At 62.4% G+C, this 56,472-nt stretch carries 51 protein-coding genes and 2 tRNA genes (1 of these 53 running past the window's edge); 14 read left to right on the top strand and 39 right to left on the bottom strand.

Features of this window, described 5'->3' with window-relative positions:
* From ACP7B7_RS12175 to ACP7B7_RS12135, 9 genes are all read right to left on the bottom strand, one after another.
* On the bottom strand, positions 1-57 hold the 5' end (the start) of the coding sequence (locus ACP7B7_RS12175; protein ID WP_010399205.1) for an integration host factor subunit alpha. The gene continues 291 nt to the left of window position 1, outside the view; the window shows 57 of its 348 coding nt (coding positions 1-57); the start codon lies at positions 55-57; the stop codon falls past the left edge of the window.
* Positions 58-245: 188 nt separating this feature from the next.
* Positions 246-2,672, bottom strand: a complete 2,427-nt coding sequence (gene pheT / locus ACP7B7_RS12170) for a phenylalanine--tRNA ligase subunit beta (RefSeq protein ID WP_426076834.1) — start codon at positions 2,670-2,672, stop codon at positions 246-248.
* Between the two features lie 193 nt (positions 2,673-2,865).
* Complete coding sequence (gene pheS, locus ACP7B7_RS12165; protein WP_308921799.1) at positions 2,866-3,882, bottom strand: phenylalanine--tRNA ligase subunit alpha; 1,017 nt, start codon at positions 3,880-3,882, stop codon at positions 2,866-2,868.
* A 148-nt stretch (positions 3,883-4,030) separates the two neighbouring features.
* Positions 4,031-4,390, bottom strand: a complete 360-nt coding sequence (rplT, locus tag ACP7B7_RS12160) for a 50S ribosomal protein L20 (RefSeq protein ID WP_010399214.1) — start codon at positions 4,388-4,390, stop codon at positions 4,031-4,033.
* A gap of 26 nt (positions 4,391-4,416) precedes the next feature.
* The gene (gene rpmI, locus ACP7B7_RS12155; RefSeq protein ID WP_038493025.1) at positions 4,417-4,614 is read right to left on the bottom strand and encodes a 50S ribosomal protein L35; all 198 of its coding nucleotides are present in this window, start codon (positions 4,612-4,614) and stop codon (positions 4,417-4,419) included.
* Between the two features lie 227 nt (positions 4,615-4,841).
* A complete protein-coding gene (infC, locus tag ACP7B7_RS12150; RefSeq protein ID WP_254926743.1) occupies positions 4,842-5,387 on the bottom strand; it encodes a translation initiation factor IF-3 in 546 nt (181 codons plus the stop codon).
* A gap of 27 nt (positions 5,388-5,414) precedes the next feature.
* Positions 5,415-7,322 carry a threonine--tRNA ligase gene (thrS, locus tag ACP7B7_RS12145; protein WP_308921800.1) on the bottom strand — a complete coding sequence of 636 codons (1,908 nt, stop codon included), beginning with the start codon at positions 7,320-7,322 and terminating at the stop codon, positions 5,415-5,417.
* A gap of 212 nt (positions 7,323-7,534) precedes the next feature.
* Positions 7,535-7,611, bottom strand: a tRNA-Val gene (locus ACP7B7_RS12140).
* 64 nt (positions 7,612-7,675) lie between these two features.
* A tRNA-Val gene (locus ACP7B7_RS12135) sits at positions 7,676-7,752 on the bottom strand.
* A 134-nt stretch (positions 7,753-7,886) separates the two neighbouring features.
* Between ACP7B7_RS12135 and ACP7B7_RS12130 the strand changes: the two genes are divergently transcribed.
* On the top strand, positions 7,887-8,369 hold the full coding sequence (locus tag ACP7B7_RS12130; protein WP_426076833.1) for a hypothetical protein: 483 nt from the start codon (positions 7,887-7,889) through the stop codon (positions 8,367-8,369).
* On the opposite strand, the gene ACP7B7_RS12125 is transcribed toward ACP7B7_RS12130, so the two are convergent.
* Entirely contained in the window at positions 8,366-9,475 is a 1,110-nt protein-coding gene (locus tag ACP7B7_RS12125; RefSeq protein WP_426076832.1) for an acyltransferase family protein, read from the bottom strand. The two genes, ACP7B7_RS12130 and ACP7B7_RS12125, sit on opposite strands and share 4 nt — an antisense overlap.
* Before the next feature lie 127 nt (positions 9,476-9,602).
* On the opposite strand from ACP7B7_RS12125, the gene ACP7B7_RS12120 reads away from it, so the two are divergent.
* Complete coding sequence (locus ACP7B7_RS12120; RefSeq protein WP_426076831.1) at positions 9,603-10,562, top strand: succinylglutamate desuccinylase; 960 nt, start codon at positions 9,603-9,605, stop codon at positions 10,560-10,562.
* A gap of 28 nt (positions 10,563-10,590) precedes the next feature.
* Here the strand turns inward: ACP7B7_RS12120 and hxsA are convergent, their stop codons facing one another.
* The 5 genes from hxsA to sugE form a co-directional block, all read right to left on the bottom strand.
* Positions 10,591-11,166 carry a His-Xaa-Ser repeat protein HxsA gene (gene hxsA, locus ACP7B7_RS12115; RefSeq protein WP_426076830.1) on the bottom strand — a complete coding sequence of 192 codons (576 nt, stop codon included), beginning with the start codon at positions 11,164-11,166 and terminating at the stop codon, positions 10,591-10,593.
* A complete protein-coding gene (gene hxsC / locus ACP7B7_RS12110) occupies positions 11,163-12,290 on the bottom strand; it encodes a His-Xaa-Ser system radical SAM maturase HxsC (RefSeq protein WP_426076829.1) in 1,128 nt (375 codons plus the stop codon). Before hxsC ends, hxsA begins: the two co-directional genes overlap by 4 nt.
* The gene (gene hxsB / locus ACP7B7_RS12105) at positions 12,287-13,828 is read right to left on the bottom strand and encodes a His-Xaa-Ser system radical SAM maturase HxsB (RefSeq protein WP_426076828.1); all 1,542 of its coding nucleotides are present in this window, start codon (positions 13,826-13,828) and stop codon (positions 12,287-12,289) included. Before hxsB ends, hxsC begins: the two co-directional genes overlap by 4 nt.
* Positions 13,829-14,016: 188 nt before the next feature.
* Positions 14,017-14,358 carry an SMR family transporter gene (locus tag ACP7B7_RS12100; protein ID WP_308921804.1) on the bottom strand — a complete coding sequence of 114 codons (342 nt, stop codon included), beginning with the start codon at positions 14,356-14,358 and terminating at the stop codon, positions 14,017-14,019.
* A 30-nt stretch (positions 14,359-14,388) separates the two neighbouring features.
* Positions 14,389-14,709: a quaternary ammonium compound efflux SMR transporter SugE gene (gene sugE, locus ACP7B7_RS12095; protein WP_308921805.1), complete on the bottom strand. Its 321-nt coding sequence runs from the start codon at positions 14,707-14,709 to the stop codon at positions 14,389-14,391.
* Between the two features lie 180 nt (positions 14,710-14,889).
* Here sugE and ACP7B7_RS12090 point away from each other — a divergent pair, with 180 nt between their 5' ends.
* The 3 genes from ACP7B7_RS12090 to ACP7B7_RS12080 all read left to right on the top strand — a co-directional run bounded on the left by ACP7B7_RS12090 (position 14,890) and on the right by ACP7B7_RS12080 (position 16,737).
* Positions 14,890-15,249, top strand: a complete 360-nt coding sequence (locus ACP7B7_RS12090; RefSeq protein WP_426076827.1) for a DUF1304 domain-containing protein — start codon at positions 14,890-14,892, stop codon at positions 15,247-15,249.
* A gap of 85 nt (positions 15,250-15,334) precedes the next feature.
* Entirely contained in the window at positions 15,335-15,631 is a 297-nt protein-coding gene (locus tag ACP7B7_RS12085; protein WP_308921807.1) for an ArsR/SmtB family transcription factor, read from the top strand.
* A gap of 50 nt (positions 15,632-15,681) precedes the next feature.
* Positions 15,682-16,737 carry an alkene reductase gene (locus ACP7B7_RS12080; RefSeq protein WP_426076826.1) on the top strand — a complete coding sequence of 352 codons (1,056 nt, stop codon included), beginning with the start codon at positions 15,682-15,684 and terminating at the stop codon, positions 16,735-16,737.
* 18 nt (positions 16,738-16,755) lie between these two features.
* Here ACP7B7_RS12080 and ACP7B7_RS12075 read toward each other — a convergent pair whose 3' ends face one another.
* The 7 genes from ACP7B7_RS12075 to ACP7B7_RS12045 all read right to left on the bottom strand — a co-directional run bounded on the left by ACP7B7_RS12075 (position 16,756) and on the right by ACP7B7_RS12045 (position 23,520).
* Entirely contained in the window at positions 16,756-16,989 is a 234-nt protein-coding gene (locus ACP7B7_RS12075) for a hypothetical protein (RefSeq protein ID WP_308921809.1), read from the bottom strand.
* Positions 16,990-17,000: 11 nt separating this feature from the next.
* Entirely contained in the window at positions 17,001-18,377 is a 1,377-nt protein-coding gene (locus tag ACP7B7_RS12070) for an acetate kinase (protein ID WP_426076825.1), read from the bottom strand.
* 58 nt (positions 18,378-18,435) lie between these two features.
* Entirely contained in the window at positions 18,436-18,939 is a 504-nt protein-coding gene (locus ACP7B7_RS12065) for a hypothetical protein (RefSeq protein WP_426076824.1), read from the bottom strand.
* Positions 18,940-18,978: 39 nt separating this feature from the next.
* Positions 18,979-19,716 carry a C39 family peptidase gene (locus ACP7B7_RS12060; RefSeq protein ID WP_426076823.1) on the bottom strand — a complete coding sequence of 246 codons (738 nt, stop codon included), beginning with the start codon at positions 19,714-19,716 and terminating at the stop codon, positions 18,979-18,981.
* Between the two features lie 2 nt (positions 19,717-19,718).
* Positions 19,719-20,147 (bottom strand): hypothetical protein, encoded by a 429-nt coding sequence (locus tag ACP7B7_RS12055; protein ID WP_426076822.1) that lies wholly within the window; start codon positions 20,145-20,147, stop codon positions 19,719-19,721.
* 69 nt (positions 20,148-20,216) lie between these two features.
* Positions 20,217-21,794, bottom strand: a complete 1,578-nt coding sequence (locus tag ACP7B7_RS12050; RefSeq protein WP_426076821.1) for a hypothetical protein — start codon at positions 21,792-21,794, stop codon at positions 20,217-20,219.
* A gap of 376 nt (positions 21,795-22,170) precedes the next feature.
* Positions 22,171-23,520, bottom strand: a complete 1,350-nt coding sequence (locus ACP7B7_RS12045) for a sigma 54-interacting transcriptional regulator (RefSeq protein WP_426076820.1) — start codon at positions 23,518-23,520, stop codon at positions 22,171-22,173.
* A gap of 262 nt (positions 23,521-23,782) precedes the next feature.
* Here ACP7B7_RS12045 and ACP7B7_RS12040 point away from each other — a divergent pair, with 262 nt between their 5' ends.
* Complete coding sequence (locus tag ACP7B7_RS12040; RefSeq protein WP_308921816.1) at positions 23,783-24,391, top strand: 1-acyl-sn-glycerol-3-phosphate acyltransferase; 609 nt, start codon at positions 23,783-23,785, stop codon at positions 24,389-24,391.
* A gap of 129 nt (positions 24,392-24,520) precedes the next feature.
* Here ACP7B7_RS12040 and ACP7B7_RS12035 read toward each other — a convergent pair whose 3' ends face one another.
* The 10 genes from ACP7B7_RS12035 to ACP7B7_RS11990 all read right to left on the bottom strand — a co-directional run bounded on the left by ACP7B7_RS12035 (position 24,521) and on the right by ACP7B7_RS11990 (position 34,138).
* Complete coding sequence (locus ACP7B7_RS12035) at positions 24,521-25,081, bottom strand: HupE/UreJ family protein (RefSeq protein ID WP_308921817.1); 561 nt, start codon at positions 25,079-25,081, stop codon at positions 24,521-24,523.
* A complete protein-coding gene (ureG, locus tag ACP7B7_RS12030) occupies positions 25,078-25,716 on the bottom strand; it encodes an urease accessory protein UreG (protein ID WP_308921818.1) in 639 nt (212 codons plus the stop codon). Before ureG ends, ACP7B7_RS12035 begins: the two co-directional genes overlap by 4 nt.
* A gap of 22 nt (positions 25,717-25,738) precedes the next feature.
* On the bottom strand, positions 25,739-26,419 hold the full coding sequence (locus ACP7B7_RS12025) for an urease accessory protein UreF (RefSeq protein WP_308921819.1): 681 nt from the start codon (positions 26,417-26,419) through the stop codon (positions 25,739-25,741).
* A complete protein-coding gene (gene ureE, locus ACP7B7_RS12020; RefSeq protein WP_426076819.1) occupies positions 26,419-26,931 on the bottom strand; it encodes an urease accessory protein UreE in 513 nt (170 codons plus the stop codon). The genes ACP7B7_RS12025 and ureE overlap by 1 nt, the downstream gene beginning before the upstream one ends.
* Positions 26,932-26,949: 18 nt before the next feature.
* Positions 26,950-28,650 (bottom strand): urease subunit alpha, encoded by a 1,701-nt coding sequence (ureC, locus tag ACP7B7_RS12015; RefSeq protein ID WP_426076818.1) that lies wholly within the window; start codon positions 28,648-28,650, stop codon positions 26,950-26,952.
* 1 nt (position 28,651) lies between these two features.
* A complete protein-coding gene (locus tag ACP7B7_RS12010; protein WP_308921822.1) occupies positions 28,652-28,981 on the bottom strand; it encodes an urease subunit beta in 330 nt (109 codons plus the stop codon).
* Positions 28,982-29,010: 29 nt separating this feature from the next.
* The gene (locus tag ACP7B7_RS12005) at positions 29,011-29,313 is read right to left on the bottom strand and encodes an urease subunit gamma (protein WP_308921823.1); all 303 of its coding nucleotides are present in this window, start codon (positions 29,311-29,313) and stop codon (positions 29,011-29,013) included.
* A 17-nt stretch (positions 29,314-29,330) separates the two neighbouring features.
* The gene (locus ACP7B7_RS12000; protein WP_426076817.1) at positions 29,331-30,200 is read right to left on the bottom strand and encodes an urease accessory protein UreD; all 870 of its coding nucleotides are present in this window, start codon (positions 30,198-30,200) and stop codon (positions 29,331-29,333) included.
* 138 nt (positions 30,201-30,338) lie between these two features.
* A complete protein-coding gene (locus ACP7B7_RS11995) occupies positions 30,339-31,703 on the bottom strand; it encodes an MFS transporter (RefSeq protein ID WP_426076816.1) in 1,365 nt (454 codons plus the stop codon).
* Between the two features lie 86 nt (positions 31,704-31,789).
* Positions 31,790-34,138, bottom strand: coding sequence for a cytochrome P450/oxidoreductase (locus ACP7B7_RS11990; RefSeq protein ID WP_426076815.1), 2,349 nt, complete (start codon positions 34,136-34,138; stop codon positions 31,790-31,792).
* A gap of 141 nt (positions 34,139-34,279) precedes the next feature.
* Here ACP7B7_RS11990 and ACP7B7_RS11985 point away from each other — a divergent pair, with 141 nt between their 5' ends.
* Complete coding sequence (locus ACP7B7_RS11985; protein ID WP_426076814.1) at positions 34,280-35,122, top strand: IclR family transcriptional regulator; 843 nt, start codon at positions 34,280-34,282, stop codon at positions 35,120-35,122.
* Positions 35,123-35,134: 12 nt separating this feature from the next.
* On the opposite strand, the gene ACP7B7_RS11980 is transcribed toward ACP7B7_RS11985, so the two are convergent.
* From ACP7B7_RS11980 to tssK, 4 genes are all read right to left on the bottom strand, one after another.
* Positions 35,135-37,339 (bottom strand): GGDEF/EAL domain-containing response regulator, encoded by a 2,205-nt coding sequence (locus ACP7B7_RS11980; protein ID WP_426076813.1) that lies wholly within the window; start codon positions 37,337-37,339, stop codon positions 35,135-35,137.
* Between the two features lie 171 nt (positions 37,340-37,510).
* Positions 37,511-39,694, bottom strand: a complete 2,184-nt coding sequence (locus ACP7B7_RS11975) for a sensor histidine kinase (RefSeq protein ID WP_426076812.1) — start codon at positions 39,692-39,694, stop codon at positions 37,511-37,513.
* The gene (locus ACP7B7_RS11970; RefSeq protein ID WP_426076811.1) at positions 39,691-42,801 is read right to left on the bottom strand and encodes an ATP-binding protein; all 3,111 of its coding nucleotides are present in this window, start codon (positions 42,799-42,801) and stop codon (positions 39,691-39,693) included. The genes ACP7B7_RS11975 and ACP7B7_RS11970 overlap by 4 nt, the downstream gene beginning before the upstream one ends.
* A gap of 120 nt (positions 42,802-42,921) precedes the next feature.
* Positions 42,922-44,268: a type VI secretion system baseplate subunit TssK gene (gene tssK / locus ACP7B7_RS11965; protein ID WP_426076810.1), complete on the bottom strand. Its 1,347-nt coding sequence runs from the start codon at positions 44,266-44,268 to the stop codon at positions 42,922-42,924.
* A 186-nt stretch (positions 44,269-44,454) separates the two neighbouring features.
* Between tssK and tssF the strand changes: the two genes are divergently transcribed.
* The 7 genes from tssF to ACP7B7_RS11930 all read left to right on the top strand — a co-directional run bounded on the left by tssF (position 44,455) and on the right by ACP7B7_RS11930 (position 53,721).
* Complete coding sequence (tssF, locus tag ACP7B7_RS11960) at positions 44,455-46,260, top strand: type VI secretion system baseplate subunit TssF (protein ID WP_426076809.1); 1,806 nt, start codon at positions 44,455-44,457, stop codon at positions 46,258-46,260.
* Positions 46,224-47,252: a type VI secretion system baseplate subunit TssG gene (gene tssG, locus ACP7B7_RS11955; RefSeq protein WP_426076808.1), complete on the top strand. Its 1,029-nt coding sequence runs from the start codon at positions 46,224-46,226 to the stop codon at positions 47,250-47,252. The genes tssF and tssG overlap by 37 nt, the downstream gene beginning before the upstream one ends.
* Positions 47,249-47,503, top strand: a complete 255-nt coding sequence (locus ACP7B7_RS11950; protein ID WP_426076807.1) for a PAAR domain-containing protein — start codon at positions 47,249-47,251, stop codon at positions 47,501-47,503. The genes tssG and ACP7B7_RS11950 overlap by 4 nt, the downstream gene beginning before the upstream one ends.
* Before the next feature lie 11 nt (positions 47,504-47,514).
* Positions 47,515-50,109, top strand: coding sequence for a type VI secretion system Vgr family protein (locus ACP7B7_RS11945; RefSeq protein ID WP_426076806.1), 2,595 nt, complete (start codon positions 47,515-47,517; stop codon positions 50,107-50,109).
* Positions 50,106-52,055: an esterase/lipase family protein gene (locus tag ACP7B7_RS11940; RefSeq protein WP_426076805.1), complete on the top strand. Its 1,950-nt coding sequence runs from the start codon at positions 50,106-50,108 to the stop codon at positions 52,053-52,055. Before ACP7B7_RS11945 ends, ACP7B7_RS11940 begins: the two co-directional genes overlap by 4 nt.
* Positions 52,056-52,057: 2 nt before the next feature.
* Positions 52,058-53,161: a T6SS immunity protein Tli4 family protein gene (locus ACP7B7_RS11935; protein ID WP_426076804.1), complete on the top strand. Its 1,104-nt coding sequence runs from the start codon at positions 52,058-52,060 to the stop codon at positions 53,159-53,161.
* Positions 53,162-53,244: 83 nt separating this feature from the next.
* Complete coding sequence (locus ACP7B7_RS11930; protein WP_426076803.1) at positions 53,245-53,721, top strand: GNAT family N-acetyltransferase; 477 nt, start codon at positions 53,245-53,247, stop codon at positions 53,719-53,721.
* Positions 53,722-53,727: 6 nt separating this feature from the next.
* Here the strand turns inward: ACP7B7_RS11930 and ACP7B7_RS11925 are convergent, their stop codons facing one another.
* From ACP7B7_RS11925 to ACP7B7_RS11915, 3 genes are all read right to left on the bottom strand, one after another.
* On the bottom strand, positions 53,728-54,117 hold the full coding sequence (locus tag ACP7B7_RS11925; RefSeq protein WP_426076802.1) for an Imm1 family immunity protein: 390 nt from the start codon (positions 54,115-54,117) through the stop codon (positions 53,728-53,730).
* Positions 54,114-55,754 carry a SulP family inorganic anion transporter gene (locus ACP7B7_RS11920; protein WP_426076801.1) on the bottom strand — a complete coding sequence of 547 codons (1,641 nt, stop codon included), beginning with the start codon at positions 55,752-55,754 and terminating at the stop codon, positions 54,114-54,116. The genes ACP7B7_RS11925 and ACP7B7_RS11920 overlap by 4 nt, the downstream gene beginning before the upstream one ends.
* Before the next feature lie 82 nt (positions 55,755-55,836).
* Positions 55,837-56,382: a TetR/AcrR family transcriptional regulator gene (locus tag ACP7B7_RS11915; RefSeq protein WP_308921840.1), complete on the bottom strand. Its 546-nt coding sequence runs from the start codon at positions 56,380-56,382 to the stop codon at positions 55,837-55,839.
* Positions 56,383-56,472: the final 90 nt, after the last annotated feature.

Here is a 56,472-nt window from a genome sequence, read left to right as displayed (position 1 = left end):
CTTGGTCAAGGTGGGTAGATCTTTTTCCGCTTCCTGGCGCACTTTGGCAACCAGCATGGCCCGGTGCAAATCGGCGGCCAATGCGGACTGCAGTACGGCGGAATCAACGTCGCTGTTATTAATTTTCCTGCCCTGCCTTTTCTGTGCGCCCGCGTGCCAGATGACACGCATGGGACAATCTCGTTGGACGACAAAGAGGCCAGCGCATGGCGCCGGCCCGAATTTGCCGCTATTTTTTACTGCTCTTACGAACGCAGTTTCGCGTCGTGGCCCTGCTTTGCCGCCTCGATCAGCACGGTCATCAGGCCGTCGACCACATCGTCTTGCAGGGTGTTTTGAGTATCTTGCAAGCTAATCCGGAAAGCAAGGCTTTTTTCATCCGCTTCCAACCCTTTTCCACGATATTCATCAAATAAAACAATGGCTTGCACGATACGCGCCGCCGGGCTGGCCTTCGCCGCCGCGTGGAAGGTGTCGAGCAGATCCTGCGCCGCCACCGTCTGCTTGACGAGTACCGCCAGGTCGCGGCTGGCGCCAGGAAACTTGGAAATTTCCGCGTACACGGGCACCACGCGCTGCGTCAGGGCCTCGGCATCGACTTCGAACAGCACCGGCGCTTGCGGCAGGTCATATTTCTGCATCCAGCGCGGGTGAATTTCGCCGATAAAGCCGATCACCTTGCCGTCGAGTTCCACGTTGGCCGAACGGCCCGGATGCAGCGCCGGATGTTCCGCCTTGGTGAAACGCAGCACCTGCGGCGCGAACAGCGCTTCCAGGTCGGCTTTCACGTCGAAGAAGTCGACCGTGCGCGCCGGCTGGCCCCATTGCTCGTCGGCCACCGGACCGTAGGCCATGGCGGCCACCCGTTTTGGCTGGGCGTAGCCGGCCACCGACAGGGCGCCGTTCTGCACCGCTTCATCGCGCTGGTAGATGGCGCCCACTTCGAAGATGCGCACGCGGCCCGTCTTGCGGTTCAGGTTGTAGCGCACATTGGCGATCAGGCTGCCGATCAGGGAGGAGCGCATCACGCTCATCTGGCTGGCGATCGGGTTCTGCAATGTGATCGGCTTGGTATTGCCCGAGAAATCGCGCTCCCATGCGCTGTCGACAAAGCTCATGTTGACCACTTCCTGGAAGCCCAGGTCGGCCAGTTCATGGCGTACGGCAAACAGCGAACGCGTGTTTTCCGGCGCAATCTGCATCACGTTAGCCGCCACCGGCGGCAGGGTCGGGATGTTTTCGAAGCCGTATACGCGCGCCACTTCCTCGATCAGGTCTTCCTCGATCTCGATGTCGAAACGGTAGCTGGGCGAGGTCACGGAAAATACGCCGTCCGCCAGCGTGAACGGCAGCGCCAGGCGGGTGAAGATATCGGCGACCAGCTCGTCGGTGAGCGGCACGCCGATCACTTTTTGCGCGCGCGCCGTACGCATCGATACCGGCGTGCGTTGCGGCAGGTTCACCACATGGTCATCGACCGGGCCGACGGTGGTGGCTGGCGTGCCGCAGATTTCCACGATCAGGGCCGTGATGCGTTCGATATGCTCGGCGGTGGTGGCGAAATCGACGCCGCGCTCGAAGCGGTGGGCCGCATCGGTCGAGAAATTCAAACGGCGCGCACGGCCCTGGATGGCGTTCGGCCACCAGAAGGCCGCTTCCAGATAGATGCTGTCGGTATCGTCCGAGACCGAGCTGGCGTCGCCGCCCATGATGCCGGCCAGCGATTCGATTTCCTGCTCGTCGGCAATGACGCCGATCCACTCGTCGACGGCCACCGTGTTGCCGTTCAACAGTTTCACCGATTCACCGGCCTTGCCCCAGCGAATATCCAGGCTGCCATGGATCTTGGCCAGGTCAAACACGTGGCTGGGACGGCCCAGTTCCAGCATGACATAGTTCGAGATATCGACCAGGGCCGACAGCGGACGCTGGCCGCTGCGCTCGAGGCGCTGCTTCATCCAGTCCGGCGTGGCGGCCCTGGCGTTCAGGCCGCGGATCACCCGGCCCGTGAAACGGCCGCACAAGTCCGGCGCGCTGACTTTGACAGGCAATACTTCGTCGCTCGACACGGGAACGGCGCTGAACTGGGGTACATTCAATGGCACGCCGGTCAGGGCCGACACTTCGCGCGCCACGCCCAGCACCGACAGGCAGTCGGCCTTGTTCGGCGTCAGCTTGATGGTGAATTTCAGGTCGTTGAGGGCGTAGTAATCGCGGAAGTTTTGGCCGATCGGCGCATCGTCCGGCAATTCCATCAGGCCGGCGTTTTCTTCCGACAATTTCAATTCGCGCGCCGAGCACAGCATGCCTTGCGACTCGACGCCGCGCAGCTGGCCGACCTTGATCTCGAACGGCTTGCCGTCGCTGCCGGGCGGCAGCACGGCGCCGGCCTGGGCACACACCACGCGCAGGCCCGGGCGCACATTCGGCGCGCCGCAGACGATGGTCAGCATGGTGCCGGTGCCGACATCGACCTTGCACACGTTCAGGCGGTCGGCGTTCGGATGTTTCTCCATCTCCAGGACCAGGCCCACCACCACGTTCGAGAACGGAGGCGCGACGGGATCGACGTCCTCGACTTCCAGACCGGACATGGTCAACAGATGGGCCAGTTCGTCCGAAGTCATCTTCGGATCGACCATGGTACGGAGCCAGTTTTCGGAAAATTGCATAATCAAGCCTTCAAAGGGTAATAGCGCGAGCACGACGCAGCATGCTCAAGCGCCGTTTGGTGGCGCAACCGGGTATTAAAATAACTCGTTTGCAGCGTCGAATAAAATGTTCAGGGCTAGGCGTCTTGCCGAAGACAGTACGAATGTACGGCGAGGCAAGGCAACAACGCCATGGACTTTTTATTCGATGCTGCTAGTTGAATTGCTTCAGGAAACGCAGGTCGCCTTCATAGAACAGGCGCAGGTCGTTGATGCCGTAACGCAGCATCGTCAAACGTTCCAGGCCGGAGCCGAAAGCAAAGCCGATGAATTTCTCAGGGTCCAGGCCGAAGTTCTTCACCACGGTCGGATGCACCTGGCCGGCGCCCGACACTTCCAGCCAGCGGCCTTTCAGCGGGCCCGAACCGAAGGCGATATCGATCTCGGCCGACGGTTCCGTAAACGGGAAGTACGAGGGACGGAAGCGCACTTGCAGGTCGTCGGTCTCGAAGAAGGCTTTCACGAAATTCAGGTACACGCCCTTCAGGTCGGCAAAGCTGATGTCTTCGGCGATCCACAGGCCTTCGACCTGGTGGAACATCGGCGAGTGGGTGGCGTCGCTGTCGACGCGATAGGTGCGGCCCGGCGCGATGACCTTGATCGGCGGCGTATGCGTGCGCGCATAGCGCACCTGCATCGGGCTGGTGTGCGTGCGCAGCAGCAGCGGCTTGCCGTCGGTGTCGTTGCCGTCGATATAGAACGTGTCTTGCATGGAACGGGCCGGGTGGTTTTCCGGGCTGTTGAGCGCCGTGAAATTGGTCCAGTCATTTTCGATTTCGGGGCCGTCGGCCACGTCGAAACCGATCGAGCGGAAGATTTCCTCGACCCGCTCCCAGCTGCGCATCACGGGATGGATGCCGCCCGGCATGCGGCCACGGCCTGGCATGGTGACGTCGATCGCTTCGGCGTTCAAGCGGCCTTGCATCTGTGCATCGGCCAGTGCATCACGGCGCGCCGTCAGCGCGTCTTCGATCTGCACCTTGACGGCGTTGATCAAGGCGCCTTGCGCCTTGCGCGCGTCCGGGTCGAGCTTGCCCAGGCCCTTCATCATTTCGGTAATCTGGCCGGTCTTGCCCAAATAGCGGGCCTTGGCGTTTTCAAGTGCGGCAGCGTCTGCGGCGGCGATAAAGTCAGCCTGGGCCGAGACGACGAGTTCTTCTAGGGAGTTCATGCGGCTTTTCCTGTTTTGGAAATCAATCCTGGATTGGTAGTTCAGAACCCAACAATCAAAAACGGAAACGGGGCACAAGGTGGTTGTACACCCCTGCCCCGCTCTTTATGACGTCACCCTACGGATGACGCTTTGCAATCGTCGATGCTTACGCAGCGATTTTTGCTTTGACCGCGTTGACAATCGCAGCGAATGCTGGCTTGTCCATCACAGCCATATCGGCCAGGACTTTACGGTCCAGTTCGATATTTGCTTTTTTCAGACCGTTCATGAATACGCTGTACGTCACGCCATGCTCACGGGAAGCGGCGTTGATACGGGCGATCCACAGGCGGCGGAAAACGCGTTTCTTGTTGCGGCGATCGCGGTAAGCGTATTGGCCAGCGCGCATGACTGCTTGCTTGGCAACACGGTATACACGGCTGCGGCGACCACGGTAGCCTTTAGCTTGAACAAGAATCTTCTTATGACGGGCACGAGCTGTAACCCCACGTTTTACTCTAGGCATAGTAACTCCTTAAATTGAGTGTGAGATTAAGCAGTCGGCATCATGCGCATGACGGACGTGACATCCGATGCGTTGATGTTACGGGTACCGCGCAACTGACGTTTGTTTTTGGTGGTTTTCTTGGTCAGGATGTGGCGTTTGAACGCGTGACCCGACTTGACTGTTCCACCTGGACGCACGCGAAAACGTTTTTTCGCGGAGCTTTTGGTCTTCATTTTAGGCATAGCAATCTGTCCTCTTACGGACAGCTCCATTTATAACAGGATTGCAGGTGGCAACACGACGCTGCGCTTAGATGCCTGCTTTCACATGTTGTGCAGCGGATGCGAGTCCACTACAGTTTGAGCGGCCCGGACATCGCTGGCCGGGCCGCTCAAAATTCTGCCTGGAACCGAATTTTGCACCAAGCCTGGCGCATTGACATCGATCCACAGTAAAGCGCTATTGTAACTTACTTTTTCTTCTTCGGCGAAAGGACCATGATCATCTGGCGCCCTTCCATCTTCGGAAACTGCTCGACCTGGCCAAACGGCTCCAGATCGGCCTTCAGACGCTCCAGCATGCGGAAGCCAATATCCTGGTGCGCCATCTCGCGACCGCGGAAACGCAAGGTGATCTTGGTCTTGTCGCCGTCTTCGAGGAACTTGATGAGATTACGCAACTTGATATTGTAGTCACCATCATCAGTCCCCGGACGGAATTTGACTTCCTTCACGAGGATGATCTTTTGCTTCAATTTCGCTTCGTGAGCCTTCTTCTGCTCCGAATACTTAAATTTGCCGTAGTCCATCAAACGGCACACCGGTGGCTGCGCGGTAGGCGCAATTTCCACCAGGTCGACGTTTGCCTCTTCCGCCAGGCGGAAGGCTTCAGCCAAACTTACGATACCGAGTGGCTCGTTATCGACCCCGCTTAAACGCATTTCAGGGGCAGTGATTTCGCCATTGATGCGATGTGACTTGTCAGTAGCTATTGTAATTTCCTTTAAAAATCTGATAAGACGGTCGTGCAGCGAGTTTCCTCGTCAGGCCTTGGTGTCGACTTCATGTTTGAGTCGCTCTATCAGGGCATCGACGGACATGACGCCCAGATCGACATTACCCCGCGCCCGCACGGCCACTGTATTGGCATCCCGCTCTTTGTCGCCAATTACTAAGATGTAAGGCAATTTTTGTACGGAATGTTCACGTATTTTATAGGTAATCTTCTCGTTACGCAAATCAGCCTGTACGCGGATGCCCGCTTTGCGTAGTTTTGTGGCCACTTCCTGCACATAATCGGCTTGCGCATCGGAAATATTCAACACCGACACCTGCATCGGCGCCAGCCACAATGGCATCGCGCCCGCATAGTGTTCGATCAGGATGCCGATGAAACGTTCCAGCGAACCGACGATCGCGCGGTGCAGCATGATGGGAACCTGGCGCGTGTTGTCGATCGCCACATATTCGGCACCCAGGCGGCCCGGCATCGACGGATCGATCTGCACCGTGCCGACCTGCCATGCGCGACCCAGGCTATCCTTCAGATGATATTCGATCTTCGGACCGTAAAACGCGCCCTCGCCCGGCAATTCCGTCCATTCCACGCCACAGGCGCGCAGGGCCGAACGCAGCGACTCTTCCGCCTTGTCCCACGATTCTTCGGTGCCAATGCGGCTGTCCGGACGCAAGGCCAGCTTGACGTCGATATTGGTAAAGCCGAAGGCCGTGTAGACATCCATCGCCTGCTGGTGGAAGGCCGTCACTTCGCCGGCGATCTGCTCTTCGGTACAGAAAATATGGCCGTCGTCCTGCGTAAAGCCGCGCACGCGCATCATGCCGTGCAAGGCGCCCGAGGGCTCGTTGCGGTGGCACTGGCCGAACTCGCCGTAGCGCAGCGGCAGGTCGCGGTAGCTGCGCATGCTGTTGTTGTAGATCTGCACGTGACCGGGGCAGTTCATCGGTTTCAGCGCATACGAGCGATTCTCCGACTCGGTAATGAACATGTTTTCGCGGTAGTTGTCCCAGTGGCCGGTTTTTTCCCACAGGCCACGGTCGAGAATCTGCGGCGCTTTCACTTCCTGGTAGCCGTTCACCTGGTAGACATTGCGCATGTATTGCTCGACCTGCTGCCAGATCGACCAGCCTTTCGGGTGCCAGAAGATCAGGCCCGGCGCTTCTTCCTGGAAATGGAAGAAATCGAGCTGCTTGCCCAGTTTGCGGTGATCGCGTTTTTCCGCCTCTTCCAGGTTATGCAGGTACAGCTCCTGGTCTTCCTTCTTGGCCCAGGCGGTGCCGTACACGCGCTGCAGCATTTCGTTTTTCGAGTCGCCGCGCCAGTAGGCGCCAGCCAGCTTCATCAGCTTGAAGACTTTCAGCTTGCCCGTTGACGGCACGTGCGGGCCGCGGCACAGATCGGTGAACGCGCCTTCCGAATACAGCGACACTTCCTGGTCGGCCGGAATCGCGGCGATCAGTTCGGCTTTATAGGCTTCGCCGATGCTGGCGAAATACTCGATGGCCTCGTCGCGCGCGACGACCTTGCGCGTGACGCGCTCATCCTTCTTGGCCAGCTCCGTCATTTTCTTTTCGATCGCCACCAGGTCTTCCGGCGTGAACGGACGCTTGTAGGCGAAGTCATAGTAAAAGCCGTTGTCGATCACCGGGCCGATGGTGACCTGTGCATCAGGGAACAATTCCTTGACGGCATGCGCCAGCAGGTGGGCCGTCGAATGGCGGATCACGTCCAGGCCATCGGCGTCCTTGTCGGTGATGATGGCCAGTTCGGCGTCCTGCTCGATCAGGTACGACGTATCGACCAGCTTGCCGTCGACCTTGCCGGCCAGCGCGGCCTTGGCCAGACCCGTACCAATATTGGCCGCAACCTGGGCCACGGTGACCGGGCCGTCAAATTGACGGGCGGAACCATCGGGAAGTCGGATTGTAAGCATATTGATCTCCATGTCGGCGCTGGCGCCAGGTAAAACTGCAATGTGTGTGTGAATGAAATACTGAAAGGAAAACGCAGACGCAAAAAAACGCGGACTAGCCGCGTTTTTCACTTTTTCAGGACAAAGGAAACCCGTTCGACTAGCGTCACTCCCAAAGCTTGGTAGTAGTTCGCGGTGTCATAACCGGTGACCCTTTCTTGATTACTGCATTCTGGTGGGCGGTGAGGAATTCGAATCCCCGACCCCTTGGATGTCGACCAAGTATTCTAACCAGCTGAACTAACCGCCCGTAAAACTTTTTTATCGATCACCTACTGCGTGATCACCTGCTAAAACCATCTACTGCAAAATTCTGGTGGGCGGTGAGGAATTCGAATCCCCGACCCCTTGGATGTCGACCAAGTATTCTAACCAGCTGAACTAACCGCCCCGAAGACCAGCATTATAGAGAGGCTTTCCCGGAATGACAAGGGCTGTTTTACAGGAAACTTTAACATTTCCCGGGCGTCAGCGATTTTGGCCGGCGGCGTCACGATCAGCAGGCAATGCCGTTAAAATCGCCCCATGAACTCTTCCTTGTCATCGACCTTGTTAACCTGGCTCAAAACCCTGAGCCGCATCTGCGGTTTTGAAACCGCCGACTCGTTTCCACCCGGCCACCCCTATGCGCGCACGCATTGGGATGCGGCGTATTTCGATATCGCCTCCGACGTCAAGCCGGACGAGATCGAACGGCGCCTGTGTGCGGCGATCAGCAATACGCCCAGCGTGTTTGCGTATATCACCAATCCCACGCCGCGCATGCAGCGCGCCCTGCTGAACATGATCCATGACCGCCTGCGCCGCCAACCCGGCGCGGGCGCCACCGACCTGGTGCTGCTGCTGATCCACGCCTACGACAGCCCGCATATCATGGAAGCCGTGCCGGGCCTGCGCGCGCTGATCCGCGACACCGAGCATGAAGCGACCAATCCGCGGGTGCACGCGATACTGGAACTGCTGATCGGCACGCCGCGCGGCATCGATGTGATCGATATGCCGACTTAACGGTGGTTGCTGGGAAAGTAGCGTGTACGCAAGCGCATGAACGGCGTTTCCACCAGTTGATACAACAGCCAGCCGGTGACGATGCTGACGGCAATCATGATCAGCACCGCCGGCAAGCCGTCCGGCGCATGGCCGTAGTCCTGCAAGACAGGGCTGAGCAAGATGCACAGCTGCTTGTGCAGCAAATAAATCGCATACGACCACAGGGCGAGGCTGGCCGCGCCCGGCACACGCCATTGATACAGCGCACTGCCCGGACTCATGGCCGCGATCAGCAGCAAGCTGAAGCTGATGGCTAACGCCGGATAGCCCAGCACCGTGACCCAGTAATCGAAGTGATGGTGAAAGAACAGCGTCAGCATTAACGCCGCGCCCGCCAGGCCGGCCAGCAGGGTGCGGTTGCCATGCGAGGTTATGCGCGACCAGGCGGCCGGATGATGATTCTTCAATAGCGCCAGCGCCACGCCGGCCACCAGTTCGTCGAAGCGGCACCATGACGCATAATAGATATATTTGTAGTAGCCCATGCCGCCGCGCGGCACTTGCACATATTCATCCCACAAATAGGCGCGCACCAGCATGCCGGCCGCGAAGCTGGCGGCGACCGCGATCCAGGCCCACAGCAGGGACTTGCGGCAGGCGGCGATCGCCAGCGCCACGGCCGGCAGCAGCACATAGAACTGCTCTTCCACGCATAGCGACCAGGCATGCGAAAAGGCCGTGCCCGGCGTCAGGTTGATATTCTGCGTAAAAGTCAAAAACTTCCAGAGCGGCAGCAGCGCGTAGTCGCCGCGAAACGCGGGCCACAGATAATACAGTGCCAGCACAAAGTAAAAATTGGGCAAGGTACGCAGGAAGCGGCGCGCATAGAAATGCGGCAGCGAAAAGCCCTGCTTGCTCCGCAGCGCCGCAAAGATCTGGTTGCCGATCAGATAGCCGCTGAGGGCAAAAAACAGGTCGACGCCGGTCCAGCCTATCTGACCCCAGAAACCGAACACCCCAGGTGCAACAAACAATTCGTAATGATTGGTAAACACCAGCACGATGGCCAGCGCGCGCAGGGTGTCGAGGCCGTACAGGCGGGGCGTCAGAGAGGAACTGGTCATGGGCAACGGCGGTGAAAGCAGGCAATGGCGCCGATCATGCCACGTGGAAGCGCCGCCTGCCCACATTTTTCAACGGCGACTGCCGCGATTGCCGCTAAAATATGGCGACCCGTTTTTTCACCACAGGATGATCATGAGCAGCGCACTTCACTTCAAATCCATCAACTATACGGGCCAGGGCAGCGGCCCGCGCCTGATCGTCACCGGCGCCGTGCACGGCAATGAAACCTGCGGCACCAAAGGCATACAGCGCGTGATGGCGGAAATCGACAGCGGAGCGCTGGCCATCCTGGCCGGCAGCGTGACCTTCGTGCCGATCACCAACCCCCTGGCCTACGCCAAGGGCGTGCGCAGCGGCGACCGCAATCTGAACCGCAACCTGTTCCCCAACGACCATCCCCAGGATTTCGAAGACCGCATCGCCAACTGGCTATGCCCGCTGCTGGGCCAGCACGACGTGCTGCTGGACTTGCACTCGTTCAACGCCGACAGCCAGCCCTTCGTGATGGTGGGCCCGCGCAACAACGATGGTCCGCTGCAACCGTTCCAGCATGAAGACAAGGAACGGGCGCTGGCGCGCCGCTTGGGCGTGCGCCGCTTTGTCGACGGCTGGCTGCAAACCTATGGCGCCGGCGTGCAGCGCCGCCTGGCCGGCAGCGACCAGGTCGGCCTGGTCTTGCGCTACGGCGTGGGCACCACCGAATACATGCGCTCGACGGGCGGCTATGCGCTGACCCTGGAATGCGGCCAGCATGCCGATCCGGCCGCGCCCGATGTGGCTTACCGCGCCATCATGAATACGCTGGCATTCCTGGGTTTTATCGATGCGCCACAGCCGGCACCGATAGCCGACGCGGACATGGAAGCGCTGAACATGGTGGTGGTGCACGACAAGCTGGACGCCGGTGACCGCTTCATCAAGACCTGGTCCAGCTTTGACACCGTCAAGCAAGGTGAACAGATCGGCATGCGCGTGGACGGCACGCCGGTGACGGCCGAATTCGACGCCTATATCCTGTTCCCGGACGTCAATGCGGCGGCCAATGCCGAGTGGTATTACCTGGCGCGTGTCAGCCCTTCGTTTTAAGGTTTTGCCAATTCCCATGACCTCAGGGTCAGGGGACCACTGGCACGCCCAAGGCATTCAAAGTTGGAGTCGTCATCATGCCGCTCTCCGGAATGCCTTTTAGCTGTTGAAACAGTTTCAAGGCCGCTTGGGTCGGCACAGTTAAAACACCATCGATCTTGTCGCTGTACAGCCCCAACGTATGCAGCCTAATCTGCACGCGCATGATTTGTAATCGCAGTTTCTCATGCCGGCTCAATGCGGGAGCAGCCTCTCTCACCGTGGTAACAGGATCTACTACAGAGGAGTTACCATAGGTAGCAGTGGGACTGGGAACCGCTTGTGCAGCATAAGTAGTAGCAGGGCTTGGATCCACATACCTTGCAGCAGACCCGCCCGAACCAGAATAATGGGACGAGTGACTCGAGTGAGAGCGATGGCTGGAGTGTGAGCGATGGCCAGCAAATAAATTATCGAAATCCCTGTTTAGCGGGCGCAGTGGAACTGCCTTCAAATCACTAGGGGAAAATGTATCGTGCTGCGTAGCAGGTAAGGCCATAGCTTTGCTGCTAAAAAGCGGCAAGCCGGCAACAAATAATGCGACGTTTTTCACGAATTTACTCATGCAACAACTCCTTCTATTGCGCGGATTTTGGTCGGCTTCCAACCACTCTCATGCCAAGAAAATAGCCCAGCGCATTGGGACTTGACATTGCATCGATCACACTCCGCAACATAGACATTTTTCCAGTCAGATATACTCTTGTGGGCAAGTCCCCACAGTGCCGGGGACAATGCGCACAACGGTGCATTCATGAACATATGTGGAACGGCATGATGCGTCAGCAATGCCGACGCGCGCGCCAATGTCAAAGCCCAGTCAATCAGATCCAACTCACACTGCTCACGATTAGCCAAGGCATAGCCTGTGGGCTCACATCCCATCAACGCAACAGCATTTACAAATGGCAAATTTCTGCCGATAAATCCAGATAATTCCTCTAATATTTCCAGCACTGTTTTGATCAGAACGATGCGTAACTGAATGGCTTGCCCATACTGCTGCAATACAAGTAGCCCCTCCAGTGTTTGCTCAAACGCCCCCATAGATTGAACTACAAAATCGTGATAGAAATCAGCATGGCCGTACAATGGCACCAGCCATTGAACCTTGGCCTCAAGCCCCTCCAGTATCGTGCGCGCGATCTCGCCATCACTGAACAGCCGTCCATTTGTCAGTACCTCGATTCGTGTGACGGGATGACGCAAAGTCAACTCATCGAGAATACGACGCAAGCTACTACCCAGCAATAATGGCTCACCACCCGACAAGCCGATGACGTCAGGGGAAACACGCAAATGTCGAATAATATCCAACGCTTCCTCAACTAGCCAACTGTCGTCATGCGGGGTTGGCGGTTGAGAGCACATCAGGCACATGCTATTGCACCGATTCGTCAACAAAAGGGAGTGATGCATATCGTGCTCGCGAAAAAGCACCAGCACACGCTGTTTTTTCCAATCTGGGATAACAATATCGCCAGGCTCCAAAGCCGCGTCCGCTACCCAATGTACATTGCAGACTCCAGCCGTTTGCAATGCAATCACCTGTAATTGCTCCACCTGCGTAGGGGCGAAAACCAAGTAGCGCAATTCCGGTTGCCATGCACTACCGACCTCATCCAGTGCAATGACACGGTGCACCAAGGCTGGCGCGGCGACATCAACTGCGGCAGAAATGCGCCTCATTGCGGTCCATTCCCACTGGACGGCTGGGCCCAGCGATAAAACAGTGCTTGCCTTTCCGCGTCAGCCTCTTTCAATTTCAAGAACATAGTGTCGAATAACCACATATGCCTCTGGCAATGCTCCGTGCTGAACACTGGTGCAGAAATGGAGCCATGCTGTGCAAATGCGTCGACGGGGTTCGGCGAGCAAAACTGGTTGTAGGCACATTGTTTACAGCCTGCGGTGTCATGCACCAGACTAGCTTGCGTCAATGCATTCTGCAGCGGTGACTGTGAAAGCGCCAGCAAGCTCGTACCAATGACTCCCAAACGCAACGCATGCTCACCGGTTTCCGTGAGCATGCGTGCTTCATCACTTGGGTACACATACCCATCATAGTTATAAACCAGCACACTTGACCCCGCCCCTGTCGGGCTTTGCAAGTCAACATAGCCACCATCAAAGGTAGATAACATCTTATTCAATATAATAGAGGCATACACTTCGCGTATGGCGATACCTTGCCGGTTCCAGTAAAAGATCCGGTCCAACGCACGCAGATAGAAATCTGAAAATTCGCTCAGGGAGTACTGCATGCGAGCCTGGTTCCGTTTGGCGAATCCATAGCTACTGAGAGGGCGAAGGAATATATCCTGCAAACCAAGCTTGACATATTCATCGACTATCTCCTCAGGATAAGCCAGCGAGGCGCGCGTGGTCGTCATCAGAGCCGACACATGCTCACTACCCAAGACCGACCGGGCCAGTTCAATCCCCGCAAGCGTCCGTTCATAAGAATCCCGTCCCGGAACAGGACGATTCTTATTATGCAGAAATGCTGGCCCATCAATACTCGTGGATAAATAGACATCATGCAGCCTAAAGAAAGCGCACATTTCCGGATTTAGCTGATGCAAGGTCGATGCGATAACAAAGCGGATTGATCGCGCTTCGCGCACATTGCGTGTCGCGATACGTTTGATGGCGTGTTTCAGCAGATCGAAACGCAACAAGGGATCTCCGCCTTGAAATTCCACCGTCAAGGCCTTCGACGGACTGTCAAAAATACTGTCGCAGGCTTGGTCCAGATGCACCATGCTGATGACATGCCCTTGATCGGACAAGGACCGACTTACTTGGCAATACTGACAGGAGTGGCCACACTGCAAGGTAGGAACGATAATATGCAGGGTGGGGCCATTGCTCACTGTGCTACGTTTTGCTTCTTGTCGCGACTTGAGCAAATGCGCACTACCTCGGCCATGTGTGGCAGGAATAAAAAAGCGAGCCTGTAATGCAGCGCGCCGCGCCAAAGGCAACGAATCTGGCGCAATCTTTAGCTGCTGCGCTTCCAATTCAGTAAGAAATGCATAGTCACCAGATGACGATATTGCGAGCAATGCATCATCGGCCAATCGGCGGGTTAAAAATGGGGCTGGCACATCGCCGACTTCAGCTTGCGTTACCGGCATTCCAACGTTAGAAGCCATCTTGATATTCGATGTCCGCGGCCGTGGATAAAAGGCAATCGTCTGCATATTTCCTGTCTTGCCTTCCATGTGCCACATTGCATTCCCCGTTAAAACTGCCAATATCTGCCAGCCCGTTGAGCTGCCAGAACAGTAAGAACCTTATATGGAGAAAAATTCCTCCAAGCATCAAGAGAATTATATGTCAGATAACACACGAAATTACCATTAAAATGATAATTAGCAAACTCTACAACACCAGAAATCAAAGCTGCAAGTCAATGCCCGACCGATTTTGAAAAGAGATTGATGACCAGCACGCCGGCAATGATCAGCCCCAGGCCGATCAGCGCCGGCGTATCAAGGCTTTGCTTGAACCAGAACCAGCCGACGGCGGAGATCAGCACGATGCCCACGCCCGACCAGATCGCATACACGATGCCGGTCGGTATCACCTTCAAGGTCAGCGACAGACACCAGAAGGCGATGCCATAACCGATCACCGTGATCACGCTGGGCCACAGGCGGCTGAAGCCGTCTGAGGCTTTCAGGGCGCTGGTGGCGATCACTTCGGCAACGATGGCGATCGCAAGATAGAAATACGTCGTGGCCAGGCTCATGGGGTCCCTGAAGAGTAAATATCGTGGCGCTTATTGCGGGCTGAGCAGTTTCAGGCCGAGGATGCCGCAGACGATCAGCGCGATGCAGGCGATGCGCGCGGCGCCGGCCGGCTCGCCCAGCACCATCATGCCGAAGATGGCCGTGCCGACGGTGCCGATGCCGGTCCAGATCGCGTACGCCGTACCCAGCGGCAAAGTGCGCAAGGCCAGGCCCAGCATCACGATGCTGCCCAGCATGGCTGCCAGGGTCAGGGCGGACGGCAACCAGCGGGTAAAGCCGGCGCTGTATTTCAGGCCGATGGCCCATGCCACTTCCAGCAAGCCAGCCAATACCAAGATAATCCAAGCCATCCATTTCTCCCGAGGCGGCGGGGTCGTCCCCGCCATGCAGCCCCATCATCGAGCGGGGTCGTCCCCACAGGAGCAAAGCGGCAGTATACCATTCGCTAGAATGTTTGCTCCAGGCAAAAAAATCCCGCTTTTCACCGGCTTGCCCGATAATCAATTTTTTATCTTGTCTCCGGAGTCACCATGTTACTTTTGGCCCAGATCGTTACTGCCCTGATCCTGCTGCTGCACGTGTATATCGTGCTGCTTGAAACCGTGCTGTTTGATAGCCTCGGGCGCAAGGCGTTTGCGCTCAGCAAGGAAAAAGCCGAGATCGTGCGCCCCGCCATGTCCAACCAGGGCTGCTACAACGGTTTCCTGGTGGCCGCCTTGGCAGTGGGTTTCCTGCATCCCGACGCGGCAATAGCCCATGCCTTCACCATCTACGGCCTGGCCTGCATCGCCGTGGCCGGCATCTGGGGCGCGGCCACCGTCAAGAAAAGCATCTTGTACCTGCAAACCGTGCCGGCCGTGATCGCCCTGCTGCTGCATCACTTCGCCTGATCCTTGCTTTGGCCGCGCGCGGCCAGCAGGTTTTCCGTTTATATCGTAGTATGACGATATTGAAATCCGAAAGGCCCGATACAACATGGACATCGACGCCATCCACAAGGCGCTGGCCAATCCCGTGCGGCGGCAGATCCTGCAATGGTTGAAAGACCCGGAGCAGCATTTCGCCGAACAGGAGCTGCCGCTCGACATGGGCGTCTGCGCCGGCCTGATCGACCGCCGGCTGGGACTGTCGCAATCGACGGTGTCGGCCCACCTGGCCACCTTGCAGAAGGCGGGACTGGTGTCGACCAAAAAGGTCGGCCAATGGAGTTTTTTCAAGCGTGACGAAGCGGCCATCCAGGCGTTTCTGGAACAACTGCAGCAAGGTTTGTGATCCACAGCAGCGACAACATTCTCATTCCGGCAACCCACAAGGACAACACCATGACCACCCTTTTCGACCCGATTACCATCGGCAGCCTGCAATTGAAGAACCGCATCATCATGGCGCCGCTGACGCGCTCGCGCGCCAACAATCCGGGCCGCGTGCCCAACGCGCTGATGGCCGAATATTATGTGCAGCGCGCCTCGGCCGGCCTGATCATTTCGGAAGCGACGGCCGTCACGCCACAGGGCGTGGGCTATGCCGATACGCCGGGCATCTGGTCCGATGAACAGGTGGAAGGCTGGAAACTGGTCACCGACGCCGTGCATGCGGCCGGCGGCAAGATCGTGCTGCAACTGTGGCATGTGGGCCGCATCTCATCGCCCCTGTTCCTGGACGGCGACCTGCCCGTGGCGCCGAGCGCCATCAAGCCGGCCGGCCATGTCAGCCTGGTACGCCCGATACAGGAATATGTGACGCCGCGCGCGCTCGATACCGAAGAACTCCCCGGCATCGTGGCCGCCTACCGCAAGGGCGCGGAAAATGCAAAAAAGGCCGGCTTTGACGGCGTGGAAGTGCACGGCGCAAATGGTTATCTGCTGGACCAGTTCCTGCAAGACAGCACCAACCACCGCAGCGACAACTATGGCGGCTCGATCGAGAACCGCGCGCGCCTGATGCTGGAAGTGACCGACGCCTGCATCGCCGTATGGGGCGCCGACAAGGTCGGCATGCACCTGGCGCCGCGCCGCGATTCGCACGACGTGGGTGACTCCACGCCCCGCGAGACCTTCGGCTACGTGGCGCGCGAGCTGGGCAAGCGCGGCATCGCCTTTATCTGCGCGCGCGAAGCGCTGGGCGACGACCGCCTGGGTCCGTACCTGAAGGAACAGTTCGGCGGCGTGTATATCGCCAATGAAAAAATGGACAAGGCCGCCGCCCAGGCGCTGCTGGACAAGGGCGAGGCCGATGCGGTGGCCTTCGGCCTGTGGTTTATCGCCAACCCGGACCTGCCGGTGCGTCTGCGCAGCGATGCACCGCTGAACGCGCTGGACCCGGCCACCCTCTACGCACCGGCCGCCGCCGGCTATACCGACTATCCGGCGCTGGCCTGAGCTGTATCGCGACGGACGTCAACAGCGTGACGGCGTGCGCGACGGCGGCGATTGCCGCCGCGCCGCCGAACTGCTGAGGATGCGGTATATGACTTCCGTCGGCACATGGTGCTCTTTCAGGTAGGCGGTGGCCACCGTCCTGCCCAGCACCTTGTGAAATTCCACGCCCTGCTCCACCAGTTGCGCCGTCGCGGTATCGTTGCGGCTGTTGCCGTCGCCGATCTCATCCTTGCTTGATGTGCTGTGCATCATGCCCTCCATGCTCAAAATGTCATCGGCAAGCGGACCGACAGCGATACGTCCGGCGTATCGCGCGTCAGGCCGGCGCCGACTGAAATATTCAAGGTCCGGTCCTTGGCGAGCCGGTACGAATAGCCCATCAGCAAGGTGCCGAGCTGCGTGCGCACGGCGCCGGGCACGACCGTGCCGTTCTGGCGCGTGCGGCCGATGGTGCTGTGGTCATAGCCCAGGCTCAACGAGCCTTTTTCATTGAGCGCCAGGCCGATGCCGAAGTTCACGCCAAAAATCTTGCCCGGTTCGACAGTGCCCAGCGGTTCGCGCAGGCCGTCGCGCAGCAGCCGGCTGACATCGTGCCGCTTGAAGCTGTGCAAATAACTGATGCTGCCAAAAAAGACCGCCGGGTCGGATGGGAACAGCCAGGTCAGACTCGGCTGCAAAGAGTAAAACCCCGAGCCGGTGGGCAGGTCCAGCGGCAAACCGGTGCCGGTGGCGTTCTCGCCCACGCAGCGGCGCACGCAATCGGTGACGACGCTGAACGGATCGCGCCCCGTGCGCGACTTGAAGCGCAGGCCCGCCACGTAATACGATTTGTCGGCGCCGCCATCGTTCAGCTGGTAGCGCGCCGCCAGTTCCACGTCGCCCAGCTTCTTGCCGCTGGTATCGAACACGCGCTCGACGGCCGTGCCGGTGAACAACTCGCGGCTGACGGTGGAATCGGAACGGTACACATACGGGATGCGCGCCTCGATTTCAAAGCGGTTGGTGATGCCGGTGCGGCCGGTCAGCGCCGCCGTAAAAGTATTGCGCTTGACTTCACGCACATCGATCAGCCCGATCAGCAGCGCGGGAATAATGGTGTAGCCCACCAGCGCGACACGGTTGCTGGAGGAATAACCGAACTGCGCGGAGGGCTCGAGCACGAATTTGCCCCTGGGCGTGAGCACGCCGGGCTGCTCGAAGATCGGCGCCACTTCCGGCGGCCGGCTGTCGCGTCCCGGTGGCTGGCCTACCGCCACCGGCCGCGGCGTCGAAGGTGGCGCGGCCGGCGCTGGCGCCGGCACTGGTGCGGTACTACCGGGCAGCCCCTCCTGCCCCCATACTTCCTGCACACCCAGGCCACGCTGCGCCCCCAGCAGCTCGCTGGGGAGCGGCGTACCGCCTTGCAGGCTGTCAATGCGGCGCTGCTGTGCCTGCAGCGTGCCGCGCAGCATGTCGAGCAAGCGGCGCTGCTCGGCCAGTTGCGCTTTCATGTCTTCCGGGCGTGCCGCCAGCGCCTCCTGGCTGGCGGCCGGGACCTGGGCCGGGACCGGGGCCGCGGCGTCCTGACCGTGTGCCGCGGCGCTCAGCAGCAAGGCCGACGCACCGGCCGCGCCCAAACGCAATAAATGAAGATACCGCATCGTTTCTCCTGAAGGTAGGCCGGACGGCATGCCCGGCGTGGGTGGGTGGTTGGCTGGCCTAGCGCGCCCCCGCCACGGTGTCGAGGGCGTTTTGCAAGGTGTCGTGAAAATTGGTGATCTTCAGCAGTTCAAGGCTGTTGACGCTGGTATTGACGATGGTCTGGCTGCGCAAGACCTGGTCGTTCAAGCTGTTCTGGATCACGGTGCCGGCCATGGTCTGCTCCAGCGCCCCCGCTGCGAACAGATTGCCGGTGCCGTTTTGCACCACGTTCATTGCCGTCAGGGCCGCGCGCGCCTGGCTGGCCTCCGCCGCGCTCAGACGTGCCACGTCGGCGATCGTGAACGAGGTGCTGGCCACCACCTCGCCATTGATGCTGACCAGGCGTTCGATGCCCAACGACAGGTTCAGGCCGCCAGGCATGTCAAAGCCGCCGCGCGCCTGCTCCAGCGTCGCGTCATCGACCGCTTGCCAGCCGTCATCGGGCAAGTCCGATGCCACGGCCGGGCTGATGGCCAGGCAGCACGCCAATGCCATGCCGGCCTTCCGATAGCGCTTCTGCATACATCCTCCTTTGCAACGCCGGCAACCAGGGCCGCGCCGCTAGAAATTTCCCGCTTCATGCTTGGGCATGGTGAGTACATCAAGGCCGCCACGGCTGATCGCCTGTTCCAGCGGCGCCGCCGGCGCCACGCGCCAGTCGTCGGCATCGTTGAAACGGGCCGGCCGCAAGGCCGCCCCGGCCGCCAGCACCTGGCCGGGACGGGCGACCCTGCCATGGATGACAAACAACAGCCGGCCTTGCCATATCGCCTCGAAACTGGCGCGCGGCATGGCGCGCGTGCCGCCGGCCGGATCGCCGATCAGGACCCGGCTGGGGGTGAGGCCTTTCACCACCACGAAATGCCGGTAACCTTTGTCGGCGACCAGCACGATGGCGGGAAAACGTGCTTCAGCCAGCTTGTCCAACGGTAGTTGAAATCCATCGGCCAGGAAGCCGCGCGCCGCAAGAAAGCGTTTGATGTCGAGCAAGGAGAAGCCTTCACGGCGGATCTTTTGTTGATCGCCTTGCCGATACATTTGCTCGAAAACAAAACGTTCCGTGACGCGGTCATCGTAATGGTGGGTCAGCAAGGTCGCCACCGCGGCCGAGCCGCAACTGAAATCATATTGCTGGTGCAAGGTGCGCTGGAAGCGGGCTTCGCGGATGCTGGCCACGGGCACGTCGAAACGCGCCCCGCCCAGCGCCGCGATGTCGGCGCCGGCCGCCGTGGCGCAGGCGAGCGCGCCGGCGATGGCCAGCCACCTTGCGCAACGCCGGCGAAATGAGCAAATGGCCATGGCTAGCGCATCTGCAAGTTGATGATGGTGGCGTTCTGTATCAGCACATTGGCCCCCGAGTTCTGGATCACGATCGGTATGCCGGATGCATTGGCGAACGCGCCGCCATCGATGCTGTTGGCACCCGTATTGACATAGGTGGCCGAATTGCCCGTGACATAGCCATTCAGGCGGGCCTCGTTGCTGACGTCAGCGGCGCCGCCGCGCGCCTGCTCCAGCGCCGCCTCGTCCGTGCCTGCGCCCAGGCCGCTGGCGTCGCCCAGTTCCACCACCAGCGTTGGCAGCAGCGCCAGCGACGCGGCCGGCGCGGCGGCGGCAACCGCGTCAGGCTCGGCGAACTCCGCCATGGCCGTGAGGCCGGGCGCCGCCAGTGCGCCGGCCGACAGGCTGGCCAGGCCGGCGCACACCATCGAATTCAAGAAAAGTCGCATGCTGTTCCCCTGATATTGTTATGCGCAAGACTCCGCCGCGGCCAGGCCACGACGGAGCTTGCTGGTGGCTTATTGCCCCACGGCCAGATTGGCCTGTACCGTCACGCTTTGCTGGATCAGCGAGGAAATGCCGCTGTTCTGGCTGATGACCAGCAGCCCGGCCGCCGACTGCGCGGTGCCGCTCATGGTGTTGGACATGTCGAAGGTGCCCGCATCGACATTGGCCGTGCCGCCAGCGCCACCGGTACCCCCTTCGCCGGCGCCACCGGTGCCGGTGCCCGCCGTGTTGGTACCGCCATCGCCGCCCGCGCCGGCGGTATTGGTGCCGCCAGCACCGCCGGCGCCGCCATCACCCGCCGTGGCGCTGCCATTGGTGGCCGCGCCATTGGTGGCGGCGCCGCCCGTGGCCGTACCGCCAGCCGCACCCGCGCCGGCCGTGTTTGCCGCCGACCCCGTGGCGCCGCCCGCACCACCGGCTTCGCCGGCCGCGCCATTGCCGCCGGTACTGGTGCCGGCCGCGCCCGCACCACCCGCACCGGCCGTGCCACCGGTTGCGGCCGCACCCGCGCCGCCCGAGCTGGTCAGTGCGGCACCGGCGCCGGCCGCGCCCGAAGTGCCCGCGCCGCCAGCCGCGCCGGCGCCGGCGGTATCCGTGCCACCCGCGCCGGCCGTGCCTGTACCGCCCGCGCCGGCCGTGGCAGTGCCGCCGTTCGAACCGGCGCCGCCGGACGAGGTACCGCCGCCACCGCCCGCATTGGCATTGCCGCCATTGACGTCGCCGTTGCTGGCGCCACCACCCGCGCCACCGGTGCCGCCGCCACCGCCCGCGGCGCCGGAACTGGCGCCGCCGTTACCGCCGCTGGAGCCATAGCCAGCACCGCTGTTGCCGCCATTGCCGCCGGAGGCATAGCCGCTGTCGCCGCCGCGACCGCCATTGGCATCGCCCACCGAGCCGCCCAGGCCACCGGCGCCGCCACCGACCGTGCCACCGGCCGCGCCAGCGCCACCGGCACCGCCAGCGCCACCGGCGCCAGCCGGGCCGCTGTTCGCATCTTGCGCATAGCCGCCGGCGCCACCGGCGCCACCCGTGCTGGCACCGCCTGCGGCGTCGCCCACGCTGGCGCTGCCATTGGTGGCCGTGCCGCCAATGGCGCCAGCGGCCCCGGCGGCGCCGCTCGCCGCACCGCCCGTGCCGCCGATGCCGTAAGCCGTGCCGCCCTGCCCTGCGCCACCGGTGCCGCCATTGCCGGTACCGCCATTGACCGAACCGTAATTGGTGGCATAGTTACCGATCGAGGTGACGGTGTTGCCCGACACGGAACCATCGAGCGTGCTGGAAGCGGTGGCGGTCGAGGTATTGAAAGCGTTCGTGAAGCTGGCGCTGCTGGTCGCGCCGTTATTGGCCGCCGACGAGCCCATGGCGTTGGCCGCCGCCTCGCCGGTGCTGTTGTTCTGGGCCGAATTGTCTTGCGTGGCCGACGAGTTGTCTTGCGCCGATGGCCCCAGGCCCGACTGGGTCGAGTTGGTGCTGGCCGTCTGCGTGTTGTCGCCAAAGACATCGTTGGCAACGGTCGTGCCCTTTTCTTGCGCATGGGCGCTGAAGCCGAAGGCCAGCGCTATCGCTGCCGCGAGGAGAGTTTTTTTCATTGCAGTTCCCTGTCTAAAAGTTGATCAGAATGCCGGCACCGGACTTGCGGTCAGGCTCAGGGGCTAATGCAAGCTTGGTGCCAAGATAATGATTTAATGACAAGCCCTTGATTTACAATGATTTTTTGCGCCATCATCGCGGCACATCGCCGCCAGTCCGCCCCGGCAAGCCAGCACGGCGAAGGCAGTTGTCACACCGCCGTGACACCTCTCATCGGCGGCTACCGGCGCCAACAAGCAAAATCTCTTTTTAATTCAAACATTTGCAAACATGATGGCCTGGGCTACGGTCGGCTCAGGAATGTGACGTTGGCGCCCGGATGTGACAGCGCCGCCGCGCGCAGGACGCCACGCGTGGCAACGCCATCGCCACACCTCAGCACTTGATATTGAGTTTCTTGATCAGCCGGTACAAGGTCATGCGCGACACGCCCAGCTCGCGCGCGGCCTGGCTGATATTGCGGCCGGACCTGGCCAGGCTGGCCTGCACGGCGTCGCGGTCGGCGCGCTGCCGCATGCCGCCCAGCGCCGCGTTGCCGCCGCCGGCGCCGCCGATGGCGGCCAGGCCCAGGTCCTGCGGCACGATCAACCGGCCCTCGGCCATCACCATGGCGCGCCGCACGCGGTTGATCAGTTCGCGCACGTTGCCGGGCCAGTCATGTTCCAGCATGGCTTGCGCGGCGGCGCTGCTGAAACCCTTGACCAGCGGCGAACGTTCCGTCAGGTAGGTGGAAAAAAAGTGATTTGCCAGCAGTATCAGGTCTTCCCTGCGCTCGCGCAGCGGCGGCACGTCCAGCGCCAGCACATTGAGGCGGTAATACAGGTCCTCGCGAAAATTTCCTTGCTGCACAGCATGCAACAGATTCACATGCGAGGCGGCGATCACGCGCGCGTCGACCGCGATGCTGTGCGCGGCGCCCACGCGGTGGATGGTTTTTTCTTGCAGGAAGCGCAGCAGATTGGTCTGCAGCGCCAGTGGCAAGTCGCCTATCTCGTCGAGAAACACCGTGCCGCCGGCGGCCGACTCGATCAGCCCGCGCTTGTCGCGCGCGGCACCGGTAAACGCGCCGCGCTCATGGCCGAACAGTTCCGATTGCGCCAGGCCGGCGGGAATCGCCCCGCAATTGATCGGCACGAAGGGACCGGCCGCGCGCGGCGAATGCGCATGGATCGCCTGCGCCGTCAGTTCCTTGCCGCTGCCGGACTCGCCCCAGATCAGCACGGGCGCGCTGGCGCCGGCCACCTTGCGGATCTGGCGCCGCAGGCGCTCGACCGCCAGGCCATGCCCCTTCAGGCCCATCTCGGACACCAACGCCCCGGGCGGCCCCGGCTCTCCCAAGTCGAGCAGCGAGGCCCAGCCGTGGGCATGGCCCAGGGTATGCTGCAGGCGCACCGTATCGACCGGCAAGGTGTGATAGTCGTAGCAATGGTCGCGCACCAGGCGGCGGCAGGCCGGCGTTTGCAATATGCGTGGTGGAAACACGCCTATCCAGTGCGTGGCCCAGTGCTGCTGCAGAAAACTGTCGATCTCGTCCAGGCCGTCGAGCGAGGACATCAGCACGCCGACGGTAAATGCCTGGCTGCGCAAGGCGCGCGCGGCGGCCGCCAGGGTCTTGACGGGATGCACCTGCCAGCCATGCCAGGCCGCACCCAACTCGCGCCCCCCCGCTTCGCGCAAAAAACCATTGCCTCCCAGATCAATGCACAACAACTGTTTTGTCAACATTCGGCCTCCGTTTTACCTGTCAATTTGGTAAGACAGCGGCCAGCGCATTTGGTGCGGCGGCGCATGCAGGAAAGCACAAAAAAACAACAGCCGTGGGGCAAGCGATGGCAGCGGCGCCATGCCGGGTCAAATGCCGGGGCCGCTTTGCTTGTCGGGGCCGGCTGGTGCGGATAGAATGCCTGCGCGGTTTTTTTGCTGTGTAGAAACTGTCCGCGCGTAGTCTCCAGGCCATCACACAGACAAACACCAGACAAGGACAGCAATGGAAGACCACTATGTACAGCCGGGCGATTTGCCCACCTGGCGCCGCCGCAGCGCCTTGCGCGTGCTGCGCCTGTTCGGCTGGCGCCTGCGCTTTCGTCCCCTGCCCGGCCCGCGCGGCATTGTGGTGGTCTACCCGCATACCTCGAACTGGGATTTCCCGATTGGCCTGTTCGGCAAATGGGCGCTGGACCTGCCCTTCCGCTGGCTGGCGAAAGACTCGCTGTTCCGTGGCCCGGTCGGCAAATTCATGCGCTATCTGGGCGGCGAGCCGGTCGACCGCAGCACCACCAGCGGCACCATCGAACGGCAGGCAGAGCGCATGCTGGCGGCCGACTGGTACTGGCTGGCAATCACGCCGGAAGCGACGCGCAGCTACCGCCCGAACTGGCGCAGCGGCTTTTATCACCTGGCGCTGGCGGCCAAGGTGCCGCTGGTACTGGTGTATATCGATTACCCCAGCAAGGTGCTGGGCGTGGTCGACCATCTATATCTGACGGGCGACAAGGAAGCCGACATGGCCGCGATTGCCGCCGTGTATGCGGGGCACCAGGGCTTGCATCCTGAAAATGCGGCACCGATCGTCCTTTCAGAAAAACGCCCCGGTTAAGAACGCCTATCAAAACCTACTGCGCGTCGGTCCTTGCGGCCTGCGATGCTCACTGTACATTCGTACAGCTGCGCTTCTCAGCCACAACTACCTTCCGCTCGCTACGGTTTTGCCAGGCGTTGTAAACCTCTAGTTCATTCCCATCATGACCAGGCCGGCCGCCGTGATGGCCGCGCCGGCGACCCGCAAGACCCGCTCGGCCATCACCTGGCCGGCAAACCGGCCTGCCATCAGCAGGATGGCGGACGCCAGCATGAAGCCAAAGGCGGCCGAGGCAGCCGGCAATTCATGGCCATGCGCATTGCCGTGCGCGACAGCGAATATCCCCACCAGGCTCATGCCCAGCCAGTTCGGCAGCGACAGCGCCAGGGCAATGGCCATGCCCGTCAGCGCGACGGTGGCCGCAATGCCCATTTCCAGGCCGGAAGTACCTAGCCCCGCCATGCCGGCCAGGGCGCCGAGCAGCATCATGCCCAGGAAAGTGGCCGGCTGCGTCAGACCGCGCCGCTGCTGGCCGCCCCAGATGCCCACGCCCAGCATGGCCAGCAGATGGTCGACGCCCGTAAACGGATGGGCGAGGCCGGCCAGGAAACCGGCTGTTTCGGCATGGCCGGGATGGGCCATGGCCGGCAGCGCCAGCAGGGAAAACGTGGCCAGCACGGCAGTGTGTTTCAGGGAACGGACAGTCATTGCATCTCCTTGCCTTGTTGATCGAGCAAACCCTGCTCGCGTATAAAATCGATCACGGCCTGCACGCCGTCGCCGCTGCGCAGGTTGGTAAATACAAACGGCCGGCTGCCGCGCTGCTGTTTGGCGTCGCGCGCCATCACGTCCAGGTCCGCGCCGACGTGCGGCGCCAGGTCGGTCTTGTTAATGATGAGCAAGTCCGAACGCGTGATGCCCGGGCCGCCCTTGCGCGGAATCTTTTCGCCGCCGGCCACGTCGATCACATAGATCGTCAGGTCCGACAGTTCGGGGCTGAAGGTGGCCGCCAGGTTGTCGCCGCCCGACTCGACCAGGATCAGGTCGAGGTTGGGGAAATCGGCCTGCATGCGGGCGATCGCCTCCAGGTTGATCGAGGCGTCCTCGCGGATCGCCGTGTGCGGGCAGCCGCCCGTCTCCACGCCCATCAGCCGCTCGGCCGGCAAGGCGCCGGCGCGCAGCAGGATCTCCATGTCCTCCTTGGTATAGATATCATTCGTGATGACGGCCATGTCGTAGCGTTCGCGCATGCCCTTGCACAGCATTTCGCACAGGGCCGTCTTGCCGGAACCGACCGGCCCGCCGATGCCGACGCGCAGCGGATTGGAGGTAATTGAAGTCATATCGAGTCTCTCGTTGTAGTGTTCAGGAGCGGTACAGCCGGCTGTACTGCACTTCGTGCCGCATCGACAGCAGCGACAGGCCCGGCGTCCAGTTGCCCATCTCGTCGTCTTGCAAAGTCTGCGCGGTGGCGGCCGCCGCTTCCAGTTCGGGGCGCAGCGACAGCAACAAACGCTGCCCGGCCACCTGCCCCAGCGGCACCGATTTGACGCACACCAGCACCTGGTTTTCGGCCCAGGCAAACAGCATCGCCAGCAAGGCCTCTTCGCGCGGTATGCCGAGCGCCGCCACCGCGCAGGCATAGGCCGTGGGCAGCGCCACTTCCGGCTGCTCTTGCAGCATCGCGATCAGCGGCCCATCGGCAACCCCCAGTTCGCCCAGCAGCTTGGTCAGCGAATAGCCCATCTGGATGGTCTCGGCGCGAAATTCCGCCGTATCGCGCGAGGCGATAAAGCGTTCGCTCCACAGCCGTACGCTGTCGAAATCCTGCTGCTCGAAGGCCTGCATCAGGCGCCAGCACAACGGCGCCTCCCAGCGCGCCACCACGCCAGCCAGATGCTCGGCGATCCAGTGGCGCGCGCTGGCCGCATCGCGCACCAGACCGTTCTCCAGCGCCGCTTCCAGCCCCTGCGAATAGCTGTAGGCGCCGATCGGCAGGGCCGGGCTGGCAAACTGCAGCAGGTGCAGCAGGGATGCCGCCTGCATCAGGCGGCGTCGCCGGGACGGTGGATCTTCTGGCGCAGCGGCACGGGCGCGAGCAGATGCTGGCCGTGCTCGTGGTGGCCATGGCCGCCGCCGTAGGCGCCCGCCTCCGGCTCGAACGGCGCGCTTTCTTCCGTCACGGTGGCGTGCAGGCCTTCCAGCATTTCCTTCAACACCGGGTCCTTGCGGATGCGCAGGAAGCCGTCGCCCACCTGCGCCTGGGTGTGGCGGTTGCCCAGGTGGAAAGCGCAGCGCAGCAAGGTATGCGCGTCCGCGCAGCGCACCAGATAGGTCGGCTCACGCGCGGCGACGACCTGCACCACGCGGCCGTCCGGTCCCGTCATCAGTTCGCCGTCGCGCAGCACCGTGCCGCGCACCGTGAATACGGCCGCCTCTTCGCCGGTGGACAAGGTGGCGCGCAGCCGGCATTTTTCGCGCTGGTCGTACGGCAGCACCAGTTGTGCAATCACGGCGTGGCTGTCGTGCGCCGTCAGTTTGGTATGCAAAGTCAGCATGGTGATTCCCGATGAGTCCTAGAACAAGAAATAGCGCTGCGCCATCGGCAGCACGCTGGCCGCTTCGCACACCAGCAGCTGGCCGTCGGCGCGCACGGCGTAGGTTTCCGGGTCGACTTCCATCTGCGGCGTGGCGCTGTTGTGGATCATGTCGCGCTTGCGCAGGCCGCGCATGTTTTTCACCGCGATCAGCGATTTGTTCAGTTTCAGCTGATGGCCGATATCGAGGTCGTACGCCGCCTGCGACACAAACGTGAACGACTTTTTCAGGCCGCCGCCAAAGGCGCCAAACATCATGCGGTAATGCACCGGCTGCGGCGTCGGAATCGAGGCATTCGGGTCGCCCATCTGCGCCGCCGCGATCATGCCGCCCTTTAAAATCATCGACGGCTTGACGCCGAAGAAGGCCGGCTTCCACAGCACGATATCGGCGATCTTGCCCGGTTCGAGCGAGCCCACCACATGCGAGATGCCGTGCGTGATGGCCGGGTTGATGGTGTATTTGGCGATATAGCGCTTGACGCGGAAATTGTCATTGCGCGCGCCGTCCGGCGACAGCGAACCGCGCTGCACCTTCATCTTGTGCGCCGTCTGCCAGGTGCGCATGATCACTTCGCCGACCCGGCCCATGGCCTGCGAGTCGGACGACATCATCGAAATGGCCCCCAGGTCGTGCAGGATATCTTCGGCGGCGATCGTTTCGCGGCGGATGCGCGACTCGGCAAAGGCCACGTCCTCGGCGATCGCCGGGTCCAGGTGATGGCACACCATCAGCATGTCCAGGTGCTCGTCGAGCGTGTTGACGGTGAACGGGCGAGTCGGATTGGTCGACGACGGCAGCACGTTCGATTGGCCGACGGCGGCGATAATGTCCGGCGCGTGGCCGCCGCCCGCCCCTTCCGTGTGAAAGGTGTGGATGGTGCGGTCCTTGAAGGCGGCCAGAGTGTGTTCCAGGAAGCCCCCTTCGTTGAGGGTGTCGCTGTGCAGCGCCACCTGGATATCCATGCGGTCGGCCACCGACAGACAATTGTCGATGGCGGCCGGGGTGCTGCCCCAGTCCTCGTGCAGTTTCAGGCCGATGGCGCCGGCGCGCACCTGTTCTTCCAGGGGCATTGGCAGGCTCACGTTCCCTTTTCCCATGAAGCCCAGGTTCATCGGGAACGCGTCGGCCGCCGCCAGCATCGAGTGCAAATGCCACGGCCCCGGCGTGCAGGTGGTAGCGGCCGTGCCGACGGCCGGCCCGGTGCCGCCACCGAGCATGGTGGTCACGCCGCTCATCAGCGCTTCCTCGATCTGCTGCGGGCAGATGAAGTGGATGTGGGTGTCGACCCCGCCGGCCGTGACGATCATGCCTTCGCCGGCGATGATCTCGGTGGCGCCGCCGATCGCCAGGGTCACGCCCGGCTGGATGTCGGGATTGCCGGCCTTGCCGATGCCGAAGATCAGGCCGTTTTTCAGGCCGATGTCGGCCTTCACGATGCCCCAGTGATCGACGATGACGGCGTTGGTGATGACGGTATCCATCACCTCGGCCGCATTGCGCTGCGACTGGCCCATGCCGTCGCGGATCACCTTGCCGCCGCCGAATTTCACTTCCTCGCCATAGATGGCGTAATCGTGTTCGACTTCGATGAACAATTCCGTGTCGGCCAGGCGGATGCGGTCACCCTTGGTCGGGCCGAACATTTCGGCATAGGCGCTGCGGGGAATACTGGCCATCTCATTCCTTTCCGGGTGGAGTATCTTTCAATTCGCCCATGACTTCGCCATTGAAGCCGAAGACCTTGCGCTCGCCAGCCAGCGCCACCAGTTCCACGGTGCGCTGCTGGCCCGGCTCGAAGCGCACGGCGGTGCCGGCGGCGATGTTCAGGCGCATGCCATAGGCGCGCCAGCGCTCGAAGGACAGCGCCGGGTTGACTTCAAAAAAATGAAAATGCGAGCCGACCTGTATCGGCCGGTCGCCGCGATTGGCCACCACCACGGTAGCCGTGGTACGGCCCGCGTTGATGCTGATTTCGCCTTCTTCCAATCTGTATTCGCCTGGGATCATGTCCGGCTCCTGTAAAAATGCTGGGGTAACTACGGTATCGGGTTGTGCACGGTAACGAGCTTGCTGCCATCGGGAAAGGTCGCCTCGACCTGGATGTCGGGGATCATTTCGGCGATGCCGTCCATGACGTCGTCGCGCGTGAGGATCTGCGCGCCGTCCGACATCAATTGGGCCACCGACTTGCCGTCGCGCGCGCCCTCCATGATGGCCGCGCTGATCAGCGCCACCGCTTCCGGATAATTGAGTTTCAGGCCGCGCGCCAGGCGCCGCTCGGCCAGCAGCGAGGCCGTAAAAATGAGCAGCTTGTCTTTTTCGCGTGGTGTCAGATCCATGGTTGTCCTTTGTAGGTTCAGGTATTCCAGATGCGGGGCACCGCCGCCGCGCGCCCCAGCAGGGCCGGGCGCAGCAGCTGCCACGCGGCCAGCATCACGCGGCGCGCCGCCTCGCTGTCGTTGCACAGCAAACGTACCACCAGCACCGATTTCATTTGCGTCGCGCCAAACTGCGCGCCTTCGGGCACGGCCAGGTCGCGCAGCGCCGCCAGCACTGGTGCCGGCAACGGCGCGCCGACCGCCAGCAGGGTGGCGCACACGCTGTGGCCGGCCATGCCGAGCGCGCCTTGCATCAATGGGCCGCCGGCGGCCAGCACGCCCTGCTCCCACCACAGCAGCTTGCCGCCGCGGCGGATCTGCGTATGCTGGCTGATGCTGCCCGTATTGAACGATTCGCCCGAGGCGCTGCGGCCCAGGCAGACGATATCGAGGCCGAGGTAACTGGCGTCTTGCGCCAGTTCGACTTCATGGCGCAGGCGCACGCAGGCCTGGTCGAAGAAAATGCTCTCTTGCGGCAGCCATTCGATGGCCGCCCCGGCGCCCGCGCGCAGCACGATGTGCTGGCCCGAGACATGGCCGTTGGCGCGGTACCACTTGGCCGCGCCCGGAGACGTGAGCAAGGCATGCGCGCCAGCGCCCACCGTGGCGTCGACCGCCAGCTGATCGCCACCGACCACCCCGCCCGGCGGGTGCACGATAATGGCGTGGCAGACCGCGCCGCCTTCCGGATACAGCGGCTTTTGCACCCGCAGCGGGCCGCTGTGGCGGCGCTCGACCAGGCGGCTGACATCGCCATGCAGGGCAAAGCCCAGCGTCAGCTGCGCCTGCCACGCCCCATGGGAAGGCTCGGCAACGGTCGAAGAGATGGCGGTAGTGCAGTCGGGCATGGCAGGCGCTTGTGCAAGCAAATAAGCACTACCAAAGCACGATGCATGCCAATGCCGGGGCCGGCATCAGGAAGGGGAAAGTGAGAATCGCGCACCGCCGTGCAGCAGGTGCACCATGATGGTGCGCCTGCCCCACGGCTAATGCGACAGTTCGGCGCCCGCCGCCTGTCGCGTGCGCAGCAGGAAGCCGGCCGAGTATCGAATCGCGACAATGCCCAGCAGCGAGACGAGCGCCGGCACGGCCGCAGCGATGAAGAGCTGGCTTTGGGGCCACTGCAGATGCATCAGGTAGCCGCCCAGTACCGGCCCGATCACCGAACCGATGCGTCCTATCCCCAGGCTCCAGCCGATGCCGGTGGAACGCAGCTCGGTCGGGTAATACGTCGCCGCCAGCGCGTTCAGCGCGGGCTGGCCGCCGATAATGGTAAAACCGCTGATGAAGATCATCAGGAAAATGGCGCCCAGCGACGCGGCGACCAGCGGATTGCCGATCAGGGCGGTCGACACGATGGCCAGCACGAAGGTGGCCGTCAGCACCGGGGTGAACCCGACGCGGTCGATGATGCGCCCCAGTGCCAGCGTGCCGGCCACCCCGCCGATCCACAAGGTGGTACCGGCCAGCACGGCGTTCTGCGTCGAATAACCGGCTTCACGCATGACGGTCGGCAGCCAGTTCGACAAGAAATACATGGCCAGCAGATTGGCAAAATTCACGATCCACAGCAGCGTGGTGACTCTTGCGCGCCCGTCTTTGAACAGCGAGGCCACCGCTCCACCCCTGGTTTTTGCCGGTTCATCGAGCACCAGCTGCGCATCGTCCGGCAGCTGCAGGCCGGGCGCAACCAGCAGCAGGTTCTTGCGCATCTGCTGCTGGCTGCCCTTTTTGAACGCCAGGAACTGGATCGACTCCGGCAGGCGCCACCACATGATCACGCCGAGCAGCAGCGGAACGGCGCCACCGACGACGAATACCGAACGCCAGCCCCATGCGGGGATCAGCACGGCGCTGATCAACCCGCCGATCACGCCACCGAGGGTAAAGCCGCACGAGACCAGCATCATGACGCTGACCCGGGTACGGCGCGGACTATACTCGCCCGCCAGCGCCATCGCATTGGGCATGATGCAGCCCAGGCCCAGGCCGGCGGCGAACCTGAAGCCGACAAGCTGCGGAATCGAAGTGGCGAAGGCGGTCAGCAGCATGCACACCGAAAAGAACATGGTCGCGCCGATCAGCACCGGCCGCCGGCCGATCCTGTCGGCCAGGGTGCTGAAGGCCAGCGAGCCCACCAGCATGCCGAACAGGCCGGCGCCAAATACCGGCGACAGCACTTCCTTGCTCAGTCCCCATTCCTGGATCAGTGCGGGGGCCACATAAGCCATGGACTGCACGTCGAAACCATCCATCACCAGGCACATGCCGCACAAGGCGACAATCAGGACCTGGCTCCTGCCGAAGGTACTGCCATCGATGACCTGCTCGATATTGATCCTGCCGCTCATTGCCGTCTCCTCATTGCCGTCTCCTCATTTCCGTCTCCTTTATAGTTATTGTCAGCGCCGCGCACTGCGCCGGCCGCTCCCGCATGTCAAAGCGCCAGCACCAGCTTTTTTCCCGCCGCGCGCGAACAGCAAGCCATCATCTTCACGCTGGCCTCCCGTTCGGCGCGCGTCAGGACCACATCGCGGTGGTCGACCTGGCCTGCCAGCACCTGCACTTCGCACGAGCCGCACAGCCCCTCTTCGCAGTCGCTGCGGACCTCGACGCCGGCCGCCCGCAGCGCCGCCAGCACGGTCTGGTCGGCCCTGACGCCGACGACCCTGCCCGAGTCGCGCAGTTCCAGCTCGAAGGCATGCTCCTTCGCCGGATCGAGCACCGTCGCGGTCGCAATAAAATGCTCGGTTCTCAAGGCATCGCCGGGCCAGGCCGCGCAGCAGTCCTGCAGCGCCCGCAGCATGCCCACCGGACCGCAGGCATAGATCTGCGTGCCCGGCTCGGGGTTGGCCAGCAATGCCGGCAGGTCGTTGCGCCGCCCTTCGTCGCCGGCATGCACGTGCAGCCGCTCGCCATGCAGCTGCGCCAGTTCAGCCAGAAAGGCCATGGTCTTGCGGCTGCGGCCGCTGTAATGCAGCTCGTATGCCATGCCGAGCGCCCGCGCCCTGCGCGCCATTGCGCCGATCGGCGTGATGCCGATGCCGCCGGCGATAAAGATCGCCCTGGGCGCCGATTCGTCCATCCGGAAGTGATTGCGCGGACCGCGGATATGGACCATATCGCCGGCGCGCAAATGGGCGTGGATCCAGGCCGAGCCGCCGCGCCCTTCCGGCTCGCACAGGACCGTGATCTCGAGGGCCGAGGCATCGTCCGGGTCGCCGCACAGGGAATACTGGCGTATCAATGCCGGCGCGCCGCACTCGATATCGATATGCGCGCCCGGTGTCCAGCGCGGCAGCGCGGCGCCATCGAGCGCGGTAAAACGCAGCTTGACGACGCCTTCGGCAACCGGGGTCACGCTGGCCACCCGCACCGGGCGCGTGATCGCGTGGCGCGCAGGCTCGCCAATACGCACCGGCACCCGCGCGTCGAGCAGGGCCCGGTTCGCGCGTTCCGGATTGCGCGCCGGATCCCATTGCACAAGCAAATGCTCCGGCCCGCGGAACGAGGTATTCGGTACATAGGAAAACGTCTGCTCGCTCAGCGTCATGTGCGGCAGGCGGCGGGTGAACTCCTCGAGGAAGATCTGCATCTCCATGCGCGCCAGGTTCTTGCCCATGCATTGATGCGAGCCGTAGCCGAATGTCAGGTGTTCGCCGGCGTTGTCGCGCCGGATATCGAACAGGTCGGCGTCCGGGAAGTGGCGCTCGTCGTGGTTGGCCGACGAGGTGACGATCAACAGCCTGGCGCCGGCCGGGATGTCGACGCCCTCGATGGTCACATCCCGGGTGGCCAGGCGCCGCCAGGCGGCCACCGAGCCGTTGTGCCGCAAGCACTCGTCGACCGCGTTCGGGATCAGGCCTGGGTCGTCGCAGATCTCGCGCCATGCGCGCGGATGCTGCAGCAGCAGCTTCAAGGCATTGGCGGTCCCATTGGCGGTGGTCTCGTGCGCCGCCACGATGCCGGCCATCATCATCGAGTGCAGGTAGGAGTCGGTCACCACGTCCGGATACTCGGCCTGCTTGCGGATGCCATATTTCATCCAGCCGGGGCCGGAAGGGTCGAGGCGCATCTTGTCGAGCACCTTGCCGGCGAACTGCCAGAACTTGCCTACCGCGTGCGCCACCGCCACCTGCTCGTCCGGCCTGGGGCGGCCCCAGGTGTTGACGGTATGGGCGATCGAATACTCGCGCAGGGTATCCATGTCCTCTTCGGGCACGCCGAGGAAATGCAGCGCGACGGTGAGCGGCACTTCCCACAGCATCTGGTCGACCAGGTCCGCCTTGCCGTCGTCGATGAAACGGTCTACATACTCGCGCGCGAGCTTGCGCACCACCGGTTCATGCTGCGTCAGTTCGCCGGGAGTGAACGGATCCATCAGCACGCGGCGGCGCGCCATGTGGGTCGGCTCGTCCTCGTTGACGAGGGTGCGGCCCATGCCATAGCTGTAGGAGGCCAGCACCGCGTTCGCCTCGTCGCCGGTCGGCGTGATTTTCTCCAGCGCGATCGACGGACTGAAGGCGATATTGTCGCGAAAGATGGCCTTGATGCTGTCGTAGCGGGTGACCACCCAGTAGCCCATGGCCGGATTGTAGAACACCGGTTCCTGCTCGCGCGCCCAGCGCACGTACTCGGGCGGATCCTGCTGGTAACCGTCCGAGAAAGGATCGAAGTTCGCCGCCCGGGGGCTGACCGGGCAGCCGGTGGGGGTTTGCCCGGCGGCGCCCCGGCCGTGTCCGAAAGGACAGGCCGCCGCATTGGTGGTGAGGCTAGCGTTGTTCAAGATGGATCTCCTTGTCGTTTGAATTACTCCTTAATGCGTAATCGTACTACGCTATTCGTAATATTGACATGGCTTTTTTTGCTGCGCCGCACCAGCGGGCATGGTCCATCCGGCGGCGTGGATCGGGCATAATGCGTTTTTATGACTGAGGTCCACGGCACCAATATGAACAACGACAATCCCTTGTCCGAGACGCCGGAGCGGCGGCAGCGGGTGCAATCGGCCGAGATGGGCATGAGTGTGCTGAAGGCGCTGGCGCGCCTCGACGGCATGGCCAGCCTGACGGCGATTGCGGCCGAAGTCGGTGAAAGCACGGCCAAGGTCCACCGCTACATGTCCAGCCTGAGCCAGGAAGGCCTGGTCGCCCAGGACCCTGCCACCCAGCGCTATTACCTGGCCAGGGAGGCGATCCAGATCGGACTGGCGGCATTGCGCCAATGCCATCCCATCAGGCTGGGCGAAGGGTCTTTGCTGCGGCTCAGGGAAACCCTGCAGGTGACGTGCTTCCTGGCGGTGATGGGCAACAAGGGGCCGACCATCCTGCGCTTCGAAGAGCCGGGCTTGCCGGTCACGATCAACGTCAGGGAGGGGTCGGTGCTGCCGGTGCTGTGGTCGGCCACCGGCCAGGTATTCCTCGGCTACCTGGACGATGCGCGCATGCGCCGGCAGGCCGAAGCCGAACTGGCGCAGGCAACGCCGGAACAGCGTGCCTCGCTGCGCGACAGCGATCCCATCGCCCACCTTCAGGAGACGGTGCGGGCCGAGGGCAGTGCGGGCATCACCGATACCCTGCTGCGGGGAATCAGCGCCGTGTCCGCCCCCATCTTCGACCACGCGGGGCGCGTCTGCGCGGTGCTGACGGCGCTCAATCCGGCCAGCATGTTCGATATCCGTCCGGGCGGCAAGGCCCGGCTGGCGGTCGTCGGGGAAGCGCGCGGCATCAGCGCCGCGATGGGTTTCAACGGGCCGGCCGGCAGCCCTTGAAGCACCCTGCGCTTACGTCGCGCAGAGCGGGCGCTGCTCGCGCAGCAGCGCAGTGAAGGCCTCGACCGCCAGCGGCCGGCTGAAATAGTAGCCCTGCATTTCATCGCAGCCGTGCTGCGTCAGGAAGTCGACCTGCTCGCGCGTTTCCACGCCTTCGGCGATCACCCGCATGTGCAGGTTGTGCGCCAGCGAGATCACCGACAGCGCGATCGCCGCGTCGCTGCTGCTGGTGGTGACGTCGTCGACAAACGATTTGTCGATCTTCAGCACGTCGATCGGAAAACGCTTCAGGTAGCCCAGGCTGGAATAACCGGTGCCGAAGTCGTCGAGCGAGATGCTCACGCCGATGTCCTTCAGGCAGCTCAAGGCGGCGACCGCCTTGTCCGGGTCGCCCATCACCGTGCTTTCGGTGATCTCGATGCCCAGGCAGCCTGGTTCCAGCCCGTATTTGCGCAAGGTCGCTTCGACGAAAGGCACGGTGCGGTCCTGTGCGAACTGCTTGCCCGACAGGTTGACGGCCACCTTGATGCTGCCCAGGCCCGCCCCCTGCCAGGCGCGGATCTGCGCGCAGACGCTGTCGAGCACCCACTCGCCGATCGCCGTGATCAGGCCATATTCCTCGGCCAGCGCGATGAACAGGTTGGGCGGCACCTTGCCCAGCACCGGATTGTCCCAGCGCAGCAGCGCCTCGGCGCCCAGCATGGCACCGGTGCGCAAGCACATCTGCGGCTGGTAATGCACCTCGAATTCATCGCGCGCGATGGCGCCGCGCAGCTGCTGCTGCATCGCCAGGCGGGCGCGGATATCGTTGCCCATGCGCTCGGTGAAAAACGCATAGTGGTCGCGCCCCATTTCCTTGGCGCGCACCAGGGCCGTGTCGGCATGGCGCAGCAGGTCGTCGAGCGTGTCGCCGTCGGCGGGGCACATGGCGATGCCGATGCTGGTGGTCAGCGCCAGGCGGTCGCCGCCCACGCTCAGTTCCTCGCGCAGGCCGGCCAGGATGGTTTGCGCCAGCGCCATGGTGCGGCCCAGCAGTGCGTCGTCCTGCAGCAGGATCTGGAATTCGTCGCCGCCCTGGCGCGCCACCGTGTCGCCTTCGCGCACGCAGCCCGTCAGGAAGCGCGCCACCACCTGCAGCGCCTTGTCGCCGACGGCCTGGCCGTGCGAGTCGTTGATGTTCTTGAAGCGGTCCAGGTCCAGGCACATCAGCACCATCTGCTGGCCGTCGCGGATGGCGGCCAGGCGCTGCTGCTCGAAGCGCTCGCGCAGCAGCGCGCGGTTGGGCAGGCCCGTCAGCGCGTCGTGCCAGGACAGGAAATCGATCAGGTGCTGCTCGGCCTTGCGCTCGCTGATATCGAGGAACACGCCGATGTAATTGATGACGGCGCCGTCCGGGCCATGCACGGTGGTCGCGCTCAGGTGGCTGGGATAGGTGTCGCCGCTCTTGCGCCGCGTCTGCACCTCGCCCGACCAGCAACCGCTGCCGCGCAGGCCCTGGCGCAGCGCCGCGCAGGCCGCCTCGCCCACTTCGCCGGCGTGCAGACGCATGATGTCCATGCCGCGCACCTCCTGCGCCGCATAGCCGGTAATGCGCGTAAACGCCGGGTTGGAGGTGACGATGATGCCGCGCGGATCGGTGATCAGGATAGCGTCCTGGGTCGCCTCGAACACCTGGCCGGACAAGCGCAGCAGGTCTTCGTTGGCGCGCCGTATCTGCACTTCGCGCGCCAGCGTGCTGGCCACCTGTTCGAGTTCGGCCGTGCGTTCGGTGACGCGCCGCTCCAGCGTGATCCGCTCCTGCGCCAGCTGCAGCTGCGCGCGGCGCAGGCGCACATGGGCGTCGGTGCGGGCCAGTATTTCTTCGGCCTGGAACGGCTTGGCGATGAAATCGACCGCGCCCAGCGCAAAGCCGCGCACCTTGTCGTCGGTGTCGTGCTGGGCGGAGAGGAAAATCACCGGCACCTGGCACAGTTCGGGCGAGGCCTTCAGGCGGCGGCAGACCTCGAAGCCGTCGAGGCCGGGCATGCGCACATCGAGCAGGATCAGGTCGGGCGGACGCGCCTGCGCCGTCCACAGGGCCAGTTCGCCATTCGGCGCCTGGCGCACGGCATAGCCGGCGCCGCCGAGCAGATCGCTCAACAGCTTGAGCGACGCCGGGGTATCCTCGACGATCAGTACTTCGCCCTTCGTATTGACTTCCGGAAAATCGCGATGCATGTAGCAGTTCTCTCAGCTCTGGATGAGGCGCAGCGATGGCCGCCGCGCTGGACAAGACTCGTTTTGCAGTGAACTACGTTCCATCATCATAATCTTCATTGCAAATTAGCACCACTCCACAGCTGGGTTTTTACGCATTTTTTTATCCGGACCGATGTTGTCAGTCCACAATCATGCCGGCAACTGCTCGGCACCCTGTTCCAGCAGCGCGCACAGCTGGCGGTACTGGTGCTGCTCCAGCATCGCTTGCAGCGGCGCGACCAGCGCTTGCGCGCCCTGCGGCAAGGCTTGCAGCAGCAGCCCCACGCGCGTCAGGTTCAGTTCGCGCAGCGCCGCCAGCAACGCCGCGCGCTCGTCGGCACTCAGCGCGGCCAGGTCCTGCGCGCGCAAGGTGCGCGCAGGCGCAGGTAGCACCGATGCATCCACCGGCACGGCCGGCAAGGCGGCCGCCAGCAGCGGCAAGCGGGCAGCCCGCGCCGGAATCGCGAAACGGAAGGTCGCGCCCTGCCCCGGCGTCGACTCCACCGTCAGCGCGCCTTGCATCAGGCCGACGAATTCGCGCGAAATGGCCAGGCCAAGGCCCGTGCCGTCCTTGGGGCCGTCGCTGTCGGCCTGCACGAAAGGCTCGAAAATGCGCTGCTGGTCCGCCAGGGCGATCCCGGCGCCCGTATCGATGACGGCAAAGTCGAGCTTCCAGTCATCGCCACCCAGGCATGTGCCGCGCGCGCGCAGGGTCACCGTGCCGCGGCCGGCAAACTTGACGGCGTTCGTCATCAGGTTCAGCAGCACCTGGCGCAGGCGCGTGCCGTCGAGGTGCGCCGCCGGCGGCAGGCCGGCGCAATCGAGGCGCAGCGGCAAGCCATGCTGCTCGGCGCGCATCTCGAGCATGTCCATCACTTCCTGCAGCAGCGGCGCCAGCGCCACCACCTCGCACTGCGTCGACAGCTTGCCGGCCTCGCCCTTCGACAATTCGAGGATCTCGTTGATCAGGTTGAGCAAATGCTTGCCCGAGCGGTGGATGATGGCCAGGTTGCGCTTTTCATCGGCCTGCATGTGGACCGAATCGGCCATCAGGCGCGAAAAACCGATCACCGAATTCAAGGGCGTGCGCAGTTCATGGCTCATGTTGGCCAGGAATACGCTCTTGGCCCGGTTGGCCGCCTGCGCCTGGTTGACGGCCACCGACAGCGCGCCGGTGCGCTCGGCCACCAGCTCCTCCAGGTGATGGCGGTGGCGCAGCAGTTCCAGCTCGGCCTCGCGGTGCGCCGTGATGTCATAGTTCGAGCCGACCAGGCGCATCGGCCTGCCGTCGCCGTCGCGAAACAGCACCGCATCGACCTTGATATAGCGGATCGACTGGTCCGGCCACACGATGCGGTATTCATGCGTGAAGGCGTGGCCTTCCTTGAGCGCCGCGCGCAACGCCTGCTTGGTCGGTGCTATATCCTGCGGCAGCAGCGAGGCGCGCCAGATCATGGATGGCGGCAGGCCCGCCGCGGGATCGGCCTTGAACTGCGCATACATCTGGTCGTCCCATTCCAGCTCGCCGCCAGCCACGTTCCAGTCCCAGATGCCGATGCTGGCCGCGCCGGTGGCCATCTGCACCCGCTCCTCGCTGCGCTGCAAGGCGCGGTAGCGGCTGTCGAGCAGCGCCACCATGTCGCGGATCGAGCGGTACAAGGTGCGCAGCTCGCCCAGGAACCAGGTCTTGGGCGGCATGCCGGCCGCCACCGGCTGGCCGGCGCGCACCGCCGCCGCATACTGGCCGATGGCCTTCAAGGGCCGCAGCATCAGCCACCACAGCAGCAGCCAGATGCTGGCCACCAGGATCACGTCGAGCGCGACGATGATGGCGCCGATGGCCAGCGCGCGCTGGCGCAGCTGCGCATGCAGCACCGACGGTTCGGCGTACACGGCGACCGCGCCGATGATCTGGCCGCCCAGGGTCACCATGCGCCGCTCGGCCAGCAGCGACGGATCTTCCGGTTCGAGTTCCAGGCTGTCGATGGCGCCACCCAGGCCGCGGCGCAGGATGATGGTGTCCTTGCCGATCGCCGGCGTGAGCGCGATGGCGTGCAGTTCGCGGTTGCCGAGCATGCTGCGCATGATGGCCTGCATCTGCTTTTCATCGAGATTCCACAGCGGCAGTTCGACCGCCACCGCCAGCTGGTCGGCGCTGACCGACACGGTGCGGTGCAGCTGCTGCCAGCGCTGCGCGCGCTCGGACTGGTAGAACAGCACGGCGAACACCAGCAGCAGCAGGGTGACGACAAAGGTCAGCGCCACGCTGACGGCCAGCACGATGGAGACGCCGCCGAGGCGCCCCGGCTTGCCCTTGACCTGTTCGTCGCTCATGCCTGCCCTTCATCGACATCCTGCGCCAGCCACAGGCACAATTGCCGGTACTGGTGGTGCTCCAGCATGGCGGCCATGCGCGCGGCCAGCTGCGGCAGGCGCGTGGCCAGGCTGGCCAGCACGATGGCGCTGCGCCGCAGGTCGAGCGCGCTGACCGCCTCGAACAGCGCCTGGCGCTCGCCTGGCGCCAGCAGCATCAGTTCGCCATGCGTCAGCGCCGGCAGCTCGCCGGCGCGCGGCGCCACGGCGGGCGCGGCGCACGCCTCCTCGCGCAGGAAACGCAGCCCCAGCTGCTGTTCGAGCATGGCAAACAGATGCTCCTGCTCGATCGGTTTGCGCAAAAAGGCGTCGGCGCCGGCCGCCAGCGCTTCCTGTTTTTCCTCTTCAAAAGCCGATGCCGTCATGATCGCGAGGCGCGGCTGCGCCAGGTTCGCCTGGGCGCGCAGCCACCGCGTCAGCACCAGGCCGTCCATGTCGGGCATGCGCCAGTCACTGAGCACCAGGTCAAAGCGCTGCGCGGCAAGCATCGCCTGCGCCTGCGCGCCGCCGCACGCTTCCTGCAGCACAAAGCCGAGCGGCGCCAGTAGGCCGGAGAGCAGCTTGCGGCAATTGCCATCGTCGTCGACCACCAGCACCGCACGGCCACGCTGTGCCGGCGGCAAGCAGCACACGCGCCCCGGCAGCATCGGCAAGACAGACGTCGCCACCACGATCGGCGCGCTCAGCGAAAAGCTGAATACCGAACCCTCACCCAGGCGCGACTCGACCTGCAACTGGCCCTGCATCAGCCGCACGAATTCGCGTGAAATACTCAGGCCCAGGCCGGTGCCGGCCTGGGCCGCGGCGCTGTCGGCCTGCACAAAGGGTTCGAAAATGCGCTCCAGGTCGGCCTCGGCGATGCCGCTGCCCGTATCGCGCACGGCAAACGCCAGCAGCACCTGGCCCTCGCCGGCAGGCTGGCAATCGAGCGACAAGGTAACGCTGCCCCGTTCGATGAATTTCAGCGCGTTCGACAACAGGTTGAGCAGCACCTGGCGCAGCTTGGCGCCGTCGAGCCGCACCAGCGGCGGCACGTTGCCGCGTTCCACGCACAGGGCGATGCCCTGCTCGCGCGCGCGCATGCGCACCATTTCCAGCACCTCGTCGAGCAGGCCGTTCAAATCCACAGGCCCGGTCTGCAGCTGCATGCGGCCCGCTTCGATCTTCGACAATTCCAGGATATCGTTGATCAGGGTGAGCAAATGGTGGCCGGCGCGGTTGATGATGGCCAGGTTCTGTTTTTCCTCCTCGAACATGCTGCTCGAGTCGGCCATCATCTGCGAAAAGCCGATCACGGAATTCAAGGGCGTGCGCAATTCATGGCTCATGTTGGCCAGGAAAACGCTTTTCGCGCGGTTGGCCGATTGCGCCTCGGTGACGGCCACCGACAGCGCGGCCGTGCGCTGCTGCACCAGGTCTTCCAGCTGGTCGCGGTAGCCCAGCAGCTCCTGCTCGGCGCGCTTGCGTGCGCTGATGTCGACGATGCCGCCACGCACCAGGCGCCGCCCATCCATCGGCAACCGCACCATCCTGACTTCGGCAGGAAACACGCTGCCGTCGGCACGGCGGATATTGCGCTCCACATGGATCGTCTCGCCCAGCATCACCAGGCGCAAATGTTCTTCCACCATCAGCGCCAGCGGCAGCTTGTCGGGCTGCTCGCTGCTGTACAGGTCGAACGGACCGCAGGCCAGCAAGGCTTCGCGCGACATGCCCAGCATCTGCTGCGCGCTGCCGTTCGAATCGACAAAGCGGTCCAGGTCGACGTCGTACACCAGAATCGCCTCGGGCGCATGCTCGACCAGGATGCGGAAACGCTGCTCGCTTTCGCGCGCCTCGCTTTCGGCGCGCCGCAAGCGGCGCTGCTGCAGCAGCAAGGCGCTCAGCAAACACGCCATCATCAGGAACACGCCGCCGACCACCATCACGGCCGAACGGTGCTCCTGCCACACGTTCGGTGGGCGGTTCAGGAACACCGCCTGCGGCGGCAAACGGCCGATATCGGCCTCCCAGCGCTGCAGTTGCCGCCAGTCGTACATCGGCACCGGATGGGCCGCCGGCAACAAGACACCCGGCGCGCCCGGCGCCTTGCCGGCCAGCAGATCAAGCGACAGGCGCGCCACCTGCCGCGCCGCATTTTCAATATCGAGTATCGAGCCGCCCAAGATGCCCTGTCCCAGATTGGCGTTATACAGGCCAAAGGCCGGCACGCTGGCCAGCCGCGCCAGTTGCCCGGCAAACTGCACCGGCGTGGCGATGCTGCCGGCCACATCGCGGTTGACGTTGCCCGTCACCAGCAGCGCATCGGGCGGCAGCCGCGCCACCTCGATGCGCATCTGCGCCAGGGTCAGGTCATCGAGATAGCGCAGCGCCACCTTGCCCTGCCACGCCTGGGCCGCCTGCTGCATGCGGCGCTTGAGGGTCTGGTCGGCTTCGCTGGCGCCGACCGCCATCACGATCTGCCGGGTGTTCGGGAACAGCGCCATCGCCTGCGCCAGGGTGCCTGCGAAATCGACATTGGCCTGCTGCTGCCAGATGGTTGGCGGGGTGCCGTCCGGCAGCGCCTTGCCCGAGGTATTGATCGCCAGCACCGGTGTCGTTTGCGCCAGCGGCGCCAGCTCGGCCAGCAAATAGTCGAACGCCGGCTGCTGCATGGCGACGATCAGGTCGGCCTGGTGCCCCGACCCCGCACTGTATCGCAATAGCAACAATTCGCGCATCTTGGTGCGCAGCACCGGTTCGCTCAAGGTGTTCAGGTTGAGAAATTCCACCACCACGTCTTCGCTGGTCAGGCCGCCGTCCATCATGGCGTTCATGTAGGTGCGCGTATACGATTCGACGCCGGCCCGGCCATAGTCATACGAGCTGAGAAACAGCACGCGCTTGCCGTTCAGGCTGGCGTGGGGGGCGGAAGAGACGGCGGCAGCGGCAGGGACCGCGCACAAGAGCAACAGCAGCAATGCGCGGCAGCGGCGCCGCAACGCCGTCCACCGTTCTTCACCGCCAGGCATCAGCCCACGCGGCGCATTGCCCGCAACGCCCATGTCCATGCCTATCCCGTCCGTCATCACGTGCCGCCTTGCCTGATCGACACTTACAAAAACATGATAACGTCAACAACGCGGGCAAGTCCATTGCTTGAAGAAACATATTTGTATCAGCCAGGTAACTTGCTTCCGCCGCGCGGTCTATACCTGGGCGGCCGCACTGATGCCAAACAATTCCATCTGCAATCCCCTGATACCCGACGGCACATAGATGGTGATCGCCTGCGCCTTGAGCATCGCTTCATGGATAGGACCCTTGTTTTCGATCGAGAAATAATAGGTATGCGGCCGTACCGGCACTTCGGCGGGCACCTGGGCCATATGGCGCAGCGCGGCGCCGGGCAAGGCGCGTGCCAGCAGCACGTCGATCTGCGCGGGCGAGGAAATCTTCAATTGCAGCGGCACCACGGCCACCAGCTCCAGCGCCGGCAACTCGGCATTCACGGCCAGGCACAGTGTGGTCTGCAGGTTGACCTGTGCCGCATCGAGCACGCCATGATAGTGGGTGCTTTTTTGCGGGTCGATTTCCAGCGCGATCGGAAAATAGCGCGACAGCAGCACGGTGTCGACCAGGTCGCGGATGATGAAGTCCAGCTTGCCAAAGCCGGGCGCGGAGTCGTCATGCAGGTAGCGCGGCAGGTCTTTCAACGCGTATTTCATGGAAAACGTCATCAGGCCGCCGGCCAGCGCCGTCAGGTGCCCGAACAGCTGCTCCGGATGGTGGCGGCCGTGGTTGGCGCAATGGCTGAGGGTGGCGATCGCCGTGCTGAGGGTATTGAGCATCCAGAACGACGACATGTCGCCGCCGTGAAACTCCACCGCATGATGACCCGGCTGCCGGTGGCGGCTGTACAGCGAGGCGATTTTCGCACCCAGGCGCTCGATCAGCGCGTCGAGCATCTTTTGCAAGGCCGAGTCCGCATTGATGGCCAGGCACGGCGGCAGCCAGGAGGCATCGATCTCGAAGCCGCCACGGCCGCCGCGGCGCAGGCGCACCAGCGGAATCGCCAGATAGTCGTGCAGCGGTTCGCCATGCCACAGCAGGCGGACGGTTTTTTTCAGGTAGGCCACCGGCATGCTGACGGCTTCGCTGTATAGGTCGGGCGTTTCGATATCGGCCTGCAGGTAGCGCGCGCCCGGGGCCAGATTGCCGCCATGCGCCTTGATGGCCGGCAGCGCCGCGTAGAACGTAAAGCTGTGCTCGTCGGACGGCAGCCGCGACAGGTCGACCGCGGCCGGCAAGGCGTCGCCGAGCGGCGCTTCATAAATCTCGCCGTCCTGGAACACCAGCGACAAGGTGTCGGCGCGCAAGCTGTTGTTGGCCAGCGCATCGGCATTCCAGCTGAGCGCGTGCACGCCCCACAGGTGCGGGCTGATCAGGGACACCAGCCGCTGCAGACGCGCTTCATGATAAAGGTCCAGCTGCTGGAACTGCTGCGGGCCGATGGCCAGGCCTTCCGACCACAATAATTTTGACGGCAATGTCACGCTGCTCTCCTTGCTGATGGTTGAAGGTCGCCCCCGGGCCTCCAGTCTGAAGTTGCCAGCATGAAAGTCATTGAGCTTGCGCAGCAAGTACCGTTGAATTTTGCGCAATCGCAAATTGCCTGTAGGAAAACACTTGGATACTGGCCCTTCCTGACGATACCGGCGCCGCCCAGGCGCATCACAGGCATGGAAACCTTGCTGCCGTATTTCGAACGAGAACTGGTGCTGCTGCGGCGCCATTGCCGGGAATTTGCCGAGCGTTATCCACGCATCGCCGGCAAGCTGCACATGTCGGGCGAGGCCTGCGAAGATCCGCACGTCGAGCATCTGATCGAGTCGGTCGCCTTGCTGGCGGCGCGCATCTCGAAGCGTCTCGATGATGACTATCCACAGTTCACGCACGCCCTGTTCGAGACCCTGTTTCCCCATTATTTGCGGCCGTTTCCGTCCTGCGCGATCGTGCGCCTGGCGCCGCCCGCGCTCGATGGCACGGTGCTGCGCGTGCCGGCCGGCACCCTGATGGATGCGCCCCTGGTGCGCGGCGTGCGCTGCCGTTTCAGCGCCGTCTACGATATCGCGGCCGGCGACGCGACCTTGACGGCCGCCGCCTTCGACACCGGCATCAAGGCCCCGCCCGCCGTGCGCCTGCCTGCGGGCGCCAGCGCGGTGATCAGCATCGCCATCGCGCATCACGGGGCGCCGCCGCCAACGCTACGCCTGTTCATCGATGGCGAGCCGTCGTTTGCCGCCGCCCTGCACAACGCGCTGTTCCTGCATGCGGCCAGCGCCTGGGTCGAAGGCGCCGACGGGCAGTGGCTGGCCTTGCCGGCGCCACCGCTGGCGCCGGCGGGCTTTGCCGAGGTTGACGCCTTGCTGCCGTTTGGCGCGCGTTCGCACAGCGCCTACCGCATCCTGGCCGAGTATTTTGCCTATCCGGAAAAATTCAATTTCGTCGATATCGACCTGGCGGCCCTGCAGGCACGCCTGCCGGCCGGCTGTCGCGGCTATACCCTGCACCTGGTCTTGACGGGCCTGCCGGCCGATGGCGACAGCGCGCGCATGCTGGCCAGCTTGTCAAACGCCAACCTGCTGCCCGGCTGCGGTCCCGTGATCAACCTGTTCCCGCAAGCCGGCGTGCCGGTCACCGTCACGCGGCAGAAAACCGAGTATGCCGTGCTGGCCCACGCCACCCACGCGCATGGCTACGAGGTACTGGGCATCGAATCGGTGCATTTGCTGCGCCAGCGCGGCGCAAACAGCAGCGTGAGCGAAGTACGCCCCCTGTACAGCCTGCGCCATGGCGAATGCGCGGCGCAGCCGGGACCGTACTGGGTCATGCGCGACGACCCGGCAGTGGCGCTCAGCAGCGCCGGCCATGAAAAAACCATCAGCCTGGTCGATGGCGACTTCAATCCCCTGGTCCAGGAAAAGGCCACCCTGTCGTTGATGCTGAGCTGCAGCAACCGCGACCTGCCTTTGGCGCTCAAGCACGGCCAGCCGCAAGGCGACTTGCAACCTTGCGGCGGTGGCACGCCACTGCGGCTGCTGCGCCGGCCCAGCCCGCCGCGCCGCTACGCGCCGGGACAAGGCCTGCACTGGCGCCTGGTGTCGCACCTGGCGCTGAATCATCATGCGTTGACGCAAGAAGGGTTGCCGGCCCTGCGCGAAATGCTGGTGCTGTACGACCTGGCCCAGAGCGCCACCTCGCAACGCCAGATAGGCGGCATCGTGGGGCTGGAACAGCGCCCGGCCACCGCCTGGCTGCGCCACCCGCGCGGCGCGTCGCTGGTGCATGGCCTCGAAGTGCGCCTGACGTTCGACGAAGAGGCGTTTGTCGGCGCCAGCATGCATCTGTTCGTGCGGGTCATCGACCAGTTCCTGGGCCTGTATGTACAGGTCAACAGCTTTGTCGAACTGGTGGTGCTGTCGCTGCAAAGCGGAGAGGAGCTGATCCGATGCAAACCAAGAAACGGCATGCAGTATCTGGTGTGATCGCCCACCTGATGGCCGAGCCCTGGCGCTACCAGTTCATGCAGGCGGTGGGCCTGCTGCTGCGCTGGCTGCGCCAGCAGGGCGTGCCGCCGGCACAGGCGCTGGACGAGGTGCTGCGCTTCCGAAACAGCCTGTCGCTGGGCTTTCCTGCCAGCCAGCTCGAACGCCTGTCGCAGCAGGACGATGGCCGCATCGCCATCACGCCAGCCTTTATCGGTTTGCTCGGCAACAGCGGCGCCCTGCCCCTGCACCATACGCAAGGCATCGCCAACAGCCAGCTCGCCGCCGGCGACGATGGCGCCTCGGCCTTCCTCGATATTTTTTCACACCGCATGGTGACGCTGTTTTACCAGGCGTGCGGCAAATACCGGCTGGAACACCGGCTGGCGACCGAGGCCAGGGATGATCAATTGCCGATGCTGCTGGCGCTGGCCGGCGTCGCCTCGCCCGGCGGCCATGCCCGCGCCGGCAATGGGGCAGCCAATGCGGCGGCCTGGTATGCGGGGCTGTTGCGCAACCGCCCCGCTTCGGCGCATGCGATCGCCAAGGTGCTGGCCGACCATTGCCGCATTCCCATCGTGCTGGAGCAATTTGCCGGCGCCTGGGATTACTTGCCGCAGGACCGCTTGAGCCGGCTCGGCAGCGCCAATTTCGTGCTGGGCCACGGCGCCACCGTCGGCTTGCGCCTGTGGCGGCACGACCGGCGCGTGCGCCTGCATGTGGGGCCGGTGGACGAGTCCGATTTGCAGCGCTTCCTGCCGCACGGCGACGGCGCGCAAGCCCTGGCGCAGATGCTGGCGCTGTTTGGCGCGCCTAGCCTGCAAGTCGAAATACGGCTGGTGCTGAGTGCCGCCTGCATCACGCCGATGGTACTGAACGGCAATCCGGCCAGGCAGCGCCGGCTGGGCTGGAGCACTTTCCTGCCAGGCAGCCAGGGCCAGGTGCGCGGCGCCGAAGTGCGCTATCTCTTGAGGCAAGCGAGGACCATATGAAACACCAGGGACGCGGCGTGATACGCCTGGGCGACAAGACCGACCATGGCGGCAAGGTCAGCAGCGCATCATCTGGCACCAGCGTGATGGGGGTGGCGGCGGCGCTGGCCGGCGACATGACGGTCTGCCCGAAATGCAAGGGCAGCTTTCCTATTCAACCCGACGGCGGCGGCGCCAGACACCAGGGCCGCGCCTATGCCTATGACGGCGACAAGACGGCGTGCGGCGCCAGGCTGATTACTTCTTTATAGCGGAGCGCAGCATGAACGACAGCATCCTGGCGGCATTGTCCGCCTTCGGTCCGGCCTCGCAGGAGCGGCGTTTGCTGCGCCTGGACTTTCCGCATGGCGATGGTCCCGCCGATACCGTGCTGCTGGTCAATTCCTTGCAGGCGAACGAAGCGCTGTCGCGCGACTTTCGCTTCGAGGCGGAATTATTGTCCGACGACGCCCATATCGCCTTGAGCGCGATGATGGGGCGCATGGTGACCGTCAGCATGGTGCGCGATGATGGCACCTTGCGGCATTTCAACGGCTATGTCGGCGAGTTCCGCCTGCTGCGCGCCGATGGCGGTTTTGCCTGGTACCGCATGCTGCTGCAGCCGTGGCTGGCGTTTGCCAGGCTGCGCCAGGACAATGTCTCGTTCCACGGCATGAGCGTGATACAGCTGACCGAAACCAAGTTTGCGCACTACCAGCAGCGCGACTGGAAGACCTGTTTGCAGGGCGACGATCCGCAATTGTCCTGCGCCAACCAGCACAATGAAACCGACTATAACCATCTGCACCGGCGCTGGGAGGCATTGGGCTGGCACTACTGGTATGAGCACCGTCTTGACGGCCATACACTGTGGCTGGCCGACGACAGCACCCTGGCCGAGCTGATCGATGGCGAGTCCGAAGGCGCCATGCAGTTTCATGCCGGCGCCGGCTCGATGGAAGACGATGGCGTCCAGCAATGGCAGGCCGTGCGCCAACTCGGTTCCGGCCTGCTGACCCTGGCCAGCTTCGACTATAAAAACCCGCGGCCGCAGCGCGCCACCGGTCATTCACTGAACCGCCAGGGCGATGTGTTTGCGCACGAACTGTACCAAAACACAGGTTCTTATGGCTACCGGGATGGCGACGATGGCGAACTGCTGGCCCGGCGCCGCATGGAGGAAAGCGACCACCTGCGCCAGTATTTCGAGGCAGCGGGCAACCACCGGCAAGCGCAGGCGGGCCGCTGTTTTACCCTGGCCGGTCATTTCAGCGGTCAGGAAAGGCGATACCTGCGCGGCGAGCCGCGCGGCGACGACGTCAAGGCGCGCGAATACCTGATCCTGTCGGTCGAGCATGTCGCCAGCAACAATTATCAGGCCGGCAGCGACGCGCCCTCGCACTATGAAAACCGTTTTGTTTGCGTGCGCAAGGACCAGCGCTGGCGGCCCGGCCGCGGCTACAACAGCCAACCATGCCTGGTGGCCGGCGTGCAGACGGCGCTGGTGGTCGGCCCGGCCGGCGAGGAAATCCATACCGATGCGCTGGGCCGCATCCGCCTGCAGTTTCACTGGGACCGCCTGGGTGAATTCGACGAGCGCAGTTCCCCGTGGATACGGGTCATGATGCCAATGGCCGGCGCACAGATGGGCCAGATCGCGCTGCCGCGCGTGGGCCAGGAAGTGGTGGTGCAATTCCAGGACGGCAATATCGACCATCCCATTGTGACCGGCGTGGTGTACAACGGCGCCAACCCGCCGCCCTGGCAATTGCCGCAGCAACGCGCCCTGTCCGGCCTGCGCAGCCGCGAACTGGGCGGCGCCAGCGCCAATCACCTGGTACTCGACGATACGCAGCAGGCGATCCAGGCCCAGCTGCGCAGCAGCCACCAGGACAGCCGCCTGTCGCTCGGCAATATCGCCCGCATCGACGACCATGCCGGCCGCAAGGAAGCGCGCGGCAGCGGCTTCGAGCTGGCGACCAACGCCTGGGGCGCGCTGCGCGCCGGCAAAGGCATGCTGATCACCACCGAAACGCCAGGCGGAGCAGGCGCCGTAAAACAGCTCGACGACACCCTGGCCCGCTTGGCGCAGGCCAGGGAACTGCAGCATGGCCTGGCCGGCATGGCGGTCGACGCCGGCGCGCAGGACAGCGCCAGCGAGCAAGGCGCCGTGGCCAACGCCATCCAGCAGCAAAACACCGCAATCAGGGGCAGCGGAGAACACTTCCCGGAACTGTCTGAACCGCACCTGGTCCTGGCCAGTCCGGCCGGCATCGAATTGTCGAGTGCGGCGTCGGTCCACCTGGCCGCCAGCGAGCATGTGGCGCTGACCAGCGGCAAGGATATCGCCCTGGCCAGCGGCCACAGCCTGTTCGCCAGCGTGGCCCACAGCCTGCGCATCTTCGTCCACAAGGCCGGCATGAAACTGATCGCCGCCTCCGGCAAGATCGCCATCGAAGCCCACAACGACGAAGTCGACATCATCGCCCGCAAAGTGCTGTCGCTGATCAGCGAAGCGGACTGGGTCAATATCAAAGGCAAGAAAGGCATCCGCCTGCACGGCGCCAGCCACATGCTGGAAATCAGCGACAAAGTGCAGTTTTTCACCTCGTCGCCGGTACTGTTCAACGGCAATCTGGAAACCTTGGCTGCGAAGAGTGTGTCGCAGGAGTTCAATGAGCGCCCCCATACCAGTTTTGATCAAGCCATCCGTTTGCTGGAGGTGGACGGCAAACCGGCAGCCGATATCGCTTTCGAGCTGATACGTGACGACGGCAACAAAATCAGCGACACCAGTACCGCCGATGGACAGACACCCTTACAAAAAGGAGAAGGCATGGACAGCTACACCATACGTTACAAGGGAGAACTGCCATGAGCGACGATAACGACCTCAATGAAGATGGCAATCATCAGGGTGAGTTTCATCAAACTGTCGGTGGCTGGGCCGAATACACGGTCAATCTGACCGAGATAAAAGACACAGTGCGTCATGATGTGACGGTTCCACCCAAAAAAATAATTCCCATAATTTTTTTGCCGGGGGTTATGGGAAGCAATTTAAGAATGACAAAAAAACGTCAAGAAGAACTGAAGCGGCCAGACAATCGATCATGGCGGCCAGATGACATGATAGACAAATCAGGCAAAGCGGCCGTCGCGACAGGCAGCGGTTTAGGCGGATGGTTCAAAAATGCGTCGCCACGTGATAGGCAACTGGTTTTCGACCCGAATGAAACTGAGGTTGAATATTATCAATACTCGAATGATAACGGACGCTTCTTCCCCGGTGGAGATGCTACCAAGGGGTCTGATGCACGCCACAGCAATGTACCAGACGACTTCCCCGGCGTCTCCCCCTTAATTTCCGTTAGTCCAAAAAAAAATTCCTATGTTGAGTCAATTCAAAATCCGAAAGTCATTACAAGACATATTCCACCGGAAATACGCGAAACACCTGCACATATAGCACGATGGCGCGGATGGAGTGAGGTTCTTTTTGCTGGGGCATATGGAGAAATGCTGCAAAAAACTGAGTTCTTCATGAACAATATTATTGAAAATCGCAAGCTCAGGAAAGGTAGCATCAAACTTCACTGGCAAATAGACGCAAAAGATCCTGAGACTGGAAAACCAATATCTGAACTTCATCCAATATATCCAGAAATAACAAAATTATTATTGCAAAATCCAAAATCATTTGGCGCTTCGAAAGGAGAAGCCATTAGCCAAGGGGATTTAAGAAAAATCTCCAAGTGCTGGTACCCAGTCCATGCAATGGGATACAATTTCATACAGAGCAATGCAATTTCAGCTAAAATCATTGCCGAACGAATCCGTGGCTTAGTTGAAGGATATAATAATTGCGGATTCAAATGCGATGAGATAATCTTGGTTACTCATAGCATGGGAGGATTGCTCGCACGCGCTTTGATTCATCCAAAATATGGAAATTTAACCAATAAAAAAGAAATTAATATATTGGGAATTTACCACAATGTCATGCCCACTGTCGGCGCGGGAAGTGCATACAAGCGTATGCGTTTCGGCTTTAAGGAAACGTGGGGACCAATTAACACCATGACTGCGGAAATATTTGGCATAGATGGAAAACATGCCACTGCAATTTTAGCGAATGCTCCAGCGCCTTTGGAAATGCTTCCAGGAATGAAGTATGGACTTAACTGGCTTAAGGTTATCAATAAAGAGGGCAAACTGCTTTATAGTTGGCCAAATGAAAAAGAAAGTGCGCTTGAAAGTATATATCTTCAGCCAGAAAAAAAATGGTGGCGACTACTGAACCCTGATTGGGTTAACCCAGCAAATTTAAGTAGTGATGAGGGCGGAGGAATTGATAAGGTCAGAAAACGCATCGAGACTGCATTCAAATTTTCACAGTCTATCGAAAGCACCTTTCACGAACCAACTTATGCCAGTTACTGTGGATCAAAAGAGTATCCAAGTTATGGCGAGGTCGTCTTCAAAGTTATCGATGGATTAGGGAGTGGATTATTTGATTTTTCTGATAAATTCATACCACCATCCCCTGAAAAATGGACACTTGTTAGCGACGACGCAAAAGGTGAACTTAAAGTAAAAGCAGGGTCTCGCACTTTAACTTTAAAGCTACAAAAAGCTTCTGACCCAGGAGACGAAACTGTTCCACTCCAACGCTCAGCGAGCCATACCAAGGGGGAAATTTTTTTTCATGGTCAAGAAAAAAACACCGGATATGAGCATCAAAAAAGCTACTCACATCCGCAAGTTTTAGCCTCGATGCTTTATTCGATCGTTCAAATTGCAAAAACCGCAAAATGGGATTAACCATGAAAAATATTTCAAATTTATTTTTCATAACAACACTAATTTTTTCCTTGCAATCGTGCGAAAATAATTACCATGGAGATGGTGAAAAATTGAAAAAATCAAATAACGAAGATGAAAAACTGAAAAAAATATTTAAAAATACAAAGATTCTTTGCTTTGGGCGATACGCAGTTACAGTACCAAGCGAAGCAAACCTCATAGTTGGAAAAGCAGCCTTGGAAGTTATACCTGGGGGATTGGATGCAAGAATAAGAAAAATAAAAGAAGAAATAGAGAAAATCAAGTGGACAGATGAAACAGCGGATTTCACCTATAACGACAAAGGCCCAATTGAAGGAAGTTGGCAATTTCGCTATTATGAAGACGAATTGGCAAAAAAATATAAACTGCATTTCTTCAGGACGTTCGTTACAAAGGATGATTTCACCTTTATCATGGGCGACTCTGTGAGAAATGGTGAAAGTGAATCTTCTACTGAAGCGAGACAATTTTTCCGGGCTAAAAGCATTCGCATACGTCAACCGGAGGAAATTCCGCAAGATCCTGGTCTTTGCGTGGAACATGGCTTTCTGGCAGAAAATAACTACGCCGAACAGGAAATCGACAATGTGGGACTATATCTTCCAAGTTTCCCAGATATGACTTTTTCCATCAGTTCAAACAAGGACGCCTACGGTGACTACTCGCCTGCGGAGTTTGAAACAGAAATGCGCAAAGAATTGTCCTTGCTTAATCGCATACAGGGTGCGAAAGATATACAAGGCAGCAGTTATCCCAAACGCACCTTGCTACGAGAAGGCAAGCGCGCGGTTCAGCATTGGAAGGGTGAAGAATCCCTGATACGTCGAGCCGATGGTGTGCACGATTTCGAATGGGCACTGGTTGGGAAGCCGAGAGACATCGCGTATCCGTCGGTGCTGGAAGTCAAGATGTACACCAAGGTTGCCCACAATATGGTGGGGGCAGCCGAAGCTGCCTCGCTCACCGACGACGAAGCCATCGCCCTGTGGGACAAGCTCCTGTCCGGCCTGAAATTCCGCGTCAAGGTACCGGGTGCGCCGCCAGGTTCCTACTATATCGATCCGGACAAACCCGCGCAGTAAGGAAAGCATCAGCCCGGTACTGGCACAGGCTGGCGGGATGCCATGTTTTGCTGCTAGCATGGGCTTTTTGCCGGACATTCGCCATGATAGCGTTGCGCCCCGCCCTGCCGCTTGATATCGACGCCCTGTGGGCGCTGCGCACGTTGGCCGTGCGCATCAGTTGCGCCACGCATTATTCCGCCGAACAGGTTGCCGTCTGGAGCGCCTCGCCGGTGCCGGCTGGTTATGCCGACCTGTTGGCGGCCGGTGGTGGCATTGTTGCCGTGCATGATGGGGTGATTGCCAGCTATGCCATGCTGGACCTGGATCAGCACGAAGTCGATGCCGTGTTTGTCGATCCGGCCCAGGGTGGGCTGGGCATCGGCAAGCGCTTGCTGGCGGCGCTGGAAGACCTGGCGCGCGAGCATGGGATTGAACGGCTGCATTTGTCGGCGTCGCTCAATGCTGTGCCGTTTTACCAGGCGGCGGGGTTTGTCGCGCTGCGCGAAGAGGCGTATGCGCACCCCAGCGGCCTGATGCTGGCCAGCGTGGCGATGGAAAAGATATTGCCTTTCAGCTGACAGCCATCAGTCAGGCTGCCATTCGACCGCAGCGGGCCTGGCGCCACCGGTCTTGAAAAACGCGATCATCGCCCGATGGCACAGCGCCACGTCGACACACCACGCGGCGGGATACACATCGACCTGGCCATTGGCCAGCCAGTAGCTGCACTCTCCCTCTTCCTCCTCATCGCCCAGCGAGTGATAACTGGCGTCATCCTGGCCGGACAGATACATCAGCCAGGCGCTGGCGCCATTGCGCAGCATGCACAGGGCGGGGCCTTGCTCCGCATCCACGGCCATGGTCAGCCACAGTTCGCACTGCGCCAGCGACTGCGCGCGGGCCAGCGCTTGCTGCAAGTCCTGAAGCGATGCGATGGCGACAGTTTCGCCGTGCAGATTGAGTTCCATCATCATGCCTTGCCTGCGCTCAGGTCCGCCGTCGCCAGCGCGGTGCTCAGGTACAGCTTGCCGCTCAGCTCTTTCAGCAGGCTGCTCTGGCGCAGGCGGTCCATCACGGGGCCTTTGACTTCGGCCAGGTTCAGGCTGATGCCGCGCTTGGTCAGGGTGTTGTTCAGCTCGATCAAACCCAGCAGGGCAGTGCTGTCGATCTGGTTGACGGCCGACAGCACCAGCACCAGGTGGCGCGCCGTCGGGTGGCCGCGCAGCTCCTCTTCGATGCGTTCGGTAACGGCTTCGACGTTGCCGAAAAACAGGCCGGCATCGATGCGCAGCAACAGCAGGTCCGGCACGGTGTGCGCTTCGTAGCGCTCGACATTACGGAAGTGCTCACTGTTCGGAATACGCCCCAGCACGGCGATATGCGGCCGGCTGGCGCGCCAGATCAGGGTGCCCATCGACAGCAATACGCCGATCACCACGCCCGCCTCCACGCCCAGCACCAGCACGCCGGCCGTGGTGGCCAGCAGGGCCAGCGCATCGCTGCGGTCGTAGCGCCAGGCCATGCGCAGGGTGTCCCAATCGATCAGGTTGGCCACCGCAAAGATGATGGTGGCGGCCAGCACCGGCAGCGGCAGCAGCGCCAGCCAGCCGGTGGGCGCCACCAGCGCCAGCGCCAGCAGTCCCGCCGTGATGATGCTGGCGAGCGGCGTGTTGGCGCCGGCCTGGAAATTGACGGCCGAGCGCGAGATGGAGCCGGTGACGGGGAAGCCGCCGGACAAGGCGCTGGCGACGTTGGCCGCGCCCAGGCCCAGCAGTTCACGGTTGGTGTGCAGTTTTTCGCCGCGCTTTTGCGCCAGTGTCTGGGCGGCCGACATGCTCATCAGGAAAATGATAAAGGCGATCAGCAGCGCCGGCGACAGCAGGGTGCGCCAGTGGGCGCTTGAGGTCGCCAGGTTCAGGCCCGGCAAGCCGCTCGGTACATGGCCGGTCACCTGCACGCCCATGCTACCCAGGCCGCCATAGGTCACCAGCAAGATACCCGTGATCACCAGCAGCATCGGCGCCAGGCGCGCGCCCACGTCGGCGGCCGTCTTGCCCAAGCCGCAATGTTGCAGCAAACGCGACAGATAGCGCCTGGCCAGCCACAGGCAGACCAGGCTGGCCAGGCCCAGCGCCAGGCTGGGGCCGTGCCAGTGCGGCCAGGTGGCACCCATCAGCGGCGTGACCTGGCCCCACATGATGAGAATGGAGGCGCCATTGCTGAAGCCGCTGATCACCGGGCGCGACAAAAAGTTGGCCATGAAGCCCAGGCGCAGCACGCCGCACAGCAGCAGCACGATGCCGCTGATAAACGCCAGTTGTGCGGCCAGCACGATATACAGGGTGGAGCCAGGGTCGGCCAGTGGCGCCAGCGCGGCGGCCGTCATCAGCGAGACGATGGCCATCGGCCCCACCGATTGCGTCATGCTGCTGCCGAACAGGGCGTACAGCACGGGCGGCAAGATGCTGGCGTAGATGCCGACCACGGGCGGCAGGCCGGCCACCAGCGCATAGGCCATGCCTTGCGGCACCATCATCATGGCCACCACGATACCGGCGGTTATGTCCCCCGCCAACAGAGGACGCCGGTATTGCCTGAGCCAGAGCAGCATGATGCGATCCCAAAATCTGAAAACCGAAGCCTATCATGCGACGAGGCCGGCTGACAGGGGAACAGCGCGCAATCAAGCCCGATCAGGCCAGCAGTTGCGCCTTGACCGCATCGAGTATCTCGGCCGACAGCGCCGCGTCATCGACGGTGCGCGCCAGCACCATGGCGCCCACCATGGCGGAAAAGGTGGCAATCGCCTGTTGGCGCCGTTCTTCGGGCGCGCCGTCCGGCAGCAGGCCGGCCAGCAGCTCGAACTGTTTTTTGGTCGCTTGCGTAAAGGCCGGCTGAGCACCGGGCTGCATGCGTGCCACGTCCTGGCCCATGGCTGCCGCCGGGCAACCGCCGCCGGGCGCGTCGCGGTGGCGCGTGGTCAGATAAGAATCCACGATGTCCGGCAAGGTCTTGCCCTGCCAGCCAGCCAGCGATTTTTTCAGCGCCAGCTCGCTGGCCTCGATCATCAAGTCTTCCTTGGACGCAAAATGGCCATAGAAGCCGCCGTGCGTCAGGCCCGCGTTTTTCATCAGGTCGGCCACGCCGATGCCATCATACCCCTTTTCGCGGAACAACTTCGCCGCCACTTCGACGATGCGCTCGCGGTTCAGCGCCGCCTGTTCTCTGCTCACTTTCATGCTGCCTCCCACAATAATTATGCTCATCATATATCTTTGCGGCGGATTTTTCCACTCTGTTAGCAAGCGCACCGTATTGCCTCGCCACTG

Origin of the sequence: Janthinobacterium sp. PSPC3-1 (genome assembly GCF_049896105.1) — a bacterium.
Lineage (GTDB): Bacteria > Pseudomonadota > Gammaproteobacteria > Burkholderiales > Burkholderiaceae_D > Janthinobacterium.
The sequence above is the reverse complement of the archived record's forward strand: the minus strand, read 5'-3'. Positions and strand labels throughout refer to the sequence as shown.

What these genes read in the sequence shown, in the direction of transcription:
- pheT (WP_426076834.1), bottom strand. Translation starts at nt 2,672, where the DNA reads ATGCAATTTTCCGAAAACTGGCTCCGTACCATGGTCGATCCGAAGATG.
- pheS (WP_308921799.1), bottom strand. Translation starts at nt 3,882, where the DNA reads ATGAACTCCCTAGAAGAACTCGTCGTCTCGGCCCAGGCTGACTTTATC.
- rplT (WP_010399214.1), bottom strand. Translation starts at nt 4,390, where the DNA reads ATGCCTAGAGTAAAACGTGGGGTTACAGCTCGTGCCCGTCATAAGAAG.
- rpmI (WP_038493025.1), bottom strand. Translation starts at nt 4,614, where the DNA reads ATGCCTAAAATGAAGACCAAAAGCTCCGCGAAAAAACGTTTTCGCGTG.
- thrS (WP_308921800.1), bottom strand. Translation starts at nt 7,322, where the DNA reads ATGCTTACAATCCGACTTCCCGATGGTTCCGCCCGTCAATTTGACGGC.
- ACP7B7_RS12130 (WP_426076833.1), top strand. Translation starts at nt 7,887, where the DNA reads ATGAACTCTTCCTTGTCATCGACCTTGTTAACCTGGCTCAAAACCCTG.
- ACP7B7_RS12125 (WP_426076832.1), bottom strand. Translation starts at nt 9,475, where the DNA reads ATGACCAGTTCCTCTCTGACGCCCCGCCTGTACGGCCTCGACACCCTG.
- ACP7B7_RS12120 (WP_426076831.1), top strand. Translation starts at nt 9,603, where the DNA reads ATGATCATGAGCAGCGCACTTCACTTCAAATCCATCAACTATACGGGC.
- hxsA (WP_426076830.1), bottom strand. Translation starts at nt 11,166, where the DNA reads ATGAGTAAATTCGTGAAAAACGTCGCATTATTTGTTGCCGGCTTGCCG.
- hxsC (WP_426076829.1), bottom strand. Translation starts at nt 12,290, where the DNA reads ATGAGGCGCATTTCTGCCGCAGTTGATGTCGCCGCGCCAGCCTTGGTG.
- hxsB (WP_426076828.1), bottom strand. Translation starts at nt 13,828, where the DNA reads ATGGAAGGCAAGACAGGAAATATGCAGACGATTGCCTTTTATCCACGG.
- ACP7B7_RS12100 (WP_308921804.1), bottom strand. Translation starts at nt 14,358, where the DNA reads ATGAGCCTGGCCACGACGTATTTCTATCTTGCGATCGCCATCGTTGCC.
- sugE (WP_308921805.1), bottom strand. Translation starts at nt 14,709, where the DNA reads ATGGCTTGGATTATCTTGGTATTGGCTGGCTTGCTGGAAGTGGCATGG.
- ACP7B7_RS12090 (WP_426076827.1), top strand. Translation starts at nt 14,890, where the DNA reads ATGTTACTTTTGGCCCAGATCGTTACTGCCCTGATCCTGCTGCTGCAC.
- ACP7B7_RS12085 (WP_308921807.1), top strand. Translation starts at nt 15,335, where the DNA reads ATGGACATCGACGCCATCCACAAGGCGCTGGCCAATCCCGTGCGGCGG.
- ACP7B7_RS12080 (WP_426076826.1), top strand. Translation starts at nt 15,682, where the DNA reads ATGACCACCCTTTTCGACCCGATTACCATCGGCAGCCTGCAATTGAAG.
- ACP7B7_RS12075 (WP_308921809.1), bottom strand. Translation starts at nt 16,989, where the DNA reads ATGATGCACAGCACATCAAGCAAGGATGAGATCGGCGACGGCAACAGC.
- ACP7B7_RS12070 (WP_426076825.1), bottom strand. Translation starts at nt 18,377, where the DNA reads ATGCGGTATCTTCATTTATTGCGTTTGGGCGCGGCCGGTGCGTCGGCC.
- ACP7B7_RS12065 (WP_426076824.1), bottom strand. Translation starts at nt 18,939, where the DNA reads ATGCAGAAGCGCTATCGGAAGGCCGGCATGGCATTGGCGTGCTGCCTG.
- ACP7B7_RS12060 (WP_426076823.1), bottom strand. Translation starts at nt 19,716, where the DNA reads ATGGCCATTTGCTCATTTCGCCGGCGTTGCGCAAGGTGGCTGGCCATC.
- ACP7B7_RS12055 (WP_426076822.1), bottom strand. Translation starts at nt 20,147, where the DNA reads ATGCGACTTTTCTTGAATTCGATGGTGTGCGCCGGCCTGGCCAGCCTG.
- ACP7B7_RS12050 (WP_426076821.1), bottom strand. Translation starts at nt 21,794, where the DNA reads ATGAAAAAAACTCTCCTCGCGGCAGCGATAGCGCTGGCCTTCGGCTTC.
- ACP7B7_RS12045 (WP_426076820.1), bottom strand. Translation starts at nt 23,520, where the DNA reads ATGTTGACAAAACAGTTGTTGTGCATTGATCTGGGAGGCAATGGTTTT.
- ACP7B7_RS12040 (WP_308921816.1), top strand. Translation starts at nt 23,783, where the DNA reads ATGGAAGACCACTATGTACAGCCGGGCGATTTGCCCACCTGGCGCCGC.
- ACP7B7_RS12035 (WP_308921817.1), bottom strand. Translation starts at nt 25,081, where the DNA reads ATGACTGTCCGTTCCCTGAAACACACTGCCGTGCTGGCCACGTTTTCC.
- ureG (WP_308921818.1), bottom strand. Translation starts at nt 25,716, where the DNA reads ATGACTTCAATTACCTCCAATCCGCTGCGCGTCGGCATCGGCGGGCCG.
- ACP7B7_RS12025 (WP_308921819.1), bottom strand. Translation starts at nt 26,419, where the DNA reads ATGCAGGCGGCATCCCTGCTGCACCTGCTGCAGTTTGCCAGCCCGGCC.
- ureE (WP_426076819.1), bottom strand. Translation starts at nt 26,931, where the DNA reads ATGCTGACTTTGCATACCAAACTGACGGCGCACGACAGCCACGCCGTG.
- ureC (WP_426076818.1), bottom strand. Translation starts at nt 28,650, where the DNA reads ATGGCCAGTATTCCCCGCAGCGCCTATGCCGAAATGTTCGGCCCGACC.
- ACP7B7_RS12010 (WP_308921822.1), bottom strand. Translation starts at nt 28,981, where the DNA reads ATGATCCCAGGCGAATACAGATTGGAAGAAGGCGAAATCAGCATCAAC.
- ACP7B7_RS12005 (WP_308921823.1), bottom strand. Translation starts at nt 29,313, where the DNA reads ATGGATCTGACACCACGCGAAAAAGACAAGCTGCTCATTTTTACGGCC.
- ACP7B7_RS12000 (WP_426076817.1), bottom strand. Translation starts at nt 30,200, where the DNA reads ATGCCCGACTGCACTACCGCCATCTCTTCGACCGTTGCCGAGCCTTCC.
- ACP7B7_RS11995 (WP_426076816.1), bottom strand. Translation starts at nt 31,703, where the DNA reads ATGAGCGGCAGGATCAATATCGAGCAGGTCATCGATGGCAGTACCTTC.
- ACP7B7_RS11985 (WP_426076814.1), top strand. Translation starts at nt 34,280, where the DNA reads ATGACTGAGGTCCACGGCACCAATATGAACAACGACAATCCCTTGTCC.
- ACP7B7_RS11980 (WP_426076813.1), bottom strand. Translation starts at nt 37,339, where the DNA reads ATGCATCGCGATTTTCCGGAAGTCAATACGAAGGGCGAAGTACTGATC.
- ACP7B7_RS11975 (WP_426076812.1), bottom strand. Translation starts at nt 39,694, where the DNA reads ATGAGCGACGAACAGGTCAAGGGCAAGCCGGGGCGCCTCGGCGGCGTC.
- ACP7B7_RS11970 (WP_426076811.1), bottom strand. Translation starts at nt 42,801, where the DNA reads ATGACGGACGGGATAGGCATGGACATGGGCGTTGCGGGCAATGCGCCG.
- tssF (WP_426076809.1), top strand. Translation starts at nt 44,455, where the DNA reads ATGGAAACCTTGCTGCCGTATTTCGAACGAGAACTGGTGCTGCTGCGG.
- tssG (WP_426076808.1), top strand. Translation starts at nt 46,224, where the DNA reads ATGCAAACCAAGAAACGGCATGCAGTATCTGGTGTGATCGCCCACCTG.
- ACP7B7_RS11950 (WP_426076807.1), top strand. Translation starts at nt 47,249, where the DNA reads ATGAAACACCAGGGACGCGGCGTGATACGCCTGGGCGACAAGACCGAC.
- ACP7B7_RS11945 (WP_426076806.1), top strand. Translation starts at nt 47,515, where the DNA reads ATGAACGACAGCATCCTGGCGGCATTGTCCGCCTTCGGTCCGGCCTCG.
- ACP7B7_RS11940 (WP_426076805.1), top strand. Translation starts at nt 50,106, where the DNA reads ATGAGCGACGATAACGACCTCAATGAAGATGGCAATCATCAGGGTGAG.
- ACP7B7_RS11935 (WP_426076804.1), top strand. Translation starts at nt 52,058, where the DNA reads ATGAAAAATATTTCAAATTTATTTTTCATAACAACACTAATTTTTTCC.
- ACP7B7_RS11930 (WP_426076803.1), top strand. Translation starts at nt 53,245, where the DNA reads ATGATAGCGTTGCGCCCCGCCCTGCCGCTTGATATCGACGCCCTGTGG.
- ACP7B7_RS11925 (WP_426076802.1), bottom strand. Translation starts at nt 54,117, where the DNA reads ATGATGATGGAACTCAATCTGCACGGCGAAACTGTCGCCATCGCATCG.
- ACP7B7_RS11920 (WP_426076801.1), bottom strand. Translation starts at nt 55,754, where the DNA reads ATGCTGCTCTGGCTCAGGCAATACCGGCGTCCTCTGTTGGCGGGGGAC.
- ACP7B7_RS11915 (WP_308921840.1), bottom strand. Translation starts at nt 56,382, where the DNA reads ATGAAAGTGAGCAGAGAACAGGCGGCGCTGAACCGCGAGCGCATCGTC.